The 57,038-nt window shown below is 71.3% G+C and carries 47 protein-coding genes and 2 tRNA genes (1 of these 49 cut by a window edge); 18 read left to right on the top strand and 31 right to left on the bottom strand.

Features of this window, described 5'->3' with window-relative positions:
• From ACZ42X_RS18965 to ACZ42X_RS18915, 11 genes are all read right to left on the bottom strand, one after another.
• Positions 1-924, bottom strand: partial view of a TIGR03960 family B12-binding radical SAM protein gene (locus tag ACZ42X_RS18965; RefSeq protein ID WP_468290999.1) — the 5' portion only. It extends 1,002 nt beyond the left edge of the window; only the first 924 of its 1,926 coding nucleotides appear in the window; its start codon is at positions 922-924; its stop codon lies beyond the left edge, outside the window.
• A 59-nt stretch (positions 925-983) separates the two neighbouring features.
• A complete protein-coding gene (locus ACZ42X_RS18960) occupies positions 984-2,492 on the bottom strand; it encodes a CYTH and CHAD domain-containing protein (protein WP_468290996.1) in 1,509 nt (502 codons plus the stop codon).
• A 30-nt stretch (positions 2,493-2,522) separates the two neighbouring features.
• On the bottom strand, positions 2,523-3,725 hold the full coding sequence (gene rodA / locus ACZ42X_RS18955) for a rod shape-determining protein RodA (protein WP_361413512.1): 1,203 nt from the start codon (positions 3,723-3,725) through the stop codon (positions 2,523-2,525).
• Between the two features lie 10 nt (positions 3,726-3,735).
• A complete protein-coding gene (gene mrdA, locus ACZ42X_RS18950; protein ID WP_468290992.1) occupies positions 3,736-5,928 on the bottom strand; it encodes a penicillin-binding protein 2 in 2,193 nt (730 codons plus the stop codon).
• An 18-nt stretch (positions 5,929-5,946) separates the two neighbouring features.
• Positions 5,947-6,612, bottom strand: coding sequence for a rod shape-determining protein MreD (gene mreD / locus ACZ42X_RS18945; RefSeq protein ID WP_468290989.1), 666 nt, complete (start codon positions 6,610-6,612; stop codon positions 5,947-5,949).
• A gap of 4 nt (positions 6,613-6,616) precedes the next feature.
• Positions 6,617-7,597, bottom strand: coding sequence for a rod shape-determining protein MreC (mreC, locus tag ACZ42X_RS18940; protein WP_468290987.1), 981 nt, complete (start codon positions 7,595-7,597; stop codon positions 6,617-6,619).
• 146 nt (positions 7,598-7,743) lie between these two features.
• Complete coding sequence (locus ACZ42X_RS18935) at positions 7,744-8,763, bottom strand: rod shape-determining protein (protein ID WP_468290984.1); 1,020 nt, start codon at positions 8,761-8,763, stop codon at positions 7,744-7,746.
• 262 nt (positions 8,764-9,025) lie between these two features.
• Entirely contained in the window at positions 9,026-9,439 is a 414-nt protein-coding gene (ndk, locus tag ACZ42X_RS18930; RefSeq protein ID WP_468290981.1) for a nucleoside-diphosphate kinase, read from the bottom strand.
• A 96-nt stretch (positions 9,440-9,535) separates the two neighbouring features.
• The gene (locus ACZ42X_RS18925) at positions 9,536-9,904 is read right to left on the bottom strand and encodes a DUF4233 domain-containing protein (protein WP_468290978.1); all 369 of its coding nucleotides are present in this window, start codon (positions 9,902-9,904) and stop codon (positions 9,536-9,538) included.
• A 7-nt stretch (positions 9,905-9,911) separates the two neighbouring features.
• The gene (gene folC, locus ACZ42X_RS18920) at positions 9,912-11,429 is read right to left on the bottom strand and encodes a bifunctional tetrahydrofolate synthase/dihydrofolate synthase (protein ID WP_468290975.1); all 1,518 of its coding nucleotides are present in this window, start codon (positions 11,427-11,429) and stop codon (positions 9,912-9,914) included.
• 71 nt (positions 11,430-11,500) lie between these two features.
• A complete protein-coding gene (locus ACZ42X_RS18915) occupies positions 11,501-14,122 on the bottom strand; it encodes a valine--tRNA ligase (protein WP_468290972.1) in 2,622 nt (873 codons plus the stop codon).
• 138 nt (positions 14,123-14,260) lie between these two features.
• Between ACZ42X_RS18915 and ACZ42X_RS18910 the strand changes: the two genes are divergently transcribed.
• Positions 14,261-15,220, top strand: a complete 960-nt coding sequence (locus tag ACZ42X_RS18910; RefSeq protein WP_468290969.1) for a hypothetical protein — start codon at positions 14,261-14,263, stop codon at positions 15,218-15,220.
• 79 nt (positions 15,221-15,299) lie between these two features.
• Here ACZ42X_RS18910 and clpX read toward each other — a convergent pair whose 3' ends face one another.
• The 5 genes from clpX to ACZ42X_RS18885 all read right to left on the bottom strand — a co-directional run bounded on the left by clpX (position 15,300) and on the right by ACZ42X_RS18885 (position 20,038).
• The gene (clpX, locus tag ACZ42X_RS18905) at positions 15,300-16,583 is read right to left on the bottom strand and encodes an ATP-dependent Clp protease ATP-binding subunit ClpX (RefSeq protein ID WP_355360976.1); all 1,284 of its coding nucleotides are present in this window, start codon (positions 16,581-16,583) and stop codon (positions 15,300-15,302) included.
• Between the two features lie 135 nt (positions 16,584-16,718).
• Positions 16,719-17,393 (bottom strand): ATP-dependent Clp protease proteolytic subunit, encoded by a 675-nt coding sequence (locus ACZ42X_RS18900; RefSeq protein WP_031070475.1) that lies wholly within the window; start codon positions 17,391-17,393, stop codon positions 16,719-16,721.
• Between the two features lie 67 nt (positions 17,394-17,460).
• Positions 17,461-18,078, bottom strand: coding sequence for an ATP-dependent Clp protease proteolytic subunit (locus ACZ42X_RS18895; RefSeq protein ID WP_361413483.1), 618 nt, complete (start codon positions 18,076-18,078; stop codon positions 17,461-17,463).
• A gap of 297 nt (positions 18,079-18,375) precedes the next feature.
• The gene (gene tig / locus ACZ42X_RS18890) at positions 18,376-19,776 is read right to left on the bottom strand and encodes a trigger factor (protein WP_468290964.1); all 1,401 of its coding nucleotides are present in this window, start codon (positions 19,774-19,776) and stop codon (positions 18,376-18,378) included.
• A gap of 185 nt (positions 19,777-19,961) precedes the next feature.
• Positions 19,962-20,038 (bottom strand) — tRNA-Pro (locus tag ACZ42X_RS18885).
• Between the two features lie 129 nt (positions 20,039-20,167).
• Here ACZ42X_RS18885 and ACZ42X_RS18880 point away from each other — a divergent pair.
• Positions 20,168-20,238 (top strand) — tRNA-Gly (locus tag ACZ42X_RS18880).
• A gap of 113 nt (positions 20,239-20,351) precedes the next feature.
• Here ACZ42X_RS18880 and ACZ42X_RS18875 read toward each other — a convergent pair.
• Positions 20,352-20,546, bottom strand: coding sequence for a hypothetical protein (locus ACZ42X_RS18875; RefSeq protein ID WP_355360967.1), 195 nt, complete (start codon positions 20,544-20,546; stop codon positions 20,352-20,354).
• Between the two features lie 385 nt (positions 20,547-20,931).
• On the opposite strand from ACZ42X_RS18875, the gene ACZ42X_RS18870 reads away from it, so the two are divergent.
• Positions 20,932-22,122 carry an acyltransferase family protein gene (locus ACZ42X_RS18870; RefSeq protein ID WP_468290962.1) on the top strand — a complete coding sequence of 397 codons (1,191 nt, stop codon included), beginning with the start codon at positions 20,932-20,934 and terminating at the stop codon, positions 22,120-22,122.
• Here ACZ42X_RS18870 and ACZ42X_RS18865 read toward each other — a convergent pair.
• Positions 22,109-22,558, bottom strand: coding sequence for an HD domain-containing protein (locus ACZ42X_RS18865; protein ID WP_468291236.1), 450 nt, complete (start codon positions 22,556-22,558; stop codon positions 22,109-22,111). The two genes, ACZ42X_RS18870 and ACZ42X_RS18865, sit on opposite strands and share 14 nt — an antisense overlap.
• 6 nt (positions 22,559-22,564) lie before the next feature.
• The gene (locus tag ACZ42X_RS18860; RefSeq protein WP_468290960.1) at positions 22,565-23,710 is read right to left on the bottom strand and encodes a SpoIIE family protein phosphatase; all 1,146 of its coding nucleotides are present in this window, start codon (positions 23,708-23,710) and stop codon (positions 22,565-22,567) included.
• A gap of 106 nt (positions 23,711-23,816) precedes the next feature.
• On the opposite strand from ACZ42X_RS18860, the gene ACZ42X_RS18855 reads away from it, so the two are divergent.
• Positions 23,817-25,046 (top strand): GNAT family N-acetyltransferase, encoded by a 1,230-nt coding sequence (locus ACZ42X_RS18855; RefSeq protein WP_468290957.1) that lies wholly within the window; start codon positions 23,817-23,819, stop codon positions 25,044-25,046.
• On the opposite strand, the gene ACZ42X_RS18850 is transcribed toward ACZ42X_RS18855, so the two are convergent.
• Together ACZ42X_RS18850 and ACZ42X_RS18845 are read right to left on the bottom strand one after the other, a co-directional pair.
• Positions 25,034-25,849: an Fpg/Nei family DNA glycosylase gene (locus ACZ42X_RS18850; RefSeq protein WP_468290954.1), complete on the bottom strand. Its 816-nt coding sequence runs from the start codon at positions 25,847-25,849 to the stop codon at positions 25,034-25,036. The two genes, ACZ42X_RS18855 and ACZ42X_RS18850, sit on opposite strands and share 13 nt — an antisense overlap.
• 105 nt (positions 25,850-25,954) lie before the next feature.
• Complete coding sequence (locus ACZ42X_RS18845; RefSeq protein WP_468290951.1) at positions 25,955-26,443, bottom strand: ribose-5-phosphate isomerase; 489 nt, start codon at positions 26,441-26,443, stop codon at positions 25,955-25,957.
• Between the two features lie 161 nt (positions 26,444-26,604).
• Here ACZ42X_RS18845 and ACZ42X_RS18840 point away from each other — a divergent pair, with 161 nt between their 5' ends.
• The gene (locus tag ACZ42X_RS18840) at positions 26,605-28,035 is read left to right on the top strand and encodes an amino acid permease (RefSeq protein ID WP_468290948.1); all 1,431 of its coding nucleotides are present in this window, start codon (positions 26,605-26,607) and stop codon (positions 28,033-28,035) included.
• A gap of 98 nt (positions 28,036-28,133) precedes the next feature.
• On the opposite strand, the gene ACZ42X_RS18835 is transcribed toward ACZ42X_RS18840, so the two are convergent.
• On the bottom strand, positions 28,134-28,721 hold the full coding sequence (locus ACZ42X_RS18835; protein ID WP_468290945.1) for a biotin transporter BioY: 588 nt from the start codon (positions 28,719-28,721) through the stop codon (positions 28,134-28,136).
• Between the two features lie 259 nt (positions 28,722-28,980).
• Between ACZ42X_RS18835 and ACZ42X_RS18830 the strand changes: the two genes are divergently transcribed.
• From ACZ42X_RS18830 to ACZ42X_RS18815, 4 genes are all read left to right on the top strand, one after another.
• On the top strand, positions 28,981-30,381 hold the full coding sequence (locus ACZ42X_RS18830) for an amino acid permease (RefSeq protein WP_468290942.1): 1,401 nt from the start codon (positions 28,981-28,983) through the stop codon (positions 30,379-30,381).
• Positions 30,382-30,517: 136 nt separating this feature from the next.
• On the top strand, positions 30,518-31,981 hold the full coding sequence (locus tag ACZ42X_RS18825; protein WP_468290939.1) for an amino acid permease: 1,464 nt from the start codon (positions 30,518-30,520) through the stop codon (positions 31,979-31,981).
• 132 nt (positions 31,982-32,113) lie between these two features.
• Positions 32,114-33,196, top strand: coding sequence for a glycerophosphodiester phosphodiesterase family protein (locus tag ACZ42X_RS18820; protein ID WP_468290936.1), 1,083 nt, complete (start codon positions 32,114-32,116; stop codon positions 33,194-33,196).
• A gap of 88 nt (positions 33,197-33,284) precedes the next feature.
• The gene (locus tag ACZ42X_RS18815; RefSeq protein WP_361415110.1) at positions 33,285-33,929 is read left to right on the top strand and encodes a superoxide dismutase; all 645 of its coding nucleotides are present in this window, start codon (positions 33,285-33,287) and stop codon (positions 33,927-33,929) included.
• A gap of 176 nt (positions 33,930-34,105) precedes the next feature.
• Here the strand turns inward: ACZ42X_RS18815 and ACZ42X_RS18810 are convergent, their stop codons facing one another.
• On the bottom strand, positions 34,106-34,747 hold the full coding sequence (locus ACZ42X_RS18810) for a mycothiol-dependent nitroreductase Rv2466c family protein (RefSeq protein WP_361413450.1): 642 nt from the start codon (positions 34,745-34,747) through the stop codon (positions 34,106-34,108).
• 135 nt (positions 34,748-34,882) lie between these two features.
• Here ACZ42X_RS18810 and pepN (ACZ42X_RS18805) point away from each other — a divergent pair, with 135 nt between their 5' ends.
• Both pepN (ACZ42X_RS18805) and ACZ42X_RS18800 read left to right on the top strand, forming a co-directional pair.
• A complete protein-coding gene (gene pepN, locus ACZ42X_RS18805; RefSeq protein ID WP_468290933.1) occupies positions 34,883-37,438 on the top strand; it encodes an aminopeptidase N in 2,556 nt (851 codons plus the stop codon).
• A gap of 245 nt (positions 37,439-37,683) precedes the next feature.
• The gene (locus tag ACZ42X_RS18800) at positions 37,684-38,679 is read left to right on the top strand and encodes a hypothetical protein (RefSeq protein WP_468290930.1); all 996 of its coding nucleotides are present in this window, start codon (positions 37,684-37,686) and stop codon (positions 38,677-38,679) included.
• A 22-nt stretch (positions 38,680-38,701) separates the two neighbouring features.
• Here the strand turns inward: ACZ42X_RS18800 and ACZ42X_RS18795 are convergent, their stop codons facing one another.
• The 3 genes from ACZ42X_RS18795 to ACZ42X_RS18785 form a co-directional block, all read right to left on the bottom strand.
• On the bottom strand, positions 38,702-39,868 hold the full coding sequence (locus ACZ42X_RS18795; RefSeq protein WP_468290927.1) for a serine hydrolase domain-containing protein: 1,167 nt from the start codon (positions 39,866-39,868) through the stop codon (positions 38,702-38,704).
• A 90-nt stretch (positions 39,869-39,958) separates the two neighbouring features.
• Positions 39,959-40,873, bottom strand: a complete 915-nt coding sequence (locus ACZ42X_RS18790; protein ID WP_468290924.1) for a pyridoxamine 5'-phosphate oxidase family protein — start codon at positions 40,871-40,873, stop codon at positions 39,959-39,961.
• A 13-nt stretch (positions 40,874-40,886) separates the two neighbouring features.
• Positions 40,887-41,348 (bottom strand): VOC family protein, encoded by a 462-nt coding sequence (locus ACZ42X_RS18785; protein WP_468290921.1) that lies wholly within the window; start codon positions 41,346-41,348, stop codon positions 40,887-40,889.
• Positions 41,349-41,479: 131 nt separating this feature from the next.
• Between ACZ42X_RS18785 and ACZ42X_RS18780 the strand changes: the two genes are divergently transcribed.
• The 4 genes from ACZ42X_RS18780 (at position 41,480) to pepN (ACZ42X_RS18765) (ending at position 49,463) form a co-directional block, all read left to right on the top strand.
• The gene (locus tag ACZ42X_RS18780) at positions 41,480-42,028 is read left to right on the top strand and encodes a CGNR zinc finger domain-containing protein (RefSeq protein ID WP_468290918.1); all 549 of its coding nucleotides are present in this window, start codon (positions 41,480-41,482) and stop codon (positions 42,026-42,028) included.
• Positions 42,029-42,227: 199 nt separating this feature from the next.
• Positions 42,228-45,572 (top strand): S8 family serine peptidase, encoded by a 3,345-nt coding sequence (locus ACZ42X_RS18775; protein WP_468290915.1) that lies wholly within the window; start codon positions 42,228-42,230, stop codon positions 45,570-45,572.
• Between the two features lie 166 nt (positions 45,573-45,738).
• The gene (locus ACZ42X_RS18770) at positions 45,739-46,755 is read left to right on the top strand and encodes an aspartate-semialdehyde dehydrogenase (RefSeq protein WP_468290912.1); all 1,017 of its coding nucleotides are present in this window, start codon (positions 45,739-45,741) and stop codon (positions 46,753-46,755) included.
• Between the two features lie 122 nt (positions 46,756-46,877).
• Positions 46,878-49,463, top strand: a complete 2,586-nt coding sequence (pepN, locus tag ACZ42X_RS18765) for an aminopeptidase N (protein ID WP_468290909.1) — start codon at positions 46,878-46,880, stop codon at positions 49,461-49,463.
• Positions 49,464-49,841: 378 nt separating this feature from the next.
• On the opposite strand, the gene alc is transcribed toward pepN (ACZ42X_RS18765), so the two are convergent.
• Positions 49,842-50,987, bottom strand: coding sequence for an allantoicase (gene alc, locus ACZ42X_RS18760; RefSeq protein WP_468290907.1), 1,146 nt, complete (start codon positions 50,985-50,987; stop codon positions 49,842-49,844).
• 81 nt (positions 50,988-51,068) lie between these two features.
• Positions 51,069-51,680, bottom strand: a complete 612-nt coding sequence (wrbA, locus tag ACZ42X_RS18755; protein WP_468290904.1) for an NAD(P)H:quinone oxidoreductase — start codon at positions 51,678-51,680, stop codon at positions 51,069-51,071.
• 142 nt (positions 51,681-51,822) lie between these two features.
• On the opposite strand from wrbA, the gene ACZ42X_RS18750 reads away from it, so the two are divergent.
• Complete coding sequence (locus tag ACZ42X_RS18750) at positions 51,823-52,479, top strand: TetR/AcrR family transcriptional regulator (protein ID WP_468290901.1); 657 nt, start codon at positions 51,823-51,825, stop codon at positions 52,477-52,479.
• Positions 52,480-52,587: 108 nt separating this feature from the next.
• Here ACZ42X_RS18750 and ACZ42X_RS18745 read toward each other — a convergent pair whose 3' ends face one another.
• The gene (locus ACZ42X_RS18745; protein ID WP_468290898.1) at positions 52,588-53,490 is read right to left on the bottom strand and encodes a LysR family transcriptional regulator; all 903 of its coding nucleotides are present in this window, start codon (positions 53,488-53,490) and stop codon (positions 52,588-52,590) included.
• A 239-nt stretch (positions 53,491-53,729) separates the two neighbouring features.
• Here ACZ42X_RS18745 and ACZ42X_RS18740 point away from each other — a divergent pair, with 239 nt between their 5' ends.
• Positions 53,730-54,272, top strand: a complete 543-nt coding sequence (locus ACZ42X_RS18740; protein WP_468290895.1) for a peptidase inhibitor family I36 protein — start codon at positions 53,730-53,732, stop codon at positions 54,270-54,272.
• A 148-nt stretch (positions 54,273-54,420) separates the two neighbouring features.
• Here ACZ42X_RS18740 and ACZ42X_RS18735 read toward each other — a convergent pair whose 3' ends face one another.
• Entirely contained in the window at positions 54,421-55,359 is a 939-nt protein-coding gene (locus ACZ42X_RS18735) for a DMT family transporter (protein ID WP_468290893.1), read from the bottom strand.
• Between the two features lie 28 nt (positions 55,360-55,387).
• On the bottom strand, positions 55,388-56,332 hold the full coding sequence (locus ACZ42X_RS18730) for an EamA family transporter (RefSeq protein ID WP_468290890.1): 945 nt from the start codon (positions 56,330-56,332) through the stop codon (positions 55,388-55,390).
• A gap of 104 nt (positions 56,333-56,436) precedes the next feature.
• On the opposite strand from ACZ42X_RS18730, the gene ACZ42X_RS18725 reads away from it, so the two are divergent.
• On the top strand, positions 56,437-56,991 hold the full coding sequence (locus ACZ42X_RS18725; protein WP_468290887.1) for a MarR family winged helix-turn-helix transcriptional regulator: 555 nt from the start codon (positions 56,437-56,439) through the stop codon (positions 56,989-56,991).
• Positions 56,992-57,038: the final 47 nt, after the last annotated feature.

Raw genomic sequence — 57,038 nt, 5'->3', positions numbered from 1 at the left:
CGCCTTCAGACCCTTCTCGACCATCTCGCCGATGCCGGTGATGCTTCGCTCCCGCACGGGGCGCGTGATCATGCCGGCCTGGCAGAAGCGGCAGCCGCGGGTGCAGCCGCGGAAGATCTCGACGGACATGCGCTCGTGGACCGTCTCGGCGAGCGGGACGAGCGGCTGCTTCGGGTACGGCCACTCGTCGAGGTCCATGACGGTGTGCTTGGACACGCGCCACGGCACACCGGACTTGTTCGGTACGACGCGGCCGATGCGGCCGTCGGGGAGGTACTCGACGTCGTAGAACGCGGGAATGTAGACCGAGCCGGTCTTCGCGAGGCGGAAGAGGACCTCCTCGCGGCCGCCGGGGCGACCCTCCGCCTTCCAGGCGCGGATGATCTCGGTCATGTCGAGCACGGCCTGCTCGCCGTCACCGATGATCGCCGCGTCGATGAAGTCCGCGATCGGCTCGGGGTTGAAGGCCGCGTGGCCGCCGGCGAGCACGATCGGGTCGTCGAGCCCGCGGTCCTTCGACTCCAGCGGGATGCCCGCGAGGTCGAGCGCCGTGAGCATGTTGGTGTAGCCGAGCTCGGTGGAGAAGCTCAGGCCGAAGACGTCGAAGGCCTTGACCGGCCGGTGGCTGTCGACCGTGAACTGCGGCACGTTGTGCTCGCGCATCAGCGCCTCGAGGTCCGGCCACACGCTGTACGTGCGCTCGGCGAGGACGCCCTCGCGCTCGTTGAGTACCTCGTACAGGATCATGACGCCCTGGTTGGGCAGCCCGACCTCGTACGCGTCGGGGTACATGAGCGCCCAGCGGACGTCGCAGGAGTCCCACTCCTTGACGGTGGAGTTCAGCTCACCGCCGACGTACTGGATCGGCTTCTGCACATGCGGAAGCAGAGCTTCGAGCTGAGGGAAGACGGACTCGGCAGGCATCTCGCGAACCTTCGTGAGCTGGCAGGGCGACTCTCAAGCGTACCCCGGTGCCCGGACGGTCAGAGCCGCCGCATTTTGCCCGCCGACGCCCTCGCCCACACCTCCCCCAGCTCCCGCTCCCGCTCGGCCGCGCTCGCCTGCTCCTGGCCGTACAGCAAGCCCCAGGTGAAGGCGGTCTCCCCCGCCGCGTACGCCTTGATCGCCAGGTCCCGCAGGGTGGCGCGGGCGACGACGCTGTCCTGGTGGTCGCCGAGGACCTTCTGGACGGACTTCACGCTCCGGGCGAGGCGTTTCGCCGGTTTGCCGAGAGCCGGGGTCGCGGCCTCGGCGGCGTACCGCGTGCGCTTGGCGGCCTTGCGGGCGGCGTGCAGGGCGAGGTCGCGCTCCTCGCCGGGCGGCAGCGCGAGCGCGCGGTCGACGCGGGCGGAGAGGCGCTCGTACTCCTTGAGGACCGCCCGGGGCAGCACCTTCGCCGCGGGCTTTCCGGCCGCCGGGCGCAGCGGCGGGTCGGTGAGGAGCGCGTCGAGGGCGTCGAGCAGGGCGAGGTAGCGGTCGGTGTCGAGGACGGCGAGGGTGCGGCCCCGCGAGCTGGCGCGGCCGGCGGTGGCCCACACGCGGAGCCGGCCGCGTACCGGCCCGAGGAGCAGCGTGCCGGGGAGGGCGTCGATGCGGGCGGTGAGCCGCTCGGTGAGCACCTCCTGGTCCCGGTCGGCGCCCAGCTCGCCGCCGAGCCACTTGAGCTCCTCGGCGACCGGATCGGTGGCCTCCCGGTCGAGGACCTTGCGGTACGAGCGCAGCGCGCTGCGCAGGCGGCGGGTGGCGACGCGCATCGTGTGGACGGAGTCCGGCAGGTCGCGGCGTACGGCGGCGTCGGCGGCCTGCAGCGCCTCGACCTGGGCGCGGAGGTAGCGCAGGACGTGGTCCCCGGCGGTGTCCCCGGTCTTCTGCCGCCGCGGCGGTGCCTGCCGGCCGGTGTCGGTGAGCGCCCGGGCGAGCTTGGACGCGGAGGCGGCGGGCCGCAGTCCCGCCTTGCGGAGGCGTTTCTCCACGGCGTCCAGGACGGCGGGGTCGCCGCCGTCCGCGAGCTCCACCTCGACCTCGGTCCACTCGGCCCGCCCCGGGGTGCCGTCGAGCAACTGTGCGCGGACCGTGTCCGTGGAGAGCTCCGCGAGGAGCGTGCCCTGCGCGTCCAGCAGGTGGCGTACGTCGCGGGCCGACAGCAGCCGTACGACGGGCGCGAGCTCCGCGCCCCGGGTCCGGGCGCGGACCAGCGCGGCGAGCGACTCCGGCACTCCGTCGCCGAGCGGGGCGCGCACCTCGTCGCGGACGTCCGGGGCGACGGGCAGTTTGAGGTGCCAGCCGACGTCCTCGCCGCCGGTGCGGCGGCGCAGGGTGATCCCGGCGGCGGCGAGGCGGAGGTCGGCGGTGTCGTAGTAGACGGCGTCCAGCTCGGCGACGCCCCGGTCGGCCGTTTCCGCGATCCCGGCCGCGCCTTTCAGGCGGGGCAGCCGGATGTCGGGGCCCGTTTCGTACTTCCGCTCGATCTCACGCTTCGTATCCGCCGTCATTCGATTCGGAATACCCCGTGGGAGGGGGGTCTACGCCGACATCGGCCGCTGCACCCTGATCGACTGGAGCAGTCCGATCGCCACCCACACCGCGAACATCGACGACCCTCCGTACGAGACGAACGGCAGCGGCAGTCCGGCGACGGGCATGATGCCGAGCGTCATGCCGATGTTCTCGAAGGACTGGAAGGCGAACCAGGCGATGATCCCGGCGGCGACGATCGTGCCGTACAGCTCGGTCGTCTCGCGGGCGATGCGGCAGGCGCGCCACAGGACCACGCCGAGCAGCGCGAGTATCGTGCCGGCGCCGATGAAGCCGAGCTCCTCGCCGGCGACGGTGAAGATGAAGTCGGTCTGCTGCTCGGGGACGAACTGGCCGGTGGTCTGGTGGCCGTTGAAGAGGCCCGCGCCGTACAGCCCGCCGGAGCCGATGGCGATGCGCGCCTGGTTGGTGTTGTAGCCGACGCCGGCGGGGTCGAGTTCGGGGTTGGCGAAGGCGGCGAAGCGGTTGATCTGGTACTCGTCGAGGACGCCGAGCGCGGCGACGAGGGCGGCGCCGATGGCGCCCGCGCCGATGAGGCCGAGGACCCAGCGGTTGGAGGCGCCGGAGGCGAGCAGCACGCCGAGCACGATGACGACCATGACCATCACCGAGCCGAGGTCCGGCATCAGCATGACGATGGCCATGGGCAGTACGGCGATGCCGAGGGACTTGGCGACCGTGCGGTGGTCGGGATAGAGCTGGTCGCCCGCGTCGACTTTCGCGGCGAGGAGCATCGCCATGCCGAGGATGATCGTGATCTTCACGAACTCGGAGGGCTGGAGCGAGAATCCGCCGCCGATCACGATCCACGCGTGCGCGCCGTTGATGGTGGCGCCGAGCGGGGTGAGGACGAGCAGCACCAGCACCACCGAGATGCCGTACAGCACGGGCACGGCGCCGCGCAGGGTGCGGTGGCCGAGCCAGAGGGTGCCGACCATCAGGGCGAAGCCGATGCCGGTGTTGAGGACGTGGCGCAGCAGGAAGTAGTACGGGTCGCCGTGGTTGAGCTCGGTGCGGTTGCGGGTGGCGGACCACACCAGCAGCGATCCGACGAAGGAGAGCGCGAGCGCGGAGAAGAGCAGCGGCCAGTCGAGCCTGCGCACCCAGGAGTCGCGTGCGGTCAGCTTCGCCCAGGCGCCGCGCCGTTCGGGCGCGTACCGGGGGACGGAGAAGTTGTTGGTTCCGGCCATGGTGCTGGTGTCAGTCCCTCCACACGCCGGGCGGTCCGGCGAGTTGCTGCTCGTCGTCGCCGTCGCCCTGCTCGGCCGGGTCGACCTTCTGCTCCTCGGGATCGTACGGCTTGATCGGCGGCGCCTCGATCGTGCCGTCGGGCTGGATCTTCGGCAGCGTCGCCTGGGGCTTGGGCAGCAGGGCGCGCTTGAGGTCCTGGTTGCCCTCGTCGTCGAGGCCGTAGAGGGCGTCGTAGATGTTGCGCACGGCGGGTCCGGAGGCGCCGGAGCCCGTACCGCCCTGGGAGATCGTCATGACGATGGTGAACTCGTCGGTGTACGTGGCGAACCAGGACGTCGTCTGCTTGCCGTAGACCTGGGCGGTGCCGGTCTTGGCGCGCATCGGGATCTTGTCCTGGGGCCAGCCGCCGAACCGCCAGGCGGCGGTGCCGCCGGGCTCGACGACGGAGCGCAGGCCCTTGTCGAGGTCGCTGATGGTCTCGGCGTCGACGGGCAGCCGGCCGTGGGCCTTCGGCTTGATCTCCTCGATCCTCCGGCCGTCGGGGCTGATGACGGCCTTGCCGATGGTGGGGTCGTAGAGGGTGCCGCCGTTGCTGATGGCGGCGTAGGCGGTGGCCAGCTGGATGGGGGTGATGAGGACGTCGCCCTGGCCGATGGCGAAGTTGATGCTGTCGAAGGCCTTCAGCTGGTTGCCTTCGAGGCAGCTCTCGTAGGCGATCTGCTCGACGTAGCTGCCGCCCTTCTTGCCCTGCTTGCACCAGGAGTCCTTGTTGGCCGCCCAGAAGCTCTGCTTCCAGTGGCGGTCGGGGATGCGGCCCGTGACCTCGTTGGGCAGGTCGACGCCGGTCTCGGAACCGAATCCGAACTCGCGCGCGGTCCGGTAGAACCAGTCGCGGGGGTGCTTCGGCTTGAGGCCGCCGTCGCGCTGCCACTCCTTGTGGCCGAGGGCGTAGAAGACGGTGTTGCAGGAGAACTTGAGGGCGTCGCCGAGGGAGATGGGGCCGTGCCCCTTGGACTCGAAGTTGGCGAAGCTGCGGCCGCCGAGGCTGTAGGAGCTGGAGCAGTTGTAGCGGCCGTCGAAGGGGTAGCCGGCCCGGACGGCGGCGCTCGCCGACACCACCTTGAAGACGGAGCCGGCGGGGGCCTGGCCCTGGATGGCGCGGTTGAGGAGCGGGTAGTTGGAGCCCTTGCCGGTGAGCTTGGCGTACTCCTTGGCGGAGATGCCGCCGACCCAGGCGTTGGGGTCGTAGTCCGGCTGGGAGGCCATCGCGATGACGCGGCCGGTCTTGGACTCCATGACGACGACGGCGCCCGCGTCGGCCGCGTACGGGCGGCCGGTGATCTTGTCGGTCTCCTTGCGGACGGTCTTCATCGCCTGCTGGAGCTCGTACTCGGCGACCGCCTGCACGCGTGCGTCGATGGAGGTGACGACGTTGGAGCCGGGGCGGCCGGGGTCGGACTCGGACTCGCCGAGGACGCGGCCGAGCTTGTCCACCTCGTAGCGGGTGACGCCGGCCTTGCCGCGCAGCGCCTTGTCGTACGTGCGCTCCAGGCCGGAGCGGCCCACCATGTCGGAGCGGAGGAACGGCGAGTCGGTGTCCTTGGCCTTCTCGATCTCCTGGTCGGTGACCGGCGACAGATAACCGAGCACCTGTGCGGCACGGGCCCCGCCGGGCGCGGTGTAGCGGCGTACGGCGGCGGGTTCGGCGGTGACGCCGGGGAACTCCTCGGCGCGCTCGCGGATCTGGAGGGCCTGCTTCGGGGTGGCCTCGTCGGTGACGGGGATCGGCTGGTACGGGGAGCCGTTCCAGCAGGGCTGCGGGGTGTCGGCGTCACAGAGGCGGACCTTGTCCATGACCTCCTTGGGCTCCATCCCCAGGACCCCCGCGAGCCGCGTGAGGACGCCCTTGCCGTCGTCCTTCATCTTCATCAGCTCGGTGCGCGAGGCCGACACCACCAGCCGCGTCTCGTTGTCGGCGAGGGGAATGCCGCGCGCGTCGAGGATGGAGCCGCGGACCGCGGGCTCCACGACCTGCTGGACGTGGTTGCTGCGGGCCTCCTCGGTGTACTCGTCGCCGTTGCGGACCTGGAGGAACCAGAGGCGGCCGACGAGGGTGAGGAACATGGAGAAGACCAGGACCTGGATGGCGATGAGCCGGATCTGGACCCGGGGGGTCCGGCCCGTCTCGGGGATGTTGCCCATACGCGTGTACCCCCTTGGTCAGAGTCGTTTGACGCCCTTGATGCGCCCGGCCCGGGCCGCCCTGCTGCGGGCCGCCTTGATGCGCAGCCCGCTGCGCTGGCTGCCGATCCGCAGGCCGGTGCCGGAGGCCATCCAGCCGGTGGAGACGTCCGTGCCGGCGGTGGTGGTGTCGGCGAGCGGGTCGGGCTCGGCGCGTCGGGCGAGCGCCATGATCAGCGGCACGGTGAACGGCGCGAGCAGCAGGTCGTAGACGACGGCGCTGATCAGCAGCGGGACCAGGCCGACGTGGCGGGCGGCGGTGTCCCCGACGAGGGCGCCGACGCCCGCGTACAGCAGGGTGGAGACGGCGGCGGCGGCGACCACCATGGCCATGGGGCCGGTGGCGGAGCGCAGCTGCCCGTTCTCGGGCTTGGTGAGGCCCGCGAGGTAGCCGATGACGCACAGGACCAGCGCGTAGCGGCCGGCGGCGTGGTCGGCGGGCGGGGCCAGGTCGGCGAGGAGGCCCGCGCCGAAGCCGATGAGGGCGCCGCTGACGTGCCCGTACACGAAGGCGAGGGCGAGGACGACGAGCAGCAGCAGGTCGGGGACGGCGCCGGGGAGCTGGAGGCGGGCGAGGATCGAGACCTGGAGGACGAGCGCTACGACGACCAGGGTGGTGGAGAGCAGGATCCGGTTGAAGCGCATGGTCTTACTCCTCCTCCGGCCGGCCGGTGGCGGCACCGCTGGGCTGACCGCTGGGGGCGCCGCTCGGGGCGCCGGTGCCCGTGGGGCTCGGGGTGACCGTGACGGTCACGGTCGGCTCGGGCGTGGGCCGGGGCGGCAGGACCGTGTCGCGCGGGTCGGTGCGCGGCGACTGGACGACGACGCCGACGATGTCGAGCTTGCTGAAGACGGCGTACGGCCGGACGAACACGGTGCGGGTCAGGTCGCCGCCGGACGGGTCGACGCGGACGACCTCGCCGACCGGGACTCCGGGCACGAAGGGCTTGTTGGCCTGCGAGCCGAAGGTGACGAGCCGGTCGCCGGGCTTGACCTTGGCCTTGCCGTTGAGGAGCTGCACGGACAGTGGCCGGTCGCCCTGGCCGGTGGCGAAGCCGAGCTCGTCGGTCTTCTCCATGCGGGTGCCGACGGTGAAGTCGGGGTCGTTGGCGAGGAGGACGGTCGCGGTGCTCGGCCCGACGGTGGTGACGCGGCCGACGAGCCCGTCGCCGTTGATGACGGTCATGTCGCGCTGGATGCCGTCGGTCGAGCCGGCGTCGATGGTGACGGTCCACGAGAAGCCCTGGGCGGCTCCTATGGCGATGACCTCGGCCGCCTTGATGCCGTACTGGCCGGCGCCGGCCTTCTTCAGCAGCCCGTCGAGCTCGCGCACCCGGGCGCGGTTGCGGTCGTCGCTGCCGAGTCTCGTCTTCAGCGCGGCGTTCTCCCGCTCCAGCTGCGCGATGCGGCTGTGGCGCTCCCCGGAGTCCCGTACGGCCGCGATGGCGTTGCCGATCGGGTCGACCGCGGACGCGACGCTGTTCTCGACGGGGCCGAAGACCGTCGCGGCGGCCCGCCGGGCGCCGTCGACGGGTGACTCCTCGCCGCCGCGGATGTCCACCGTGATCAGCGCGAACGCGATGGCTACCAGCAGGACCAGGAGTAGCCGGCTTTCTCGTGTGTCCCTCACGTGGGGCGGCCGTGCCCTTCCTCGTAGGAATGTGTGTGCTGTGCCGTTGTACTACGGGGTCGACCGGATCAACGAGGAGCCGTACGGGTACGACAGCACCCGTACGGCTGACCGTCGCTCACGCGCCGACGCGCCCCACGCGCCGGCTAGCGGCGGGGCTGGGCGTCCAGGACCTGCTGGAGCGCCTCGAACTCCTCGACGCACTTGCCGGAGCCGAGCGCCACCGAGTCCAGCGGGTCCTCGGCGATGTGGATCGGCATGCCGGTCTCGCGGCGCAGCCGCTCGTCCAGGCCGCGCAGCAGGGCGCCGCCGCCGGTGAGGACGATGCCGCGGTCCATGACGTCGCCGGACAGCTCGGGCGGGCACTTGTCGAGCGTCGTCTTGACCGCGTCGACGATGGCGTTGACCGGCTCCTCGATGGCCTTGCGGACCTCGGCGGCCGAGATGACCACGGTCTTGGGGAGTCCGGAGACGAGATCCCGGCCGCGGATCTCGGTGTGCTCGTCGTTCTCGAGGTCGAACGCCGAACCGATCGTGATCTTGATCTGCTCGGCGGTCCGCTCGCCGAGGAGGAGGCTGTACTCCTTCTTGACGTGCTGGATGATCGCGTTGTCCAGCTCGTCGCCGGCCACCCGGATGGACTGTGCCGTGACGATTCCGCCGAGGGAGATGACGGCGACCTCGGTGGTGCCGCCGCCGATGTCGACGACCATGTTGCCGGTGGCCTCGTGGACCGGGAGGCCGGAGCCGATGGCCGCGGCCATGGGCTCCTCGATGATGTGCACCTGGCGCGCGCCGGCCTGCGTGGACGCCTCGATGACGGCGCGGCGCTCCACCCCGGTGATCCCCGACGGCACGCAGACCACGACCCGGGGGCGGGCGAGGTAACGGCGCTTGTGGATCTTCAGGATGAAGTACCTGAGCATCCGCTCGGTGATCTCGAAGTCGGCGATGACGCCGTCCTTCAGAGGGCGGACGGCGACGATGTTGCCGGGGGTCCGGCCGATCATCTTCTTCGCTTCGGCACCGACCGCCAGGATGCCACCGGTGTTGGTGTTGATGGCGACGACGGACGGCTCGTTGAGGACGATGCCGCGACCCCTGACGTACACCAGCGTGTTGGCGGTCCCGAGGTCGACAGCCATGTCACGGCCGATGAACGACATTGAGTTCCCCTTGTTTCCCATGAGGATGCGTCGGGCCTTCCCAATTAGAGCGTTGACGGCTTCTCAGGTCGGCGAGGTGGGTGGTGTGGCGCGGAGATTCACATCGTAGTGCCGCCTGCGCGGACACGGCGCGGTGGCCCGCCTCTGTATAGGTGACGACGTGTCGGAGCGATGCGTTCCCGGTTGTGGCGTTCATATGCCGAAGGGCGACCGAATTCCTTCGGTCGCCCCAGGTCGTGAGCGCTGTATGGCTGACAGCCGGTCAGGAAATACCGGGGAAGAAAATCTTCAGTTCCCGAATGGCGGACTCCTCCGAGTCCGAGGCGTGGATCAGGTTCTCCCGGACGATGGTGCCGAAATCGCCCCGAATGGAGCCGGGCGCCGCGGCGATCGGGTCGGTGGGCCCCGCCAGCTGCCGTACGCCCTCGATGACACGCTCGCCCTCGACGACGAGCGCGACGACGGGGCCGGAGGACATGAAGGCCACCAGCGGCTCGTAGAAAGGCTTGCCCTTGTGCTCGCCGTAGTGCTGCTCCAGCGTCTCCTGGTCGAGGTGGCGCAGCTCCAGCGCGGTGATGGTCCAGCCGGCCTTGCGCTCGATACGGCCGATGATCTCGCCGATCAGGCCGCGCCGGACCGCGTCGGGCTTGAGCAGGACGAGCGTGCGCTGGGTCATGGGTAACGGCTCCTTGCAGGCATACGTGTGCGGTGAGGTGAGGCTACAGGGACCGGGGCGGGCGGCGGCACCCGGTCCCGGTCCGGATCCGGGGCGTCAGGCGGACGGGGTCCCGGCCGGCGGCGGGGCCGCCTCGCTCTGGGCCGCCCACCTCGCCTTGGCCTCGTCGATCTTGCGGCCGTAGTGGATGGAGGCCCACCACAGGCCCGCGAAGACCGCGCCCAGGAAGAACATGATCGGCACCACGAAGCCGCTCGCGATCAGCGCGATCTGGAGCGCCCAGCCGAGCTGGAGGCCGCCCGGGCGGGTGATCATGCCGCACAGCAGGACGGACAGCAGCATCGCGACGCCGCACACCGTCCATACGGTGCCCATCGTCAGGCTGTCGTCCTTCATCGCCACCAGACCGGCGAAACCGATCACGAAGAACTCGCCGATCAGCGTGGACGCGCAGAGCGTACGCATCGAAACCTCAGCCCTTCCCCAGCAGCAGCCGGGCCTCGCCGACCGTGATCACGGAGCCGGTCACGAGCACGCCCGCGCCCGCGAACTCGCTCTCCTCCTCGGCGAGCGTGATCGCCGCCTCCAGCGCGTCGTCCAGCCGCGGCTCGACCACCACGCGGTCGTCACCGAAGACCTCGACGGCGATGGCGGCCAGCTCGTCGGCGTCCATCGCGCGCGGGGTGGAGTTCTGGGTGACGACGACCTCGGCGAAGATCGGCTCGAACGCCTCCAGCAGGCCGCGCACGTCCTTGTCGCCGCTCGTGCCGACGACACCGATCAGCCGGGAGAAGTGGAACGACTCGGTGATGCCGTCGGCCGTCGCCAGCGCGCCGGCCGGGTTGTGCGCCGCGTCCAGCACGACGGTCGGGCTGCGCCGTACGACCTCCAGGCGGCCCGGCGACGCGACCGAGGCGAAGGCCCGCCGGACGGTGTCGATGTCGAGCGTGCGCGCGGCCTGCGCGCCGACGCCGAAGAAGGCCTCGACCGCCGCGAGCGCCACCGCCGCGTTGTGCGCCTGGTGGGCGCCGTACAGCGGCAGGAAGATCTCCTCGTACTCGCCGCCGAGCCCGCGCAGCGTCAGCAGCTGCCCGCCGACCGCGACCTCGCGGGCGACGACGCCGAACTCCATGCCCTCGCGGGCGACCGTCGCGTCGACCTCGACGGCCTTCTTCAGCATCACCTGGGCCGCGTCCACCGGCTGCTGCGCCAGGATGACGGTCGCGCCCTCCTTGATGATCCCGGACTTCTCGCCGGCGATCTCGGCGGGCGTGGAGCCGAGGCGGTCGGTGTGGTCCAGGGAGATGGGGGTGACGACGGCGACGTCACCGTCGATGACGTTCGTCGCGTCCCAGCTGCCGCCCATGCCGACCTCGACGACCGCCACGTCGACCGGCGCGTCCGCGAAGGCCGCGTACGCCATTCCGGTGAGGACCTCGAAGAAGGAGAGCCGGTAGTCCTGCTGGGCGTCGACCATCTCGACGTACGGCTTGATGTCCTGGTACGTCTCGATGAAGCGCTCGGCGCTGATCGGCGCGCCGTCGAGGCTGATGCGCTCGGTGATCGACTGCACGTGCGGCGAGGTGTAGCGCCCGGTGCGCAGGTCGAAGGCGCCGAGCAGGGCCTCGATCATCCGTGCGGTGGACGTCTTGCCGTTGGTGCCGGTGATGTGGATCGACGGGTACGTGTGCTGCGGTTCGCCGAGGACGTCCATGAGCGCCGCGATGCGGGTGACCGACGGCTCCAGCTTGGTCTCGCCCCAGCGGGTGGCGAGCTCCTGCTCCACCTCCCGCAGCGCCTTGTCGACCTCGGGGTCGGCGGGCCGTGCGGGCACGAGGTCGGCTGCCTGGGGCGGTCCGGCCTGGGCGCGCAGCGTACGGCTGCCGGCCTCGATCACCGCCAGGTCGGGGTCGCGCTCGGTCTCGGCCTCGACAATCTCGTCGAAGTCGTCGAAATCGTCGCTGGACTGGCTGGGTGGCTGCTCACTCACGCGGTCCAGTCTACGGAGCGGCCCCGGAACCGAGTGGTTCCGGGGCCGCTCCGGCACTGTCATGCCGTGGCTTACGCCTTCGGCAGGTTCGCCAGCTGGCTCTCGATGCGGGTGATGTCCTCGTCGGCCTTGGCGAGCCGGGCGCGGATCTTGTCCACCACGTGGTCGGGGGCCTTGGCGAGGAACGCCTCGTTGCCGAGCTTGGCGTTCGCCTGCGCCTTCTCCTTCTCCGCGGCGGCCAGGTCCTTCGTCAGGCGCTTGCGCTCCGCCTCGACGTCGATCGTGCCGGAGAGGTCCAGCGCGACCGTGGCGCCGGCGACCGGGAGGGTCGCGGTGGCCTGGAAGGCGTCGCCCTCGGGCTGGAGGCGCAGGAGCTGGCGGATGGCCGGCTCGTGGGCGACGAGGACGGTGCCGTCGAGGGTGAGGCGGGCGGGGACCTTCTGGGCGTCCTGCAGGCCCTGCTCCTTGCGGAACCGGCGGACCTCGGTGACGACCCGCTGGACGAGCTCGATCTCCCGCTCGGCGGCCTCGTCGCGGAAGCCGCTGTCCTTCGGCCAGTCGGCGATCACGACGGACTCGCCGCCGGTGAGCGCCGTCCACAGCGTCTCGGTGACGAACGGGACGACGGGGTGCAGCAGGCGCAGCATGACGTCGAGGACCTCGCCGAGCACCCGGCCGGAGACCCGGGCGCCCTCGCCGCCGGCGAAGAAGGCGGTCTTCGACAGCTCGACGTACCAGTCGAAGACCTCGTCCCACGCGAAGTGGTAGAGGGCGTCGGACAGCTTCGAGAACTGGTAGTCGTCGTAGTACGCGTCGACCTCGGCGACCGTCTTGTTGAGCCGCGACAGGATCCAGCGGTCCGTGGCGGACATCCGGGACGGGTCGGGCAGCTCGCCCTCGATCGTCGCGCCGTTCATCAGGGCGAAGCGGGTGGCGTTCCAGATCTTGTTGGCGAACTTGCTGGACGCCTGGACCCAGTCCTCGCCGATCGGGACGTCGATGCCGGGGTTGGCGCCGCGGGCGAGCGTGAAGCGCAGCGCGTCGGAGCCGTACTTGTCCATCCAGTCCAGCGGGTTGACCGCGTTGCCGAAGGACTTCGACATCTTCTTGCCGTTCTGGTCACGGACCATGCCGTGCAGGGCGATGGTGTGGAACGGCGGCGTGCCGTCCATCGCGTAGAGGCCGAACATCATCATCCGGGCGACCCAGAAGAAGAGGATGTCGTAGCCGGTGACGAGGACGGAGTTCGGGTAGAACTTCGCGAGGCCGTCGGATCGCGAGGGCCAGCCGAGCGTGGAGAACGGCCACAGGCCGGACGAGAACCAGGTGTCGAGGACGTCGGTGTCCTGGTGCCAGCCGTCGCCGGCCGGGGGCTGCTCGTCGGGGCCGACGCAGACGACCTCGCCGTTGGGGCCGTACCAGACGGGGATGCGGTGGCCCCACCACAGCTGGCGGGAGATGCACCAGTCGTGGAGGTTGTCGACCCAGTCGAAGTACCGCTTCTCCATCTCCTGCGGGTGGATCTTGACCCGGCCGTCGCGGACCGCGTCGCCGGCGGCCTCGGCGAGCGGACCGACCTTGACCCACCACTGCATGGACAGGCGCGGCTCGATGGTGGTCTTGCAGCGCGAGCAGTGGCCGACGGAGTGGACGTACGGGCGCTTCTCGGCGACGATCCGGCCCTCGGCGCGCAGGGCGGCGACGATGGCGGAGCGGGCCTCCATGCGGTCCAGGCCCTGGAAGGGGCCGTGGGCGGTGATGACGGCGCGCTCGTCCATGACGGCGAGGTTCGGCAGGTTGTGGCGCTGGCCGATCTCGAAGTCGTTCGGGTCGTGCGCCGGGGTCACCTTGACGGCGCCGGTGCCGAACTCGGGGTCGACGTGCTCGTCGGCGACGACGGGGATGCGGCGGCCGGTCAGCGGCAGCTCGATCTCGCGGCCGACGAGGTGCTGGTAGCGCTCGTCGTCGGGGTGGACGGCGACGGCGGTGTCGCCGAGCATCGTCTCGGCGCGGGTGGTGGCGACGACGATGGCGTCGTCACCCTCGCCGTAGCGGATGGAGACGAGCTCGCCGTCGTCGTCCTGGTACTCCACCTCGATGTCGGAGATGGCGGTGAGGCAGCGCGGGCACCAGTTGATGATGCGCTCGGCGCGGTAGATGAGCTCGTCGTCGTAGAGCTTCTTGAAGATGGTCTGGACGGCCTGGGAGAGGCCCTCGTCCATGGTGAAGCGCTCGCGGGACCAGGCGACGCCGTCGCCGAGGCGGCGCATCTGGCCGGAGATCTGGCCGCCGGACTCTGCCTTCCACTGCCAGACGCGCTCGACGAAGGCCTCGCGGCCCAGGTCGTGGCGGGACTTGCCCTCCTTGGCGAGCTCGCGCTCGACGACGTTCTGCGTGGCGATGCCGGCGTGGTCCATGCCGGGCTGCCACAGCGTCTCGTAGCCCTGCATCCGCTTGCGGCGGGTGAGGGCGTCGATGAGCGTGTGCTCGAAGGCGTGGCCCAGGTGGAGGCTGCCGGTGACGTTCGGCGGGGGGATGACGATGGTGTACGGCGGCTTGTCGCTGTGCTCGTCGGCCTCGAAGTAACCGCGCTCCACCCAGCGCTCGTACAGCGGCCCCTCTACCTCGGCCGGCGCGTAGGTGGTCGGCAGTTCGGGGACGGATGCTGGCTGCTGCTGAGTGTTCTCGGTCACGGGCCACAGTTTAGAGGTGTCACAGGCCCGTACTGAAACGGGAATCTTCCGTAACGGTGTGGGCCCCCGCCGTGCCATGGGGAACCCCTTTCGGCCAGGATGTGAGGAACGCATAAGCATTCGGAGGGGAACCCTTTAATGAGTTACAACCAGCCGGGCCCGTACGGCGGACAGCCCCAGCAGCCGGGACCGTACGGTCAGCCGGGCCCTTACGGCCAGCCCCCGCAGCAGCCGCAGGCGCCCCAGCCCGGCTACGGCTACCCCCAGCAGGCCCCGCCGCCGCAGCCCCAGGGCTACGGCTACCCGCAGCAGCCGCCGGCCCCGTACGGCCAGCCCCCGCAGCAGCCCTACGGCGCGGGCCCGGGTGCCTACCCGCCGCCCCCGCCGCCGGTCTCGGGCGGCGGCGGCAAGAAGACGGGCATCATCCTCGGCTCAGTCGCCGTGGTCGTGGCGCTGGGTGTGGGCGCGTACTTCATGTTCGGCTCGGGCGGCGGTGGCTCCGTCGGGGACGACACCAAGGGTTACAAGCTGACCCCGGCCGCGTCAGTCGACGAGTACAAGAAGAACAAGGACACCGGCGAGACGCTGGACGACAAGGAGAAGAAGGAGGTCGAGACCCTCCTCGGTATCAAGAACCCCACGCAGGCGGGTGCCGACTACAAGGCGGGGGCCGAGTCCGAGCCGATGAAGGGCAAGGTCATGGGCCTGACCGGCTTCTGGGGCGAGATCTCCGACCCCGAGAAGGCCATCGACGGCTACTTCGCGAAGGTCGAGAAGGGCACCAAGGAGGAGGCCGACTCGGACTTCAACGTCGAACTCGTGGGCAGCCCCACCGCCGTGGAGCCGTCCGGTTTCAAGGGCGCGCTGATGAAGTGCCAGATGGTCAAGAGCACCCCGACGGGCGGCGGGGACGCGAGCGGCCTCGGCCCGAAGTCCTTCGAGCTGACGATCTGCGTCTGGGCCGACTACAGCACCCTCGGTGCGGTGAACGTCATCGACATGGCGCAGATGATGGGCCCCAACGGCAAGGCCGTCCCGCAGGAGCAGGTCGCCGATCTGACCGCGAAGGTGTACAACTCCTCGCGCACCAAGGTGTGACGTAGGGCGAGAACGTGAAAGGGGCGCCCGTCCGGTCGGTGAACCGGACGGGCGCCCCTTTCACTGGTCCTGTGCGGCGTTACGCCGACTTCTCGTGGCGGCCCTGGTCCTTGACGACCCGCGGGACCAGCGTGGGGTTGACGTTGTTGTGGACGACGTCCGCCGTGATGACGACGCGGGCCACGTCCTTGCGGGACGGGACCTCGTACATCACGGACATCAGGACCTCTTCCATGATGGCGCGCAGACCGCGGGCGCCCGTGCCGCGGAGGATCGCCTGGTCGGCGATGGCCTCCAGGGCGGGGCGGTCGAAGTCCAGCTCCACGCCGTCGAGTTCGAAGAGGCGCTGGTACTGCTTGACCAGCGCGTTGCGCGGCTCGACGAGGATCTTCAGGAGGGCCTCGCGGTCGAGGTTGTGGACCGAGGTGATGACCGGGAGGCGGCCGATGAACTCGGGGATCATGCCGAACTTGACCAGGTCCTCCGGCATGACCTCCTGGAACTGGTCGCTGGCCTCGATCTCGCGCTTGGAGCGGATCGTCGCGCCGAAGCCGATGCCCTTGGCGCCCGCCCGCGACTCGATGATCTTCTCCAGGCCGGCGAAGGCGCCGCCCACGATGAACAGGACGTTCGTCGTGTCGATCTGGATGAACTCCTGGTGCGGGTGCTTGCGGCCGCCCTGCGGCGGCACGGAGGCCGTGGTGCCTTCCAGGATCTTGAGCAGGGCCTGCTGCACGCCCTCGCCGGAGACATCGCGCGTGATCGACGGGTTTTCGCTCTTACGGGCGACCTTGTCGATCTCGTCGATGTAGATGATGCCCGTCTCGGCCTTCTTGACGTCGTAGTCGGCGGCCTGGATGAGCTTCAGCAGGATGTTCTCGACGTCCTCGCCCACGTACCCGGCCTCCGTGAGCGCCGTCGCGTCGGCGATGGCGAACGGGACGTTGAGCATCCGGGCGAGCGTCTGGGCCAGGAGGGTCTTGCCGGAGCCCGTGGGGCCCAGCAACAAGATGTTGGACTTGGCGAGTTCGATCGCGTCGTCCCGGCCCTGCGCGCCGCCGTTCTCGCCGGCCTGGACGCGCTTGTAGTGGTTGTACACCGCGACGGAGAGGGCCTTCTTCGCGGGCTCCTGCCCGACGACGTACCCCTCCAGGAACTCGTAGATCTCGCGCGGCTTGGGGAGTTCCTCCCACCGCACCTCGGAGGTCTCGGCGAGCTCCTCCTCGATGATCTCGTTGCAGAGGTCGATGCACTCGTCGCAGATGTACACACCGGGGCCTGCGATGAGCTTCTTCACCTGCTTCTGGCTCTTTCCGCAGAACGAGCACTTGAGCAGGTCGCCGCCATCACCGATGCGTGCCACGAGGTGCTTCCCCTTCGCCTGGGAGCGGCTTGGTTCAGCCTGCTCCTGGTGCCTCATATCCGACGGTACCTTGCCGGGCCCCCCGTACGGGCCCCCCTTGGCACGGTTCACACCGCGCCAAGGGAGGTTGGTCCGTCAGGCAGCCGCCGCGGCGGTGCTCTTACGGGTCGAGACGATCTGGTCGACGAGGCCGTACGCGAGGGCGTCCTCGGCGGTGAGGATCTTGTCGCGCTCGATGTCGTCGCGGATCTTCTCGATCGGCTGGGTGGAGTGCTTCGCCAGCATCTCCTCCAGCTGCGTACGCATGCGCAGGATCTCGTTGGCCGCGATCTCCAGGTCGGAGAGCTGCTCGCGGCCGGTGCCGCCGGACGGCTGGTGGATCAGCACGCGGGCGTTCGGCAGGGCCATCCGCTTGCCGGGCGTACCGGCGGCGAGGAGGACGGCCGCGGCGGAGGCCGCCTGGCCCATGCACACCGTCTGGATGTCCGGCTTCACGAACTGCATCGTGTCGTAGATCGCCGTCAGCGCGGTGAAGGAGCCACCGGGGCTGTTGATGTAGATGGAGATGTCGCGGTCCGGGTCCATCGACTCCAGGCACAGCAGCTGCGCCATGACGTCGTTGGCGGAGGCGTCGTCGATCTGCACGCCGAGGAAGATCACGCGCTCCTCGAAGAGCTTCGCGTACGGGTCGTACTCGCGCACGCCTTGGGACGTGCGCTCGACGAAGCGGGGGACGACGTACCGGTTGTCCACCTGGGGGCCGGTGTAGAGGCCGCTCGCTGAGAAGTTGCTCATGTGGGTGTTCACCATCCTGGTGGCGTTCGGCGGGCTGTGAGGCGGGAGGCTTGGGGCGGTACGGCGCGGCTGCTGGGGCAGCTCAGGCGCCGGTGCCGCCACCACCCGGAACGCCCGCGGCGGCGGACATGATGTCGTCGATCAGGCCGTACTCCTTGGCCTCCGTCGCGGTGAACCAGCGGTCGCGGTCGCCGTCGCGGATGATCGTCTCCACGGTCTGGCCGGAGTGGTGCGCGGTGATCTCGGCCATGCGCCTCTTCGTACGGAGGAGGTACTCGGCCTGGATCTTGATGTCCGAGGCGGTGCCACCGATGCCGGCGGAGCCCTGGTGCATCAGGATGTCGGTGTTCGGCAGCGCGAAGCGCTTGCCTGCGGTGCCGCCGGTGAGGAGGAACTGGCCCATGGAGGCCGCCATGCCCATACCGATGGTGACGACGTCGTTCGGGATGTACTGCATGGTGTCGTAGATCGCCATGCCGGCCGTCACCGAGCCACCCGGGCTGTTGATGTACAGGTAGATGTCCTTGTCCGGGTCGGCGGCAAGGAGCAGCATCTGCGAGGTGATCTTGTTGGCGATGTCGTCGTCCACCGCCTGACCGAGGAAGATGATCCGCTCACCGAGCAGCCGGTTGTAGACATGGTCGCCGAGGCCGCCACCGATGGACGGCTCACCCGCGGCGTGAGGCTTCAGATTCGTCACGTATCCACCTGCTCGTCTCTGACGGCTCCGGCGGCCGTCTCAGCGTCTTCGTACTTTGGCGGGTATCCCCCTGCCCTCGTATTCATGGACCCTAACGCGCAGGTGGGACAACACCATCCCGCTTCCCGGACTGTTCGCTGGGAGCGCAAGGTCCGGGGGCTGTCCGGGGGTCCCTAGTCCGTACGCCAGTACGCCAGTACGCCTGTACGTCCGTACGGCGACGGGCCCGGCCGCACGCGGGGTGCGGGCCGGGCCCGTCGGACGTTCTACCGGACCAGGGAGCGGTCAGGGTGAGGCTCAGGCCTCGGACTTGCCCTCGGCGGCCTCGTCCTCGGACGCCTCGGCGGCGGCCTCAGCGGCCTCGGTGCCCTCCTCGGCCTCGTCCTCGTCGTCCCCGAGGTCGACCGGCTCACCGTTGGTGTCGACGACCTTGGCGGCCTCGACGACGGCCGCGAGGGCCTTGCCGCGGGCGACCTCGCCGACCAGCATCGGGACCTGGCCGCCCTCGACGACGGCCTTGGCGAACTGGTCGGGGCTCATGCCGGAGGAGGCGGCACGGCGCATCAGGTGCTCGGTCAGCTCGTCCTGGTTGACGTTGAGCTCCTCGCGGGAGACCAGCTCGTCGAGGATGAACTGGGTCTTGATGCCCTTGATCGCCTGCTCGCGCGTCTCCGCGTCGAACTCCTCGGCGGTCTTGCCCTGGAGCTCCAGGTACTTGTCGAGGGTCAGACCCATCTGGCCGAGCTGGTGGTGCTCGAGGTTGTGCTTGCGGGTGTTGACCTCGTCCTCGAGGAGCTTCTCGGGGAGCGGGACCTCGACCAGCTTCAGCAGCTCGTCGAGGACGCGCTCCTGGGCCTGGGTGGCCTGGTCGTACTGCTTCATGTTCTCGAGGCGCTTGCGGCTGTCGGCCTTCAGCTCCTCGAGGGTGTCGAACTCGGACGCCATCTGGGCGAAGTCGTCGTCGAGCTCGGGGAGCTCACGGGCGGCGACCTGGGTGACCTTGACGGTGACCTCGGCCTCCTTGCCCTCGGCGGAGCCGCCCTTCAGCGTGGAGGTGAAGGTGGCCTCGCCGCCGGCCTCCAGGCCGGTGACGGCCTCGTCGATGCCCTCGAGGAGCTCGCCGGAGCCGATGGTGTACTGCACGCCGCTCGCGACACCGTCCGGGAGGACCTCGCCGTCGACCTTGGCCTCGAGGTCGATCGTCACGACGTCGCCCTCGGCGGCGGCGCGCTCGACCGGGGAGGTGGAGGCGAAGCGCTCGCGCAGCTGCTCCACGGACTTCTCGACGTCCTCGTCGCTGACCTCGACGGCGTCGACGGTGACCTCGATGCCGGAGTAGTCCGGGATCTCGATCGCCGGACGGATGTCGACCTCGGCGGTGAAGGCCAGCAGCTCGCCGTCCTTCAGCTCGGTGATGTCCACGTCGGGCTGGCCCAGCGGGTTGACGTCGGCCTCGTTGATGGCCTCCGTGTAGAACTTCGGGAGGGCGTCGTTGACGGCCTCCTCCAGCACCGCACCCCGGCCGAACCGCTGGTCGATCACCCGGGCAGGGATCTTGCCCTTACGGAAGCCCTTGACCGTGACCTGCTGGTTGATCTTCTTGTACGCCGCGTCGAGGCTGGCCTTGAGCTCCTCGAAGGGCACCTCGACAGTGAGCCGAACCCGAGTCGGGTTCAGGGTCTCCACGGCGCTCTTCACGGTTCGGTCTCCTTGGTGACTGATTCTTGGTTTCTGCCGGGGCGCTTGGTCGAGCGGCCCGGCTGATCGGCCCGGTCACAGAGACACACGGGCACGCAGCTTGCATAGTAACCGCAAGCGGGATGGGGCCCACAATGTGATCTTGGTTGCGCGGCACGCCCGGCGGCGGGAGCGCGGAAGGGGAATGGTCGGGGTGGCGGGATTTGAACCCACGGCCTTCCGCTCCCAAAGCGGACGCGCTACCAAGCTGCGCCACACCCCGTCGGTGCGACACGTAGGGTACATGGCCGCGGGCGGTGCGTCGGCATGTTTGAGGGGCGTGCGGCGACGGGCCCGGACCCGCTACGATGCTCTTCGTGCCGCGGCCCACGTGACCTGCGGTGCGCCGCTTGCGGGCGTAGCTCAATGGTAGAGCCCTAGTCTTCCAAACTAGCTACGCGGGTTCGATTCCCGTCGCCCGCTCTCACCGGCTCAGGGCCAGGTCGGAGGTTCACCCTCCGACCTGGCCCTGACGCGTTTCACCGCGCCTCGCCTCCGCGAACAGGTAACGCGCGCGCACCCGCACGGCCGCCCGGTCAGAAGCGGATCTGGTTGATGGAGGACGCTATCGAGTCCAGGAACTTCTGGATCGACGGCGCCATCCCGGTGGAGGCGAGGAAGAAGCCGAAGAGCGCGGCGACGATCGCGGGCCCGGCTTTGATCGAGCCGCTGCGGATCATCACCACGAGGATGATCGCCAACAGCAGTACCACGGACAGTGAGATGGCCACACTGATCACACCCTCGGTCGGTCTCTGCCAGCCGGCCGGGGGCGGGCAGCCCGGCGCACCCCCGTTCGGCTCATCGTGCCACCAACCTTGCCCGGATCCCGCCCCCCTGACGCATCGTCGACGGACCGAACCACCCGGCCACCGCGCGTTCCGAAAAAATTACTGCTCATTCGAGGTGATGGTTCCGCCCCGTACACAGGGTGGTCACAAGAAATTCTCAGCGTGTCCGAGCGGTAATTCTTCGTCGAAAATCACGTAACGATATGCCCCATTTAAGAGGGATTAATTGGGGCATATCGCCTGGTTGACGGTCGTGTCAGCCGCGAATGGACGCGCCTTCCCACGCGTTTTACGAATACGCCGGAGCGCTACTAAGGTGCCTGGGATGTTCCACGCTCCGCAGGGAAATCAAAGGGCCCCGCTCCCGCCGGCCCGAGAGGCACCGCAAGCACGGGAGGAACCGGAGGCACCGGAGGCACGCACCGTCGACAGACCCGTGAGGACGGGTGAGACGGGTGCCGGAACGGGTGCGCAGGGTGCCGCGACGGGTGCGCAGGGCACCGGGCGCGACCCCTGGTTCGACAACGCCAAGTACCTGGCGATCGTGCTCGTGGCCGTGGCACACGCGTGGGAGCCCGTCATGGAGGGCAGCCGGGCGACCCGGGCCCTCTACATGCTCGTGTACACCTTCCACATGCCGGCCTTCATCCTGATCTCCGGCTACTTCTCCCGCACCTTCACCGCCAAGCCGCACCAGATGCGGCGGCTGGTCACCGGCATCGCCGTGCCGTACCTCGTGTTCGAGACGGCGTACACGCTCTTCCGGCGCTGGGCCGGCGACCCCGCGCAGGTCTTCAGCCTGACCGACCCCTTCTACCTGACCTGGTTCCTGATCGCGCTGTTCGTGTGGCGGCTGACCGCGCCCCTGTGGCGCACCCTGCGCCATCCGCTGCCGGTGGCGCTGGTGATCGCCTGCCTCGCCTCGCTCACGCCGGACATCAGCGACGACCTGGACCTCCAGCGGATCCTGCAGTTCCTGCCGTTCTTCGTCCTGGGCGTGACCCTGAAGCCCGAGCACCTCGCGCTGGTACGGAGCCGGGCGGTGCGGCTGGCGGCGCTCCCGCTGGCCGCGGGGGCGCTGGTGTTCGCGTACTGGGTGGCGCCGCGGGTGCGGATGGGCTGGTTCTACCGCTCCACCAGCGCCCCGGAACTGGGGTACGCCTGGTGGACGGGGCCCCTGATGACGCTGGGGCTGTTCGCCTGCGCGCTGCTGCTGACGGTGGCGTTCCTGGCGTGGGTGCCGGGCCGGCGGACCTGGTTCACCGTGCTGGGCGCGGGCACCATCTGCGGCTACCTGCTGCACGGCTTCCTGACGAAGTCCCTCGACTACTTCGAGGTCGTCCCCGCGCACCCCTGGCTCACCGAACCGGCCGGCCTGGTCGCCACGACGCTGGCCGCCGCGGCGGCCGTGACGCTGCTGTGTACGCCGCCGGTGCGGCGCGTCCTGCGGTGCGTGACGGAGCCGGAGATGGAGTGGGCGTTCCGCAAGGAGCCCGACAGGCTCAGGAAGGGCTGAGCCCCAGCAGCGCGCGCATCGTCGCGTACTTCGCGGTCAACCGGGCCCGGGTCGCCTCGTCCAGTACGGCGAGGCGGTCCGGGTCCGCGTTGTGTGCGAGGTCCGCCTCCTTGACGAGGCGGGCGCCCGGCACGGCGAGGACGCGGGCGGCGTACGCGGCGGGGTCCTCGCCGGGCCGCTTGGTGAGGGCCAGGACGATGTCCTTGACCTCCTGCGGCAGCGCGGCGGCCGCGAGCCACTCCTCGGACAGCCGGTCGTCCTCCACCGCGTCGTGCAGCCACGCGGCCGCCGTCTGGGCGTCGTCGCCGCCTCGCGCGCGTACCCCTTCGGCCACCGCCCGGAGGTGCTCGGCGTAGGGGCGGCCCGCCTTGTCGGTCTGGCCGGCGTGGGCCTCGCGGGCGAGCGCCTCGACCTCTTCCAACGTCAGGTACGTCATCGCCACCTATGCCTCCCGGGTGATCAGCAGCAGCGCCCGGTCGTCGTTGACGTCCTTCGCGCACGCCTCGATGAGGTGCCAGGCCGCGCCCTCGAAGCCCGAGGCGACGTAGCGGTCCGCCTCGCCCGTCAGACGGTCGATGCCCTCGGCGATGTCCCGGTCCGCCGCCTCGACCAGGCCGTCGGTGAAGAGCATGAGGACGTCGCCGGGGCGCAGGGAGCCCTTGACCGGGTGGAACTCGGCACCGTCGTACACGCCCAGCAGCGGGCCCTCGCCGGTCTTCTCCTCCCAGCGGCCGCTGCCCGCGTGCAGCTGGAGCGCGGGCAGGTGCCCCGCCGACAGCAGTTCGTAGTCGCCGGAGTCCAGGTCCAGTACGAGGTGGATGGAGGTGGCGAAGCCCTCCTGCCAGTCCTGGCGCAGCAGGTAGCCGTTGGCGGCCGGGAGGAAGCCGTGCGGCGGCAGCGAGCCGAGCAGGCCGCCGAAGGCGCCCGACAGCAGCAGGGCGCGCGAGCCCGCGTCCATGCCCTTGCCGGACACGTCGGTGAGGACGACCTCCAGGGTGCGGCCGCCGTGGGTGCGGGCCGCGACGACGAAGTCTCCGGAGAAGGACTGGCCGCCGGCCGGGCGCAGCGCCATCTCGTGGTGCCAGCCCTTGGGCAGCTCCGGCAGGGCACTCTGGACCCGGATGCGTTCGCGCAGGTCGAACAGCATGGTGCCGCCGCGCCGCCAGGGCACGCCGACGCGGGCGCGGAACTGCGCCAGCAGCAGCCCGAACAGGCCGCACGCGGCCACCACGAGCACCGTGCCGGGGGTGACGCGCGCCGCGCCCTCCGTGTACGGGCCGAGGGCCAGCGACTCGACGATCAGCGCCGCGGCGGCCGCCGCGTACAGGCCCAGCAGGCTCGCGGGGCGCAGCAGCAGGCCGCCGGCGACGATCGGCAGGACGAGCGCCGCCGGTGCCGCCCACACGGGGTTGGCGATGGTGAAGAGCGTGATGGCCGGGACGGTGAGCAGCAGGCCCGCGAAGGCGATCCAGTCGGAGCCGTCGCCGCGGAAGTAGTCCACGGCGGATTTGCGCAGGGCGATGCGGGCCCGGCGCGTCGACTTCCGCATCCGGGCCAGGTACGCGTCCACTCGTGCGCTACGGGCCATTGGCCTGGACCCTATCCATCCGGTCGGCCCGCGTGCAGGGGGACCCCTATGACAATGCGTTCGAAATTGGGTCGCCCCGGGCGCTCCCCGCTGCTAGGCATGGCATATGACGACGGAATTACGGGTGCTCCACCCGGACGAATGGGACCGCTGGTACGGGCAGCTCGAGCTGGCGTTCGGGGGCGTGCCGGAGGCTCCGGAGGAGCGTGAGCTGTGGCGTGAGCTGACCGAGTGCGAGCGCTCGGTGGGCGTCTGGGACGGGGGGACCTGCGTCGGTACGGCCGGGTCGTTCTCCTTCCGGCTCTCCGTGCCGGGCGGGGCGCTGGTGCCGGCGGCCGGCGTGTCGATGGTGAGCGTGGCGCCGACGCACCGCAGGCGGGGCGGGCTGACGTCGATGATGCGGCGCCAGCTCGACGACGTACGGGACTGGGGCGAGCCGCTGGCGGTGCTGACGGCGTCCGAACAACCCATCTACGGGCGCTTCGGATACGGCGTCGCGACCCAGCAGTTGCGCGCGGAGATCGACACGACTCGGGTCCGGCTGTCCGTGCCGGACGGGACGGATGACGTAGGGCTACGGCTCGTGGCGCCCGTGGAGGCGAGCGCGGCGTGCGAGGCGGTGTACGCGCGCATGGTGACGGAGCGGCCGGGGATGATCGCCCGCAAGCCCGGCTGGGAGCGGCTGCCGCTGCTGGACCCGCCGGGTGAGCGCGGGGGCGCCTCGCCGCTCCAGTGCGTGCTGGCCGAACGGGCCGGTGAGGTGGTGGGGTACGCGCTGTACACCAACACGCCGAGGTTCGAGCCGGCCGGCGCCACGGGGCGGATCACCGTGCGGTACCTGGGGGCGCTGGACCCGGCGGCGTACGCGGCGCTGTGGCGGTACCTCTTCGGGATCGACCTGACGACGACGGTCCAGTTCTGGAACCGTCCGGTGGACGACGCCTGGCAGCTGCTCGTCTCGGACATCCGCCGCTGCGGGGTGAGCCCGCGCGACGGGCTCCACGTGCGGCTGGTGGAGGCGGGCGCGGCGCTGGAGGCGCGGGCCTACCAGGCGCCGGTGGACGTGGTCCTGGAGGTGGAGGACGCCTTCTGCCCCTGGAACGCCGGCCGCTGGCGGCTGTCCGGCGACGCCAAGGGCGCCGTCTGCTCCCGTACGCGCGACACGCCGGACCTGGCCCTGTCGGTACGGGACCTGGGCGCGGCGTACCTGGGCGGGTTCACGCTGGCGTCGCTCGCGGCCGCGGGCCGGGTGCGGGAGCTGCGGCGGGGCGCGCTGGCCGAGGCGTCCGTGGCCTTCGGCTCATCCGTCGCGCCCTGGCTGCCTCACAGCTTCTGACAGCCGGGGCACCAGAAGAGGTTGCGGGCGGCGAGGCCGGCGGTGCGGATCTCGCCGCCGCAGACGTGGCAGGGCAGGTTGGCCCGGCGGTAGACGTACACCTCGCCGCCGTGGTCGTCGACGCGGGGCGGGCGGCCCATCGCCTCGGGCGTGTGCTCGGGCCGTACGGTGTCGATGCGGTTGTTCCGCACGCCCTCGTGCATCAGCGCCACGAGGTCGTCCCAGAGGGCGTGCCACTCGCCCTCGGTGAGGTCCTTGCCGGGGCGGTACGGGTCGATGCCGTGCCGGAAGAGCACCTCGGCGCGGTAGACGTTGCCGACGCCGGCGATGACCTTCTGGTCCATGAGCAGCGCGGCGATGGTGGTACGGCTCCGGGAGATCCGGCGCCACGCCTTGCCCGGGTCGTCGCCGTCCCGGAGCGGGTCGGGGCCGAGCCGCTCGTGTATCGCCCGCTTCTCGGGCTCGGTGATCAGGGCGCAGGCGGTGGGGCCGCGGAGGTCGGCGTAGTGCTCGCCGTTGACCAGGCGCAGGCGGACGGTGTCGGTGGGCGGGGGCGCGGGGGTGGGGCCGAAGCCGAGCTTGCCGAAGAGGCCGAGGTGGATGTGGACCCAGTCGGTCCCGTCTTCGTCGAAGCCGAGGAAGAGGTGCTTGCCGTGGGCGTCGGCGGTGGTGAGGACCCGGCCGTCGAGGAGGGCGGCGCTGTCCGAGAACTTGCCCTGGGGGCTGGAGACGCGGACCGCCCGGCCGCCGAAGCGGGCGAGGTGGTCCTGCGCGAGGCGGTGGATGGTGTGCCCTTCGGGCATGCGGTTCTCCTCTCGGGGCGGGGGCCTCTCGGGGGCGCGGGCCTCTCGGGGCGGGCGCAGGGAAAGAGGCCCCGCCCGTCGGGAGGGGCCTCTCGTCTGCCGGGGTCAGTCCTGCTGGGGGTGGTGCGCCGGGATCGGGGGGAGCTCGCCGGTGGTCTCGTAGGCCGAGAGCATCTCGATGCGGCGCGTGTGGCGCTCCTCGCCCGAGTACGGGGTGTTCAGGAAGGTCTCCACGAACTTCGTGGACTCCTCCAGGGAGTGCATGCGGCCGCCGATCGCGACGACGTTCGCGTTGTTGTGCTCGCGGCCCAGCGCGGCCGTCTGCTCGCTCCAGGCGAGGGCCGCCCGGACACCCTTCACCTTGTTCGCGGCGATCTGCTCGCCGTTGCCGGAGCCGCCGATCACGATGCCGAGGCTCTCCGGGTCCGCGGCGGTCTTCTCCGCGGCGCGGAGGCAGAACGGCGGGTAGTCGTCCTGGGCGTCGTAGATGTGGGGGCCGCAGTCGACGGGCTCGTGGCCGTGGGCCGTGAGCCACTCGACGAGGTGGTTCTTGAGTTCGTAGCCGGCATGGTCGGAACCGAGGTACACGCGCATGCGGACGAGTGTGGCACGCGCCCGGGCCGGGGCCGGTCAGCGGGGCCCCTCGGGGTGCCGGAGGGTCACGATCCGGAATCGGGCCTTTCGGCCCTCGCGGGTCCCGTGTTTGCATGCACGGGCTCGTAACCCGAGTACCGCACAGACGTAAGGAATCGTCCATGACGACGCAGCCGACCCTCCCGAAGGAAGGCGGAACGACCGGGGACCCCGGTATTTCGCAGTCCTCCGACGGTCTCAAGGCCGGACTCAAGAACCGCCACCTGTCCATGATCGCCATCGGTGGAGTGATCGGCGCCGGCCTCTTCGTGGGGTCCGGTGCCGGTATCGCCGCCGCCGGCCCGGCCATCCTGCTGTCGTACGCCCTCGTGGGCGCGATGGTCGTGTTCGTGATGCGCATGCTGGGCGAGATGGCCGCCGCGCGCCCGACCTCCGGCTCCTTCTCCGCCTACGCGGAGCAGGCCCTCGGCCGCTGGGCCGGCTTCTCGATCGGCTGGCTGTACTGGTTCTTCTGGGTGGTGGTGCTGGCCGTGGAGGCCACCGCCGGCGCCCAGATCCTGGAGCACTGGATACCGGCCGTCCCGCAGTGGGGCTGGGCCCTGATCGTCATGGTCGTGCTGACCGCGACGAACCTCGCCTCGGTCTCCTCGTACGGCGAGTTCGAGTTCTGGTTCGCCGGGATCAAGGTCGTGGCGATCGCCGCGTTCGTGGCGGTCGGCCTGCTCGCCGTGTTCGGGCTGCTGCCGGGCTCGGACAACCCGGGCGCGGGCTTCGCGCACCTGACGGACACCGGGGGCTTCTTCCCGATGGGCGCCGGGGCGGTGCTCACGGGTGTGCTGATGGTGGTCTTCTCGTTCATGGGCAGCGAGATCGTGACCCTCGCCGCCGGCGAGTCGGAGGACCCGCAGCGGGCGGTCACCAAGGCGACGAACAGCGTGATCTGGCGGATCGCGGTCTTCTACCTGGGCTCGATCTTCGTCGTCCTGACGCTGCTGCCGTGGAACGACAAGTCCATCGTGGACAAGGGCTCCTACGTGGCCGCGCTGAACTCGATCGGCATCCCCAACGCCGGTACGGTCATGGAGGTCATCGTCCTCACCGCCGTGCTGTCGTGCCTCAACTCGGGTCTTTACACGGCTTCGCGGATGGCGTTCTCGCTGGGTCAGCGCGGTGAGGCGCCCCGGGCGTTCGCGCGGACCAACGCGCGGGGCGTGCCGCAGGCCGCGATCCTGTCGTCGGTGCTGTTCGGCTTCGTGGCCGTCTTCTTCAACTACAAGTGGCCGGACACCGTCTTCGCGTTCCTGCTGAACTCCTCCGGTGCGGTCGCCCTCTTCGTGTGGCTGGTCATCTGCATCACGCAGCTGCGGATGCGCGGGATCATCCTGCGCGAGTCGCCCGAGAAGCTCGTCGTGCGGATGTGGCTGTTCCCGTACCTGACGTGGGCGACGATCGCGATGATCACGTTCGTGCTGGGCTACATGCTCTACAAGGGCGGGGACGCGCGTGAGCAGGTCGTCCTGTCGCTGGCCGTGGCCGCGGTCGTCCTGGTGATCGCGTTCGTGCGCGACGCCCTCAGGCTCCAGAAGCGGTAGCGGGCAACCGAAAAGGCTCTCCGTACCCCACCGGGTGCGGAGAGCCTTTTTCGTACGTCCGGTTCGTACGTCCTGTTCGTACGTCCGGAGGCGCCGCCTCAGCCCTTGCGGCCGGCCAGCTTCCACGCGGCCGGCAGCGCGCCCATCGCCAGCGCCGCCTTCAGGGCGTCGCCGATGAGGAACGGCACCATGCCCTTCGCCACGGCCTCGGTCAGCGTCATGCCGGTGGCGAGCGCCAGGTACGGCACGCCGACGGCGTAGATGATCAGGGAGCCGAGCGCCATCGTGCCCGCCATACGCGCCACGGAGCGGTCGGCCCCGCGCCGGGCCAGGGCGCCGACGACGGTCGAGGCGAGCAGCATGCCGAGGATGTAGCCGAAGGAAGGCATGGCGTACCCGGAGCTCGACTGCGCGAACCACGGCACGCCCGCCACGCCGGCGATCACGTACAGCGCGAGGGAGAGGAAGCCGCGGCGGGCGCCGAGCGCGGTGCCGACGAGGAGCGCGGCGAAGGTCTGGCCGGAGACGGGGACCGCGAAGCCGGGCGGCTGGACGGCTATCTGGGCGGCGATACCGGTGAGCGCGGCGCCGCCGACGACGAGCGCGATGTCACGGGTGCGGCTGGCGGGCAGGAGGTCGGCCAGGACCGTACCGGTACGGACGGTGGGGGCGGCGGCAGTGCTCATCGGGGGCTCCGCGGGGTGAGGGCAGGTGAGGACAGGCTGACGCTAGCCCAGGAGTGAACGGGCGATCACCGTCAGCCGATGACAAAGCGCCGACCGGGCACGTGGTGGAGTTCGCACAAAGGCGGCCGCCCATACCCTGTCCGGCGTGACCCTTGTCACTAGGACGTCCTGACGGACCGTCCTTTTTGCGCCAGGTGCGCTCCAGCGGGAAGACTGTGGGCTCCCACCAAACAGCACCCTTTGCGAGAGTACGAGCGCCATGCACGACGCCCCTCCGGCCGCCCCCTCGGCCCCGCTTGCCGCGGAGCCCGAGCCCCTCTCGCACGGCTTGAAGCAGCGTCATCTGACGATGCTGGGCCTGGGCGGGGTGATCGGCGCCGGGCTGTTCGTCGGCTCGGGCGCCGGGATCGCGGTCGCCGGGCCCGGCATCGTGCTGTCGTACCTGATCGCGGGCGCGCTCGCGATGCTGATCATGCGGATGCTCGGCGAGATGTCGGCGGCGATGCCCGCCTCGGGTGCCTTCTCGGTGCACGCGGAGCGGGCGCTGGGCCGCTGGGCGGGGTTCAGCGTCGGCTGGCTGTACTGGTTCCTGCTGGTGGTGGTGCTGGCGGTGGAGGCGTCGGGCGCGGCGCGGATCGCGCACGGCTGGGTGCCGGGCGTGCCGCAGTGGGCCTGGGTGCTGGTGTTCATGGTGGTGTTCACGGCCACGAACCTGACGGCGGTGAAGAACTTCGGCGAGTTCGAGTTCTGGTTCGCGGCGCTGAAGGTCGGCGCGATCGTGCTGTTCCTGGCGCTGGGGGTGACGGCGATCGTCGGGTGGCTGCCGGAGACGGATCCGGTGGGGATGGCGAACCTGACCGGGCAGGGCGGGTTCCTGCCGGCCGGCTGGGACGGCGTGGTCTCCGGGGTGCTGGTGGTGGTCTTCGCCTTCGGCGGCCTGGAGGTCGTGACGATCGCCGCCGCCGAGTCCGAGGACCCGGCGCGCAATGTGGCGCGTGCGGTGCGCAGCGCCGTGTGGCGGATCCTCTTCTTCTACGTCGGCTCGATGCTGGTCGTGGTGACGCTGCTGCCGTGGACGTCGATGGAGCCCGGGAAGAGCCCGTACGTCGCGGTGCTGGACGCGGTCGGGGTGCCGTCGGCCGGACAGATCATGAACATCGTGGTCTTCGTGGCCCTGCTGTCGGCGCTCAACGCCAATCTGTACGGGTCCTCACGGATGGTGTTCTCGCTGGCGGAGCGCGGTGAGGCACCGAAGGGCCTGCTGGTGGTGTCACGGGGAGGCGTGCCGCGGCGGGCGGTGCTGGCGTCGGTGGCGTTCGGCTTCGTCTCCGTACTGCTCAATCTCAAGTGGCCGGAATCCGTGTTCCTCTACATGCTCAACGCGGTCGGCGCGGTGCTGCTGTTCGTGTGGAGCCTGATCGCCGTGTCGCAGCTGCGGCTGCGGCGGCGCATCGAGCGGGAGGCGCCGGAGAGCCTGTCCCTCCGCATGTGGGGGTTCCCGTGGCTGACGTACGCGGCGCTGGCCGCGATGGCGGCGGTGGTGGCGCTGATGCTGGCCGACGACGGGACGCGCCCTCAGGTGCTGTGGTCAGGCGGGGCGACGGCGGTTGTCCTGATCGTTGCGGGGGCCCGGGAGTGGCGGACGCGCCGCCATTTGTGAAGAATTCGTGTTCATTCCTTCACATTGTGTGAGCACGGTGTCCGTATAGCGGTCCGCTGTTCCCTGTGAGCGGTGCGCCCCCACAGACTGTGGGCCACACGCAGCCCCCCGTCTCAGCTACGAACAGGGCACACCCATGTCTCGGACCCCCGCGCCCGCATCCGCCGACCCGGCCCCCGCCGGGTCGACGCCTGCCGGCACCTCGTCGCCGGTCGTCGACGTACCGCTCGCCAGCGGACTGAAGCAGCGCCATCTGTCGATGATCGCCCTCGGCGGCGTCATCGGCGCCGGCCTCTTCGTCGGCTCCGGCACCGCCATCGCCGCCGCCGGCCCGTCGATCATTCTCGCGTACGCGATATCCGGCGCGCTCGTCATGCTCGTGATGCGCATGCTGGGCGAGATGGCGGCGGCCAATCCGGCGTCCGGCTCCTTCTCGGTGCACGCCGAGCGGGCCATCGGACCGTGGGCGGGCTTCACCGCGGGCTGGTCCTTCTGGTTCCTGCTCTGCGTGGCCGTCGGCCTGGAGGCCATGGGCGCCGCCAAGATCATGGTCGGCTGGTTCCCGGACACCCCGCCGTGGATGTGGGTCGCCCTCTTCATGGTGGTGTTCTGCGGGACGAACCTCGCGGCCGTGAAGAACTTCGGCGAGTTCGAGTTCTGGTTCGCCGCCCTCAAGGTCGGCGCGATCGTCCTCTTCCTGGGCATCGGCGTCCTCGCCATCCTGGGCCTCCTGCCCGGCACGGACTCCCCCGGCGCCGGCAACCTCACCGGCCACGGCGGCTTCATGCCGAACGGCTCCGAGGGCCTCATCGTCGGCCTGCTCGCCTCCGTCTTCGCGTACGGCGGCCTGGAGACGGTCACGATCGCCGCGGCCGAGTCCGAGAACCCCGTGCAGGGCGTCGCGAAGGCCGTCCGCACGGCCATGTGGCGGATCGCCGTCTTCTACGTCGGCTCGATGGCCGTCGTCGTCACGCTGCTGCCGTGGACGCACGAGTCGGTCGCCGAGAAGGGCCCGTACGTCGCCACGCTGGAGCACCTGGGCATCCCGGGCGCCGAGCAGACCATGAACGTCGTCGTGCTGATCGCCCTGCTCTCCGCGATGAACGCCAACATCTACGGCGCCTCCCGGATGGCGAACTCGCTGGTCGCCCGCGGGTGGGGTCCGAAGCTGCTCGGGAAGCTCTCCGGCGGTGTGCCGCGCGTCGCCGTCCTGGCGTCGTCGGTCATCGGCTTCGTCTGCGTGCTCCTCAGCTACTGGAGCCCGGACCGGCTCTTCGGCTGGCTCCTCAACACCATCGGCGCGATCATCCTCGTGGTCTGGTTCTTCATCGCGGTCTCGCAGCTGCTGCTGCGCCGCCGGCTGGAGCGGGAGGCGCCCGAGAAGCTGGTCGTGAAGATGTGGGCGTACCCGTACCTGACGTACGTGGCGCTGGCCGGCATGGCGGCGGTCTTCGTGCTGATGGCCCGCGACGAGGGCACGCGCGAGCAGCTCTACTTCACGGGCGGGCTGACGCTGACGCTCGCGGTGATCGGCTACATCCTCCAGATGACCCGCGCGGAGTCCGCGGGGGCGGAGGCCAAGGCCCCCGAGAAGGTCTGACCCCAGCCTTGACCACTGCAGGGCCCCGGTGCACCGTGTGCGCCGGGGCCCTCGGCGTTTTCGGTGAAACCCGGCCGTACGGCGGGTGAACCGGCCCGGTCGGCGCGCGGGGGCCGCCTACCGTCCGGCGGTATGAGACGTCGTTCCGTCCTCCTCGCCGCGGGCGCCGGTGCCGCGGCCGCCCTGTCCGCTCCCCCGTCCCGGGCCGCCGACTCCCCCCACGCGGGGCCCCTCGTCATCGGCCATCGCGGCGCGGCCGGCTGGCGCCCCGAACACACCGCCTCCTCGTACACCCTCGCCGTCCAGTGCGGCGCCGACTGGATCGAACCGGACCTGGTCGCCACCCGCGACCACCACCTGGTGGTGCGCCACGAGAACGAGATCTCGGCCACCACGGACGTCGCCCGCCGCCCCGAGTTCGCCGGGCGCCGCACCACCAAGACCGTCGACGGCCGGTCCGTGACGGGCTGGTTCACCGAGGACTTCACACTCGCCGAGCTGAAGACCCTGCGGGCGGTCGAACGCCTCCCCCTCGTACGCGACCGGAACACCGTCTTCGACGGCCGCGAGCGGGTGCTGACCTTCCAGGAGGTCGTCGACCTCGCGCGCGGGCTGTCGCGGCGGTACGGCCGGACCGTGGCCGTCTTCCCGGAGACCAAGCACCCGACGTACTTCCGCTCCCTCGGCCTGCCCCTGGAGCCGGTCCTCGCCGAGGCCGTACGCCGGAACCGGCTCGGGCCGCGCGAGTGCGTCATCCAGTCCTTCGAGCCGTCCAGCCTGCTGCGCCTCGCCGAGGAGGAGCGGCTGCGCGTGCCGCTGTGGCAGGCGCTCGGCACGAGCGGCGGCCCGTACGGCCACCCCGCCACGTACGCGGAGATGACGACGCCCGCCGGGCTGCGCGCCATCGCCGCGTACGCGCGCTGGATCGGACCCGACAAGTCGTCCCTCCTGCCGCCGTCCCCGCTGCTCGCGGACGCGCACGCGGCGGGGCTGCGCGTCGGCGCGTACACCTTCCGCGCCGAGAACCGCTACCTGCCCGCCGACCTGCGGCGCGGCACCGGCCCGGACGGCTTCGGGGACGCCTTCGCCGAGTACGAGCGCCACTACGCGCTCGGGGTGGACGCCGTGGTGACCGACTTCCCGGATCTCGCGGTGATCGCCCGGGACGCGTGGCGGGAGGGCGGCGGGGACGCGCGGCCTAGGACGAAGGGCTGATCAACTTCCGGCCTTCCTGCTGTTAGCCTGCACTTGCACAGCCTTTGCAATAAGCAGCAGAATGCAGCAGCAGTCGGAGGGCACGGACATGGCGATCTACACACTTCCTGAACTTCCGTACGACTACGCCGAGCTCGAGCCGGTCATCAACCCGCAGATCATCGAGCTGCACCACGACAAGCACCACGCCGCCTACGTCAAAGGCGCGAACGACACCCTCGAACAGCTGGAAGAGGCGCGCGACAAGGAGCAGTGGGGCTCGATCAACGGCCTGGAGAAGAACCTCGCGTTCCACCTCTCCGGCCACATCCTGCACTCCATCTACTGGCACAACATGACCGGCAAGAAGAACGGCGGCGGTGGCGAGCCGCTGGCGGCCGACGGCGTGGGCGAGCTCGCCGACGCGATCGCCGCGTCCTTCGGCTCCTTCGCCAAGTTCAAGACGCAGCTGTCCAAGGCCGCCGCGACGACGCAGGGCTCGGGCTGGGGCGTCCTCGCGTACGAGCCGGTCAGCGGCCGGCTCATCGTCGAGCAGGTCTACGACCACCAGGGCAACGTCGGCCAGGGCTCGGTGCCGATCCTGGTCTTCGACGCCTGGGAGCACGCCTTCTACCTCCAGTACAAGAACCAGAAGGTGGACTTCATCGAGGCCATGTGGGAGGTCGTCAACTGGCAGGACGTGGCCAAGCGCTACGCCCAGGCCAAGGAGCGCACGCCGCTGATCGCGCCGTGACGCGTGCGCCCCTCGGACCGGGGCGCTGCTGAATCGTCCTGCTCGTGATCGTCTTCTCAACCTTCACCGGGCAGGCGGATGAAGGACGGCCCCCCGCGATGACGTGAATCGCGGGGGGCCGTCTGTTGCCGTACGCCGGCGTCCGGGGGGGGCGCCGGCCTACGGGTCGCCGGCGGCTACAGGTTGCTGAAGTCCGGACCGGCGGTCCGGGTCCGCTTGATCTCGTAGAAGCCGGGCGTCGACGCCACCATCAGCGTGCCGTCCCACAGACGGGCCGCCGCCTCGCCCTGGGGGGCCGGGGTGACGACCGGGCCGAAGAAGGCGATCTGCTCGCCGTCCGCGCCCGGGACCGCGATGACCGGCGTCCCGACGTCCTGGCCGACCTTGTCGATGCCCTCCTTGTGGGAGGCGCGCAGCTCCGTGTCGTACGTGTCCTTGTCGGCGTAGCTCGCGAGGGAGGCGGGCAGCCCGGCGTCCTCCAGGGCCGCCTCCAGGACCGCGCGGTCGGTGGCGTCCTGGCCCTTGTTGTGGAAGCGGGTGCCCATCGCGGTGTAGAGGGGGCCGAGCACGTCGTCGCCGTGCTGCTGCTGGGCGGCGATGGCGACGCGCACCGGGCCCCAGGCCGTCTTGAGCAGTGCCTGGTAGTCCTCGGGAAGCTCGTCCATCTTGGGCTCGTTGAGGACGGCGAGGCTCATCACGTGCCAGCGCACGTCCACCGGGCGGACCTTCTCCACCTCCAGCATCCAGCGGGAGGTCATCCAGGCCCAGGGGCACATGGGGTCGAACCAGAAGTCGGCGGTGGTCCTGCTCTCGGACATGCGTCTCCTCAGCTGATGGGTCGGGCGTGCCTGAGGGGGGCAACACCACCGGGCGCCACCGGCATTCCCCATACCGGCCGTCAGTGGCGCATGGGAGGATCGCTGCTGTCAGAACGAGCTACGAAGGAGTTGCCCGTGCCCGGTGAGAATCTGTCCCGCGACGAGGCCCGCGAGCGGGCCGAGCTGCTGACCGTCGACGGGTACGAGGTGGCTCTCGACCTGCGGTCCGCGGTCGGGGAGGCCGCCGGCGGCGAGTCGGAGCGGCGGACCTTCCGGTCGGTGACGACGATCCGGTTCCGCTGCGCCGCGCCGGGGGCCACCACCTTCGCGGACCTGGTCGCCCCGTCGGTGAACGCCGTCACGCTCAACGGCCGCGAGCTGGACCCGGCCGTCGTCTTCGACGGCACGCGGGTCGCCCTGGAGGGGCTGGCCGAGGAGAACGTGCTGGTGGTGGACGCGCAGTGCGCGTACAGCCGGACGGGCGAGGGGATGCACCGCTTCGTCGACCCGGAGGACGGCGAGGTCTACCTCTACACGCAGTACGAGCCGGCGGACGCGCGGCGCGTGTTCGCCAACTTCGAGCAGCCCGACCTCAAGGCGCCGTACCGCTTCGAGGTGACGGCGCCCGAGGGGTGGACGGTGTGGAGCAACGGCGTGGAGGAGTCGCGGGAGGGAGGGGTCTGGCGGTTCGCGGAGACCGCGCCGATCTCGACGTACATCACCTGCGTGGTGGCCGGCCCGTACCACTACGTCACGGACACCTACCGGCGCGGTGACCTGGAGATCCCGCTCGGCGCGATGTGCCGCAAGGGACTGGCCAAGCACTTCGACGCGGACGACGTCTTCCTCGTCACCAAGCAGGGCTTCGACTTCTTCCACGACAACTTCGACTACCCCTACCCCTTCGGGAAGTACGACCAGGCCTTCGTCCCCGAGTACAACCTCGGTGCGATGGAGAACCCCGGCATGGTGACCTTCCGCGAGGAGTACATCTACCGCGGCAAGGTGACGCGCGCGGCGTACGAGCGGCGGGCGAACGTCATCCTGCACGAGATGGCGCACATGTGGTTCGGCGACCTGGTCACCATGAAGTGGTGGGACGACCTGTGGCTGAAGGAGTCGTTCGCGGACTTCATGGGGTCCTTCTCGCTGGCCGAGGCCACCCGCTTCACCAACAGCTGGGTCACCTTCGCCAACAACCGCAAGGCCTGGGCGTACCGGGCCGACCAGCTGCCGTCCACCCATCCCATCACGGCCGACATCCGTGACCTGGAGGACGCCAAGCTGAACTTCGACGGCATCACGTACGCCAAGGGCGCGGCCGTCCTGAAGCAGCTGGTGGCGTACGCGGGGCGGGAGGCCTTCCTGGAGGGCGCCCGGCGCTACTTCAAGCGGCACGCGTACGGCAACACGCGCCTGGACGACCTGCTGTCGGTGCTGGAGGAGACCTCGGGGCGCGACATGACGGCGTGGGCGCGGTCCTGGCTCCAGACGTCGGGCGTCAACGTGCTCACGCCGGCCGTGACGTACGACGCCGAGGGCCGGGTGGCGGAGCTCGCGGTCGAGCAGGAGGGCGACGAGCCGCGTCCGCACCGGGCGGCCGTGGGCCTGTACCGGTCCGAGGGCGGCGAGCTGGTGCGGTACGCCCGCGCGGAGGTGGACATCACCGGCGCGCGCACGGTGGTGGCGGAGCTGGCGGGCAGCGAGCGCCCGGCGCTGGTGCTCGTCAACGACGAGGACCTCACGTACGCCAAGGTGCGCTTCGACGAGGGCTCGCTGGACACCCTGCGCGAGCACCTCGGCGACATCACCGACCCCCTGGCGCGGGCCCTGTGCTGGTCGGCGCTGTGGAACCTGACGCGGGACGCGCTGCTGCCGGCGCGGGACTTCGTGGCGCTGGTGCTGCGCTTCGCGGGGCGCGAGTCGGACATCGGCGTCCTGCAGATGCTGCACGCCTGGGCGCAGTCGGCGCTGACGCACTACGCCGCCCCGGCGTGGCGCGAGCAGGGCGGCCGGCTGGTCGCGGAGGGCGCGCTGCGGGAGCTGCGGGCGGCGGAGCCGGGCAGTGAGCACCAGCTGACGTGGGCGCGGTTCTTCGCGGCGACGGCGAGCGGGGACGAGGACTTCGCGCTGCTGGAGGGGCTGCTCGACGGTTCCGCCAAGATCGACCGGCTGGACGTGGACCAGGAGCTGCGCTGGGCGTTCCTGGGGCCGCTGGCCGCGCACGGCCGCGCCGACGAGAGCGTGATCAACGCCGAGCTGGCGCGCGACGACACGGCCTCGGGCAAGCGCCACCAGGTGCGGTGCCTGGCGGCCCGCCCGTCGGAGGCGGTCAAGGCGCAGGCGTGGGCGCAGGTCGTCGAGTCCGACGCGCTGTCGAACGCGCTGGTGGAGGCGACGATCGCGGGCTTCACCCAGCCGTCGCAGCGGGCGCTGATCGCGCCGTACGCGCCGAAGTACTTCGACGCGATCGAGCGCGTGTGGCGGGAGCGGTCCATCCAGATCGGCATGGACGTGGTGCGGGGCCTGTTCCCGTCGCTCCAGGACGACCCGTCGACGCTGGAGGCGACGGACGCCTGGCTCGCCGCCCACGAGTCGTCCGCCCCGGCCCTGCGCCGCCTGGTCCTGGAGGCCCGCGACGACCTGGCCCGCGCACTGCGCGCCCAGGCGCGCGACGCGGCGGCGGGCTGAGGCCGGGGCTGGCCGGTGCGAGCCCGCGTCGGGGCCGGGCTGGGCCCGGCTGAGCGCCCGGACGGGCCCCGGTCGGCCGACGGCGCCCGGCTGGCCGGGCGGCGTCTCCGGCCTGCGGGTTCCGGGGCGCCGGGAGTCCCTGATCGGCAGTCGAACGCCCGTACTTTAGGACGGGGTTGTCCCGGATTGTCGACGGGCTTGTAACAACGGTTAGAGGGCGGGGAGTTGGCGGGAAGTCCCGGGGCATGACCAACACCCCGCTCTCCCCCCGTCCCCTCTCCGGCTCCTCCGACGTACGGCGGCGCGTGCTGTCCGCCGCGCAGCTGCGGGCCCAGGGCGTGTCCGCCGCCGAGGCCGGCGCGCACTGCCGGGCCGGCGGGCCCTGGCAGCAGGTGCTGCCGGGCGTGTACCTGCTGCGTCCCGGCCAGCCGACCAGCGAGGAGCGGCTGCACGCCGCACTGCTGTACGCCGAGCGGCGGCCCGGCGGTGAGGGCGACGCGATGATCACCGGGCTGGCGGCGCTGGCGCTGTACCGGTTCGCCGCCGCGCCGCCGCTGCCCGCGCTGGACCACATCGACGTGCTGGTGCCGCGCACCCGGCGGCTGCGGTCCACCGGGTGCGTGCGCATCGTGCGCGCGTCGGCGGACCCGCCGGTGGCCCGGGAGGTGACGGGCCTGCCGGTCGCCCCGGTGGCCCGCGCCCTGGCGGACGCCGTCCCGCACCTCGCCGACGCCCACACGGTGCGGCGGCTGCTCACCGAGGCCGTACGGAAGGGGCACTGTGAACCGTCCGCGGTCGTCCGGGAGTTCAACCGCGCCCGGCTGCTGACCCGGCCGCACGTCGTGGACGCCGTCGACGCGCTCCTCGCGGACGGCCGGGCGCTGGCCGAGGAGCGGCTCTACGAGATGGTGCGCGTCCACCAGCTGCCCGACCCGCTGTGGAACGTGGACCTCCGGCTGCCCGGCGGCCCTCACCTCGGCGGCGTGGACGCCTACTGGCCGGACCAGGCCGTCGCCGTCGAGCTCGACACCCGCTCGTCGCGCCGGGACGACGACGAGAGCACCTGGACCGCGTACACGCGCAAGCGCGAGCACCTGGAGCGGCTCGGCGTCACCGTCGTCCACCTCACGCCCCGCAAGCTGCGTGACGCGCTGGAGCAGCAGGCGGTGGTGGTGCGGACGGCCCTGATGGCGGCCGGGGACCGGGCCCCGGCCGCGTACCTCGTGGTGCTGCCCAGGTGAGGGCGAGGGCCACGGCGAGGGCTCAGCCGCAGAACTCGGCTTCGACGATCCCCAGCGTGTTGCCCGCCCAGTCGCCGTTGAGGTTCAGCGCCAGTGAGTGCTCCCCGTCCCGGGTGGCGACCACGTTGGAGACGGATCCGTGGATGCCGCCGGTGTGGCCCCACACCTCCGTGCCGCAGCTCAGCTTGACCGCGAACACGCCCAGTCCGTAGCGGGCGGACGGCCCGCCCTCCTCGACCGGGACCGTGGTGGTGAGCTCCTTCATCTGCGCCGGCGGCAGCAGCCTCCCCTTCAGCAGCGCCCGGACGAACCGCTGGAGGTCCGCCGAGTCGGAGATCATCTCGCCGGACGCCCATGCCCCTGACGGGTTCAGCTCGGTGACGTCGTGGACGGGTGCGTTCGGCTCCGCCGCCATGAGCGTGGAGTAGGCGCGGCCGCTGGGCTTCGGCATCCGCGCGTCCGTACCGGGCACGGAGGTGGCGCGCAGCTTCAGCGGCTTGATGAGGCGGCGCTCGATCTCCTTTCCGTACGGCCGTCCGGTCACCTTCTCGATGACCATGCCGGCGAGGATGTAGTTGGTGTTGGAGTAGGCCCAGTCCGTGCCGGGCGCGAAGTTCGGCCGGTGGCCCATCGCGACGCCGACCAGCTGCCGCGGAGTCCAGGTGTCGTAGCGGTGCTGGAGGAAGCCGGGGCCGAAGGCCTTCGCCTGGAACCCGGGGTCGGCGGTGTAGTTGTAGATGCCGCTGGTGTGGTTGAGCAGTTGGCGGAGGGTGATCTTCCGGCCGTCGTGGCCGTTGCCGCGTACGACGCCGGGGAGCCAGCGGTCCACGGTGTCGTCGAGGTCCAGTCTGCCCTCGGCCTCCAGTTGCAGGACGGTGGTGGCGACGAACGTCTTGGTGATGGAGGCCACGCGGTAGCGGTCGTTCGGGTGGCGTTCGCGGCCGGTGTCGCGGTCGGCGACCCCGGCGGCGCCGTTCCAGACGCCGTCGCGGTCCCGCGCCTGGGCGAGCGCGCCGGGCGCTCCCTCCCGTACGGCGGCCTCGAGGGCCGCCTGGGTCCGCTCGTGCCCGTCCGTGGTGCGCGTGGTGCGGTCGGTGCGGTCGGCGGCGGCTGCCGGGACGGTGAAGGCGGTGGTGGCGACAGCCGCCGCCACGATCGCCGCCGTCAGGGCCGTCTTGCGTATCGCCATGCTCGTTCCCCTCGCTGTTCGACTGCGGTCGGTGGAGGGGACCGCGCCGGTGCGCGGGGAGTTGACCGGGGCCGCCGGGTTGAGCCGGTTTCAGCCTTCCTCGATCACCTCCGCCGCCTCCGGGTTGTGGGGCGAGTACTCCGGCACCGCCGACCACCGCAGCGGGCTCGCGCCCTCGTGCTCCAGCACCCCGTCGACGGTGAAGCGGACGGTGCGGCCGGTCGCGGTGAACACGGTGCGGGCGGTGCCGGTGAGCTGGAGCGTGGTGCCGGTGGCCCAGTCGGGGAACAGCAGTCCCGCGCGGGCGTCGGCCTCCAGGTTGCCGAGGGTGAGGAACATGCCGTTGCCCGCGTAGTCCCGCCAGCCGAGCTCGGTGGGCGAGGCGACCTGGACGAAGCCGGGGTTGCCGCCCCGGTGGCTGGCGTCGGCGCCGTGCCCGGGCGCGACGGTGGCGATGAAGAAGGTGTCGGCGGCGCGGACGAACTCCTGCTGGGCGGGGGTGAGCCGGTCGCTCCGGCGTACGGCGCCGGGACGCGCCGCCGCGCCGTCGACGGGCGCGTACAGCTCCCGCTTCTGCAGGTACTTCGGACAGTTCGAGAAGACCTGCCGCGCCGCGATGGCCAGGCCGGAGGCGCTGGGCCGGGCCGTCCCGTTGAGGCGCATGCGGCGCCGGGTGCGCGGGTCGAGGGCGATCGTTCCGACGGGGGTGTCCTCGGCGCGGGCCAGCGTGGCGGCGAGCGGGTCGCCGTCCGTCACGCCCCCGGCCACCGCCACGGTGTGCGGCCCGGTGGCCCGGACGAAGCCGGGCGCGCCGGTGAGCAGGGAGCTCCAGACGCGGCCGTGCTCGTCCTGCGCGCCGATCACCAGCAGGGGCTGGAGCTCCAGGAAGGCGGCGGCGACCCGGCGGATGTCCTGGCCGATGGAGCGGCCGACGTGGTCGGCGAGGTCGCGGACGCCGACGCGGGTCTGCACGGCGAGCGATCCCTGGTGGTAGGGGCGTGACACGGGTGACCGCCTCCTAGAAGAAGCCGCAGGTGGGGGCGGCGGCGTTGGGGGCGGGTGCCTCCTCGGCGCCGACGGGGGCGTAGATCTCCAGGCGGGTGCCGTCGGGGTCGTGGAAGAAGATCCCGCCGGAGGCCGCGCCCTCGCGGTGCGCGACGACCCCGTCGTACGCGAACGTCACGTCCAGCGCCCGGAGTCCGGCCTCGACGGCCCGGACCTCGTCCATGGTGTCGACCTCGAAGGCGAGGTGGTGCAGGCCGGCGCGGGCGGGGGCGTAGGGGTCTTCGGCCTGCTGCCAGAGGGCGAGGGCGAGCCGGCCGTCCCGGCCGAGGAGGGCGAACCGCCGGCCGTCCTCCTTGCCCTCGACGAGCACGTCGAAGCCGAGGACGTCCCCGTAGAAGGCGAGGGAGCGCGGGAGGTCGGTGACGTTGATGCCGACATGGCCGGTACGGAGCGTGCTGTGGGTGGTCGCCGTCATGGCGGTGCCCCTCTCAGAGCGAGTTGGCTAACCTGTGATCGAGACTTTAAAGGTTAGATCATGGGTGCGCAACCAGTCACGTACGATTAAGGGGTTAGGCGCACCAGGCAGGCGGCGAAAGGGAGCCACAGATGCCCGCACCGGACCCGCGTCCGCTCGTCGGCGAACCCGTCTCCCTCGACCTGCTCAACACCCGCTGGGTGCACGACGGCGCCGCCCAGGACCTGCTGACCGGCCCCGAGGGGCTGGCCGTCTGGCTGGCGGCCAACGGCCTCGACGCCGACGCCCGCTTCCGCGCCGACGTGCCCACGCTGGAGCGCACCCTGACCGCCCGCGACGCGCTCGCCGCCGCCGTCGACCGGCCCGGTGACACCGCCGCGGCCGCCGCCCTCAACGAGGTCCTCGCGCACGGCCGGATCCGCGCCGTGCTCACCGCGGAAGGCCCCGCCGAGGAGGCCGAGTTCGCCGACCCCTCCTGGGGCCCCGGCTGGCTCGCCGCCCGTGACTACCTGGACCTGCTGCGCACCGCGCCCGACCGGATCCGCGCCTGCGCCCACGAGGCGTGCGTCCTGCACTTCTTCGACACCTCGCGCAACGGCACCCGGCGCTGGTGCTCCATGGCGGTGTGCGGCAACCGCGCGAAGGCCTCCCGCCACTACGCGCGCACCAAGGAAAGTTGAACGCTCAGCCGAACGGCCTGCGTAAACCAGGGATTTGACCCGGTTCATCCCCTGTGGCGTATCGGCGACAGTGGCGGATGTGCGCCACAACCCGCATCCCGTCTCCGGCAGCCCTCCACAAACCCCCGTCCCGTGCGAAAGGGTGAGCGGTCATCCGGCACCACATACCGGACCGTCTCTTTCACATACAGGGATGCAGATGACCACCCTCGAATCCCAGAGCTCCATACCAGGGAGCTCGACCCCCGGCCACAGACGGACGGCTCGGCGCACCGCCCGCGTCGTCGCCGCCGCCGGCCTGGTGGCCGCGCTGGCCGCGGCCGGCACCGCCCCGGTGTTCGCCGCCGACGACCCGGCGGGCACCCCCGCGGGCACGTCCCCGGCCAAGTCGGACGCCTCCGCCGCCGACGCGAAGCTCGGCGCCGCCGACGCCGAGCGGCTGGCCGAGGCGGAGGCCCAGGGCGACCGGACCGTCACCGTCATGGTGGCCACGGCCCCCGGCCAGACCGAGCAGGTCGCCCAGCAGTTCGACGACGTCGCCGGCGCCACGGTCGGCACGACGTACGACAAGCTCGGCTACGTCCGCGCCACGCTGCCCACCGGGAAGGCGAAGTCCGCGCTCACCGCGGCCGCCAAGCTCTCCTCGGTGCAGGGCATCGACCTCCAGTACGAGATCGCGCTGGAAGACCCGTCCCCGGACGCGGGTACCGTCGGGGAGGGCGGTACCACGACCGGTTCGACGGCCACCACGTACCCCGGCCCCGACGCGCGGACGCCGGCGAAGAACCCGTACAACCCGGCCTTCGAGACCGGCGCGGTGGACTTCGTCAAGAAGTACCCGAAGGCCGACGGCCGCGGCGTGACCATCGGCATCCTCGACTCCGGCGTGGACCTGGGCCACCCGGCGCTGCAGAAGACCACCACCGGCGAGCGCAAGATCGTCGACTGGGTGACCGCCACCCACCCCGTCACCGACGGCGACGGCACCTGGCGCCCGATGAACAACCCGGCGGTGGCCGGCCCGACGTTCACCGCCGACGGCCGCACCTGGACGGCGCCCGAGGGCTCGTACCGCTACCGCGACTTCCGCGAGGCCGCCACCAAGGGCGGCGACATGAACGGCGACCTCAACCGCGACGGTGACACCACCGACGTGTGGGGCGTGCTGTACGACGCGGCCGCCGGCACCGTCCGCGTCGACCTCAACGGCAACAACGACTTCACCGACGACGTCGCGATGAAGCCGTACAAGGACGGGTTCCAGGTCGGCTACTTCGGCACGGACAAGCCGGAGACCGACGTCGTGGAGCGCATCCCGTTCGTGGTCGAGATCCGCAAGGACGTCGTCTACAACGCCAACAAGGACAAGGCCGACTTCGTCAACATCGGCGTCGTCAACTCCGACCACGGCTCGCACGTGGCCGGCATCACCGCCGCCCACGGCCTGTTCGGCGGCAAGATGAACGGCGCGGCGCCCGGCGCCAAGCTGGTCTCCTCGCGCGCCTGCACCTGGTCCGGCGGCTGCACCAACACCGCCCTGACCGAGGGCATGGCGGACCTGGTCGTCAACCGCGGTGTCGACATCGTCAACATGTCGATCGGCGGCCTGCCGGCGCTCAACTCCGGCGACAACGCGCGCGCCGCGCTCTACGGCCGCCTGATCGACACCTACGGCGTCCAGCTGGTCATCTCGGCCGGCAACTCCGGCCCGGGCCTGAACACCATCGGGGACCCCGGCCTGGCCGACAAGGTCGTCTCGGTCGGCGCCGCGATCTCCAAGGAGACGTGGGGCGCCAACTACGCCTCGGTCGTCGAGAAGAAGTACGCCATGTTCCCCTTCTCCTCGCGCGGCCCGCGTGAGGACGGCGGCCTCACCCCGACGATCTCCGCGCCCGGCTCGGCGATCAACACCATCCCGACGTGGATGGCGGGCGCGGGCGTCCCGGAGACGTCCTACAAGCTGCCCGCCGGCTACGGCATGCTCAACGGCACCTCGATGTCGTCGCCGCAGGCGGCCGGCGCGAGCGCGCTGCTGATCTCCGCCGCCAAGCAGCGGAAGATCGCGCTCTCCCCGCTGAGCCTGCGTACCGCGCTCACCAGCACCGCGAACCGCATCTCGGGTGTCGCGGCGCACGAGCAGGGCGCCGGTCTGATCGACGTCGTCGACGCCTGGGAGTCCATCGAGGACGGGGCCACCGCGCACGAGTACACGGTCGCCGCGCCCGTCGACACCGCGCTGGAGCAGGAGCTGAAGAAGCCCGGCACCGGCATCTACGACCGCGAGGGCGGCCTCAAGGCCGGCCAGAAGAAGGTCTACGACGTCACCATCACGCGCACGACCGGCCCGGACCGGCCGATCGAGCACGAGCTGGAGCTGAAGTACAACGACGGCACCTTCCGCATCCTCGGCGACGACGAGGTGGACCTGCCGCTGAACAAGCCCGTCACCGTCAAGGTGCAGGCCAAGCCGGGCTCCGCGGGCGTGCACAGCGCCATCCTGGAGGCCGACGACGAGGACACCGAGGGCGTCGACAAGCAGATCCTCGCCACCGTCGTCGTCGCGCACGACCTGGCCGCGCCGAGCGCGTACGCCTACAGCGCGACCGGCACCGTGCAGCGCAACAGCCACAAGTCCTACTTCGTCACGGTGCCCAAGGGCGCCAAGGCGCTGGAGGTGGCGCTCGGCGGGCTGAAGGAGAAGAGCCAGACCCGGTTCATCGCCATCCACCCGTACGGCGTGCCCGTCGACACCACCGCGTCCAACGCGTGCTACCCGCACTACAACCCGGCGAACACGTGCCGTCCCGACGCGCGCTCGTACGCCAACCCGACGCCGGGCGTCTGGGAGATCGAGGTCGAGGCGCGGCGCACCTCGCCGGACCTGGACAACCCCTACAAGCTGGACGTGTCCCTGCTGGGTGCGGCCTTCGACCCGGCGGTGCGGACGGTGCCCGAGGCGAAGGTCGGCACGCCGGCCGCGGTGGACTGGAAGGTCACCAACGGCTTCGCCGCGATCGACGGCACGCTGAAGGGCGGCCCGCTCGGCTCCGCGAAGGTCGCCACGCCGACCCTCGCCAACCACGCCACGCACACCAGCACGGTCACCCTCGGTGAGGGCGTCGAGCGGCTGGACGTCGCCATCGGCAACACCTCCGACAAGGCGGCCGACCTGGACCTGACCGTCTCGCTGAACGGCGTGGAGGTCGGCTCGTCGGCGGACGGCGACTCGGAGGAGTCCGTCTCCCTGATCAAGCCGGCCGCCGGTACGTACACGATCGAGGTCATCGGCTACGAGATCCCGGCCGGCTCGACCACGTACGACTACAAGGACGTGTACTTCTCGTCCGCGCTCGGCACGGTCAAGGTCGACGCCGCCAAGCCGGTGAAGCTGGCGACGGGCGCGTCGGCGCAGGTCGCGGCCGAGGTGCTGGTGAACGGCGAGGCCCCCGAGGGCCGGCAGTTCTTCGGCGAGGTGTCGCTGGTGACGGCGCGCGGCACGGCCGCGGGCAGCGGCAGCGTCATGATCGGCAAGGTCACGCCGTAGCACGTCTCGTACGGTGAGTGAGGGCGGGCGTCCTGCGGGCGCCCGCCCTTCGCGTGCTGCTTCTCACGTCGCGGACAATGAATTGGACAAGCCCGGTCAGGTGATACGCATCATGGGTGAGGCACCCAGGCCGCCAGGGCCGACAAGCACGTACGGAGGAGTCCCCGTGAAGGTAGGAATCGTCGGAGCGACCGGTCAGGTCGGCACGGTCATGCGCAGGATCCTTGCCGAGCGGAAGTTCCCCGTCGACGAGCTGCGGCTGTTCGCCTCCGCCCGTTCCGCGGGCACCGTCCTGGACGGCGTGACCGTCGAGGACGCCTCCACCGCCGACTACACCGGCCTGGACATCGTGCTCTTCTCCGCCGGTGGCGCCACCTCCAAGGCGCTCGCCGAGAAGGTCGCCTCCCAGGGTGCCGTGGTGATCGACAACTCCTCCGCCTGGCGCCGGGACCCCGAGGTGCCGCTGGTCGTGTCCGAGGTGAACCCGCACGCGATCAAGGACCGCCCCAAGGGGATCATCGCCAACCCGAACTGCACCACCATGGCCGCCATGCCGGTGCTGAAGCCGCTGCACCAGGAGGCGGGCCTGACCGCCCTGGTCGCCACCACCTACCAGGCCGTCTCCGGCTCGGGCCTGGCGGGCGTCGCGGAGCTGGACGGCCAGGTCAAGGCCGTCGCCGAGCGCGCCACCGAGCTCACCCACGACGGCGAGGCCGTCGCGTACCCCGAGCCCGGCGTCTACAAGCGCCCCATCGCCTTCAACGTGCTGCCGCTGGCCGGCTCCCTCGTCGACGACGGCTCCTTCGAGACGGACGAGGAGCAGAAGCTCCGCAACGAGTCCCGCAAGATCCTGGAGATCCCCGACCTCAAGGTCTCCGGCACCTGTGTGCGCGTCCCCGTCTTCTCGGGCCACTCCCTCCAGGTCAACGCCCGCTTCGAGCGCCCGATCAGCGTGGAGCGCGCCTACGAGCTGCTGAAGGACGCCGAGGGCGTCGAGCTCTCCGAGATCCCGACCCCGCTCCAGGCGGCCGGCAAGGACGCCTCGTACGTCGGCCGCATCCGCGTGGACGAGACCGTCGAGCACGGCCTCGCGCTCTTCCTCTCCAACGACAACCTGCGCAAGGGCGCGGCGCTGAACGCCGTGCAGATCGCGGAGCTGGTCGCCGCCGAGCTGAACGGCTGACGTCGCCGACCGGCTGACCTCGGGTTTCATGCCGATGGGGCCGCCCCGCCGTAACGGTGGGGCGGCCCCTTGGCGTCCGTGGAAGGATGGCCGCAAACGTCACACAACGAGGAGATGACCGGGTGCCTGGCACGAACCTGACCCGTGAAGAGGCGCAGCAGCGGGCGAAGCTGCTGACCGTGGACTCGTACGAGATCGACCTGGATCTCAGCGGCGCGCAGGAGGGCGGCACCTACCGGTCCGTCACCACCGTGCGCTTCGACTCCGCCGAGGAGGGCGCGGAGACGTTCATCGACCTGGTGGCCCCGGCCGTCCACAAGGTCACCCTGAACGGCCACGCGCTGGACGTCGCGGCCGTCTTCCGCGACTCGCGGATCGCGCTGAAGCACCTGAAGCAGGGGCGCAACGAGCTGACGGTCGTCGCGGACTGCGCGTACACGAACACCGGCGAGGGCCTGCACAAGTTCGTCGACCCGGTCGACGACCAGGCGTACCTCTACACGCAGTTCGAGGTGCCGGACGCGCGGCGGGTGTTCGCCAGCTTCGAGCAGCCGGACCTGAAGGCGACCTTCCAGTTCACCGTGAAGGCGCCGTCCGGCTGGACCGTCATCTCGAACAGCCCGACGCCCGAGCCGAAGGATGACGTCTGGGTCTTCGAGCCCACGCCGCGCATCTCGACGTACATCACGGCCCTGATCGTCGGCCCGTACCACGCGGTGCACAGCACGTACGAGGGCCCGGACGGGCAGGTCGTGCCGCTGGGCATCTACTGCCGTCCGTCGCTCGCCGAGTTCCTCGACGCGGACGCGATCTTCGAGGTGACGCGGCAGGGCTTCGACTGGTTCCAGGAGAAGTTCGACTACGCGTACCCCTTCGCCAAGTACGACCAGCTGTTCGTGCCGGAGTTCAACGCGGGCGCGATGGAGAACGCGGGCGCGGTGACCATCCGCGACCAGTACGTCTTCCGGTCGAAGGTGACGGACGCGGCGTACGAGGTGCGCGCCGAGACCATCCTCCACGAGCTGGCCCACATGTGGTTCGGCGACCTGGTGACGATGGAGTGGTGGAACGACCTGTGGCTGAACGAGTCGTTCGCCACCTACACCTCCATCGCCTGCCAGGCGGCGGCGCCGGGTTCGCGCTGGCCGCACTCGTGGACGACGTTCGCGAACCAGATGAAGACGTGGGCGTACCGGCAGGACCAGCTGCCGTCGACGCACCCGATCATGGCCGACATCCGCGACCTGGACGACGTCCTGGTCAACTTCGACGGCATCACCTACGCCAAGGGCGCCTCCGTGCTGAAGCAGCTGGTGGCGTACGTCGGCGAGGACGAGTTCTTCCGGGGCGTGCAGGCGTACTTCAAGCGCCACGCCTTCGGCAACACGCGCCTGTCGGACCTGCTGGGCGCGCTGGAGGAGACCTCCGGGCGTGACCTGAAGACGTGGTCGAAGGCGTGGCTGGAGACGGCCGGCATCAATGTGCTGCGCCCGGAGATCGAGGTCGACGGGGACGGCGTCATCACCTCCTTCGCGGTACGCCAGGAGGCCCCGGCGCTGCCCGCCGGCGCGAAGGGCGAGCCGGTCCTGCGGCCGCACCGGATCGCGATCGGCCTGTACGACCTCGACGGGTCGGGCAAGCTGGTCCGTACGGACCGGGTGGAGCTGGACGTCACGGCGACCGAGCGCACCGAGGTGCCGCAGCTGGCGGGCGTGCGCCGCCCGGCCGTGGTGCTGCTCAACGACGACGACCTGTCGTACGCCAAGGTACGCCTCGACGAGGAGTCGCTGGCCACGGTGAAGCAGCACCTGGGCGACTTCACCGAGTCGCTGCCGCGCGCGCTGTGCTGGGCGTCGGCGTGGGACATGACGCGCGACGGCGAGCTGGCCACGCGCGACTACCTGGAGCTGGTGCTGTCCGGCATCGCGAAGGAGTCGGACATCGGTGTGGTGCAGTCGCTGCACCGCCAGGTGAAGCTGGCCCTCGACCTGTACGCGGCGCCGGAGTGGCGCGAGACGGGCCTGGCCCGCTGGACGGAGGCGGCGCTGACGCACCTGCGCACCGCCGAGCCGGGCAGCGACCACCAGCTGGCGTGGGCGCGGGCCTTCGCGGCGACCGCCCGTACGCCGCAGCAGCTGGACCTGCTGGCGGCGCTGCTGGAGGGCCGCGAGACGATCGAGGGCCTGGTCGTGGACACCGAGCTGCGCTGGGCGTTCGTGGAGCGGCTGGCCGCGACGGGCGTGTACGACGAGCCGGAGATCGCCGCCGAGCACGACCGCGACAAGACGGCGGCGGGCGAGCGGCACGCGGCGACCGCGCGGGCGGCACGCCCGACGGCGGAGGCCAAGGCCGAGGCGTGGGCGTCGGTCGTCGACTCCGACAAACTGCCGAACGCCGTGCAGGAGGCCGTGATCGGCGGCTTCGTCCAGACGGACCAGCGCGAGCTGCTGGCCCCGTACACGGAGAAGTTCTTCGCCGTGGTCAAGGACGTGTGGGCGTCCCGCTCCCACGAGATGGCCCAGCAGATCGCGGTGGGCCTCTACCCGGCGGTCCAGGTCTCCGAGGAGACGCTGGCGGCGACGGACGCCTGGCTCGCGAGCGCGGAGCCGAACGCGGCACTGCGCCGCCTGGTGTCGGAGTCGCGGTCGGGCGTGGAGCGCGCGCTGAAGGCCCAGGCGGCGGACGCGGCGGCGGCCGCGGGCGTGTGATGAAACCTCGCGAGTGAGCCGAAGTGGGGGTCCCCCCGCCGAAGGTAGGGGGAGCGGCGGTGTCGAAAGGGATGGGGGTCCCCCCCGCCGAAGGTAGGGGGAGCGCGGAGGGTCGTGAGGAACTGGGGGTCCCCCCGCCGAAGGCCAGGGGGAGACCCGAGCGGGGGTACCTCCCACGCCCGCAGGGCGTAGGGGGAGATCGACCGTCGACACCGTCTTAGGCGCCCCGGAGGTGAACCGAGCGCTCAAAAAAGGGGCGCCCTCCCCCCGAGGGGCGCCCCTTCGTCGTGGGTGGAAATCCGCCCGGCGGGCGGGCGTTCGTGCGCGCCGTCCGCCGGGCGGAAGCCGTGTCCGGCCGTCAGCCGGCCGTGCGGGCCGTCAGCCGTTCAGCCGCGCGTAGCGGTCGCGCAGGTCCACCGCGCCCTGCTCCGTGAGGGAGCCGTGCAGGCGCATGCGGGCGATGCCGCCGTCGGGGAAGGCGTCGAGGCGTACGTGGGTGACGACGGCCTCGGCGGGCAGCTTGAAGCGGTGGAGCGTGTCGGGCTGGAGCCGGGTGCGCGGGATGATCTCGAACCAGTCGCCGTCCTCGCCGTCGCGGCCCTGGAGGGAGATCCAGCCGGCGGAGTTGCCCTTGAGGTACGCGGTGTCGATCTCGACGGCCCGTACGGCACCCTGCGCGGCGAGGCGGAAGCGCACCCAGTCGTTGGTGCCGCGGACGCGGCGGCGGCGGTTCTCCCAGCCGTCGTCCATCTTGCGGGAGGTGCCCGGCAGGATGATCTGCGTCGGCGAGGAGTAGAACTTGTCGGACGCGTCCTCGTACACGCCTCCGTTGAGTACGGAGATGAGGTCGAGGGTGCCGAGGAGGTCCAGCCACTCCGGGTCGGGGACGACCTCGCCGTGGACGCGGAGGCGGGCGATACCGCCGTCGGGGTGCTGGCAGACGCGCACGTGGGTGAAGCGGCGCTCGGCGCCGATCGCGAAGCCGTTGGCGGCGTGGCCGCGTACGGGGGTGGGCGGGAGGATCTCCTCCCACTTCACGTCGTCGGAGAGGAGTTGCTCGGGGCTCGGGCTGCCCTCGACGGAGGCGGCCTGGAGGGAGACGCGCTGCGGGTAGTTGCCGCGGAAGTGGGCGGTGTCGACGATGACGCCGCGGATGACGCCGGGGGCGCCGAGGCGGACGATCGCCCAGTCGTGGTCCTCGGGGGCGGGGAAGGGGTTCTCGCCGTCGGTACCGCGCCGACGGCGGGTCTCCCAGCCGTCCATGATCTTGCCCTTGTGCCCGAAGTGCTCCGGATCGAACACGGCACGCTCGCGCACCAGGAGGTTCTCGCGCTCGGCGAAGAACTCGTCGTTGGCGGCGACGACTCCGGCACCGAGGCGGCGGTCGGCCAGGTCGACGAGGTCGGTGAACGGGAAGTCACCGGCACGGTAGTCGGCGTACGGGTCGCCACCGCCGTAGGGCGCGGCGTCGTTGGCGTGCGGGTCCTGGTCCGGGGCGTCCTGGGTGCTCGGGTCGAAGGTCATGGACCTACTGTCGGGCCTGCGGAAGCAACAGGTCCATCGAAAGTTCCTTCAATCGATCTTCAGCTCAACTGAAAGGTCGCCTCAGAGCGCGGTGGCGGTACCGGCGAGGCGCGCGGTGATCGTGGCGAGGCGCCGGCCCTGGTAGCGGGCGGCGGTCAGCACGTTGTCGCCGGGGGCTCCGGCGCCGGAGGCGTGCGAGGTGCCATAGGGGTTGCCGCCGGCGGCGAAGATCGCCGGGTCGGTGAAGCCGGGCGAGACGATGAGGGAACCCCAGTGGTGCATGGTGTTGTAGAGCGCGAGCAGCGTGGACTCGTTGCCGCCGTGCGCGTTCGACGCGCTGACGAAGCCGGTGGCCGGCTTGTCGGCGAACGCGCCCTGCTGCCACAGGCCGCCGGTGGAGTCGAGGAACTGCTTCAGCTGGGCCGCGACGTTGCCGTACCGGGTGGGCGTGCCGAAGGCGTACGCGTCGGCCCAGGCCAGGTCGTCGAGGGTGGCGACCTCCACGCCGCGGGTGGCCTCGACGTGCTCGCGCCAGGCGGGGTTGGAGTCGATGGCCGCATCGGGGGCGAGCTCGGGTACGCGGCGCAGCCGGACCTCGGCGCCGGCCTTCTCGGCGCCCTCGGCGACCGCCTCGGCGAGGCGGTGGACGTTGCCGGTGGAGGAGTAGTAGACGACGGCGATCTTCGGAGCCATGACGCAACCCTTCGACACGTACGGAGAAAGCGGATCGCTATCCGCTTCCTGTCATCCACGAGTTAAGCGGATAGGAATCCGCATGGCAAGAGGCCCCGTAGCGGAACCGGATAGTTTTCCGGTACTCGGCTATGCTCGGGCCATGAGCACGCCGCCGTCGTCGCGCCCACCCCGCCGCATCGACCTGCCGCTGGTGGACGGGCCCGCCGCCGCGCGTCCGGAGCGCCAGGAGCGCGCGGACGCCGCGGACAACCGCCGCCGGATCCTGGAGGCCGCCGCCGCGATCGTGGCGGAGAAGGGGCCCGGGGCCCTGACCATGAACGCGGTCGCGCACGCGACCGGCATCGGCGTGGGCACGGTCTACCGCCGGTTCGGCGATGTCGCGCAACTGCTGTTCGCGCTGCTCGACGAGCGCGAGAAGCGCTTCCAGCAGGCCTTCATGTCCGGCCCGCCGCCGCTCGGTCCGGAGGCACCGCCCCTCCAGCGCCTGCGCGCGTTCCTGCACGCGCTGGCCGACCGGGTCGCCGAGCAGCGGGACATGATGCTGGCGGCGGAGGAGGCGGGACCGCTGGCGCGCTACGACAGCGGCGCCTACGCCACGATGCACACCCACACGGCGATGCTCGTGGCCCGGATCCGGCCCGACGGGGATGCGGCGCTGCTGGCGCACATGCTGCTGGCGCCGTTCATGCCGAGCCTCATGCACCGCGTGACGCACGTCGAGGGCCGCACGCTCGACGGCATCAAGGCGGCGACGGACGAGCTCCTCCTGGGCCTGGCGAGACCCCCGGTGGCCTGACGGGCGCGGGGCCCGCACCGCCCCGGCCGACGTCACGGCGCCGCGACGCCCCGGCGCCCGCACAGGCCCAAGCAGGCCGACGCCCCGACGCCGGCCCTGCCGCAGGCCCTACCGCAGGGCCGCGACCTCGCGCAGGGCCGCGAGCACGCGGGCGACCGCCGGGGCCGACTCCGCGCCGCGCCGGGCCGCCGCGACGACGTGACGGCGGGGCTGGTCGGCCTCCAGGACCCGCATCACCACGCCCGTCGCCCGCTCCGCCGCCGCCATGCGCGGCACCAGGGCGATGCCCATACCCGCCTCCACCATCGCCAGGATCGCCGTCCAGCCGGCCGCCGAGTGGGCCTGCTCCGGGACGAACCCGGCCGCCTCGCACGCCGCCGTGGTGATCTCCGACCAGGGGCCGCTGCCCCCGAAGATCCAGCGCTCCCCCGACAGGTCGGCCAGCCGCAGCCCCGGCGCCCCCGCCAGCGGATGCTCCGCCGGCAGGGCGACGTCCAGCGGATCGGCGAGCAGCGGCACGCGCGTGAACTTGGGGTCCCGGGCCGTCGGCGCGTGCGCCGCCAGCGACAGCGCCAGGTCCACCGCCCCCGCCGACAGCAGCTCGTACGCCTCGGCCGCCTCCGCCTCCCGGACCCGCACCTCCAGGCCCGGGTGGGCGGTGCGCAGCCGCAGGACCGCGGGGACGACGAGAGCGGGCACGGCGGTGGAGAAGGCCCCGACGCGCACCTCGCCGGCCTCGCCCTGGAGGTATCCGGCGAGCTCCGCGTCCGCCCGCTCCAGCTGCGCGAACACCACCTCGGCGTGGCGCAGCACGAGGTGGGCGGCGTCGGTGAGCCGCACGCGCCGCCCGCGCGCCTCCAGCAGCCGTACGCCCAACTGCTTGGAGAGGTTGGACAGCTGCTGTGAGACGGCCGAGGGGGTCATCAGCAGCGCCTCCGCGGTCGCGGTCACGGTGCCGCGGTCCCGCAGCGTGCGCAGGATCTGGAGCTTCTTGATGTCCCACTCGGTCATGGACCGCAACCTATCCGCCGCCGCCCCGCCGCATCCGATGCGCCCCGACGCACACCGACACCCGCCGACGCGCGCACACCCGCCGACATCCGCCGACTCCCGCCGCTCCAGGCGGCTTTGGCGTCTACCGGACAGCAACGCGGGAACCGGTTGCCCGGCACTCGCGCAGGCTTGGACACTCAGAGTCATGCCCGCCGCACACGCGACGGCATTCGTCCCGAAAACAGGGGGAACACCGCATGACACTGCGCAAGCTGACCGCGGCGCTGTTCGCGGTCATGGCACTCGTCGCCGCGATGGCGTTCGGCCTGACCAACCCGGCCGCCGCCGCGTCCGTCCCCGGCCACCACGACCTCGCCGCGGAGGCGGAGGCGGCGGGCCTGGACGACGACGAGGCCGAAGACCTCCAGGAGCAGGTCGACACCCACCTCGCCCGCCACGGCGGCACGCAGGTCGCCCTCAACCGGATCGCGATCGACGGCAAGGGCGAGATCGTGCTGCCGCTGCCGGGCGCGCGACAGGGCCGCGCCGACTGCCCGGCCCAGAACTTCTGCATGTTCACCGGCACCAACTTCACCGGCGCGCAGTTCAACCTCTACCGGTGCGCCACGTACGCCCTGGACAACTGGACCGGCTACGGCTCCTGGATCAACAACCAGACGCCGGGCACCCGGGCCCGCTTCCTGGACAGCAACCGGAACACCATCTTCACCACGCCGGGCGCGTACTCCGCCTCCTCCAGCTACAACTGGAACCCGGTCTGGTACGTCGTCAACTGCTGACACCGGCACCCGATGCCCCCCTCGCCGGGGTGACGCACCTCCCCGCGTCACCCCGGCACCCTCCCTCCCCCCACCCCGAGCACGTGAGGGCCTCGCCCGCCGATTGACCACCGGCGGCCGAGGCCCTCACTTCACTTCGTCGCTACCGTCACGCCTTCGCGCGGGCCGTCCCGAGGATCACGCCGCCCAGGATCAGCGCCATGCAGACCCCCTGGAGCACGCCGAGCCGCTCGTCGATCAGCAGCCAGGACAGCAGGGCCACGCACACCGGCTGGAGGTAGTAGACGACCCCCGCCCGGGCCGCGCCGATCAGCGAAACCGCCTTGTTCCAGGCGAAGAAGGCGACCGCGGAGGAGAACACCCCGACGTACACCAGCGGTCCGACCGTGCCGGCCGACACCTCGAAGCCGCCCTGCACCGCGACGCTGATCGCGTACGCCGGCAGCAGCATCACCGCGCCCAGCACGAAGGTGGTCAGCAGGAAGACGATCCCGCCGAGCTCCGCCGGCCGCCGCCTGAGCAGGGCGCTGTACGAGGCGAAGGAGACGGCCGCCGCCACCATCCACAGGTCTCCGGCGGCGAAGTCCGGCACGAGGGACCCCTTGCCCACCAGCAGGACCACTCCGGCGCAGGCGATCAGCAGGCCGGCCAGCCGTCGTGGTCCCAGCCGGGCGCCGCCCAGCCGCTCGTACACCGCCATCAGGACGGGAGAGGCGGCCATGACCATGCCCATGGTGGAGGCGGAGGTGGTGAGCCCGGCCTGGTTGACGAGGGTGTTGTAGACGGTGACGCCGAGGAGCGAGGCGAGGGTGACGAAGCCGAGGTGGCGGCGGACGACGTGCCGTCGGCGCCAGGTCGCGCGGGCCGCGAAGGGGGCGACGGCGAGGATGGCGACGACCCAGCGCCAGAAGGCGGCCTGGACGGGCGGGACGGAGTCGTGCAGGGCCCGTGAGGTGACGAAGCTGCCGGACCAGACGACCGTGGCGACGGCTGCGAGGAGGAGGCCGAGGCCGGCGGCCTGCCCGGCTCTCCCTCCTCTCCTCGCGGTCGTCGTCTCGCCGTTACGGACGCGGTCCAGGACTGCCACGGTGATCCCTTTCTGGTGTGCGGTGGACCTACCGTCGCACTCCGGAACCGATCGCGTCCATCGAAAGTTCCTTGGCCTTCTCTTCAGTAAAACTGAACGATGCTGTCGCGGCGGGTCGCGGCCTCGTCACCCACTGCCCGGCGAGCGTCGCACCGAAGGCGATCACCATGCCGATCAGCTGCACCGGCCCCAGCGCCTGCCCCAGCGCGACCCACCCGACGACGGCGGCGGTCAGCGGCGAGAGCGGCCCGAGGAGGGTGGCGGCGGTGGCGGTCAGCCGCTCGATGCCGCGGAACCAGAGCCAGTACGCGACGGCGGTGTTGGCGAGCGCGAGGTACGCGTACCCGGCGAGCCCCCGCGCATCCAGGGCCGGCGGGGCGCCCTCCACCAGGAAGGCGACCGGCGCGATGAGCAGGCCCCCGGCGCTCAGCTGCCAGCCGGTCATGGCCAGCGGCCCGACGCCCTCGGGCCGGCCCCAGCGCTTGGTCAGCACCGTCCCCGCCGACATGGACACCGCCGAGGCCAGTCCGGCGAGGACGCCGACCAGGTCGAAGGCGGCGCCCGCCTTCAGCACGACGAGGCTCACCCCGAAGGCGGCGGCGACCGCGGCCACCACCGCCCGCACGGTGGGCCGCTCCCCCAGCAGCAGCGCGGCGAGGCCGACGACGAACAGCGGCCCCACCGAGCCGACGACCGCGGCGACGCCGCCGGGCAGCCGGTACGCGGCGAGGAAGAGCAGGGGGAAGAAGGCCCCGATGTTCAGCGCCCCGAGCGCCGCCGACTTCCCCCACCAGGCGCCGCGCGGGAGCGTCCGGGTGAGCGCGAGCAGCGCCAGCCCGGCGGGCAGGGCCCGCATGAGCCCCGTGAACAGGGGCCGGTCCGGCGGCAGGAACTCCGTGGTGACGGCGTAGGTGGAGCCCCAGGAGATCGGGGCGAGGGCGGTGAGGGCTATGACTGCGGCCTTGTGGGACATCGGGCTCCCCCTTCGAACTAGCTTGGTGATAAGTAGCTTAGCGCTAAGCAACTTACTTGCAAGCATCTTTTGCACCCGTCCGCACCGAGCAGGAGACTGCGCCCATGACTCCGACCACTCCGGCACCCGGCCCCGGCCCCGGGTCCGACCCCGGCTCCGGCCCTGAGCAGCAGGACGCCGTCGACGCGATCACCGCCCAGTGGGCGGTCGTACGGCCCGACCTCGACACCCTCCCCATGGCCGTCTTCGGGCGCGTCTACCGGCTGACCCACTCCATCGGGGCCCGCGTCGACAAGGCGTACGCGCCCTTCGGGATCTCCCGCGGGGAGTTCGACGTCCTGGCGACGCTGCGCCGCTCGGGCGAGCCGTACACGCTCTCGCCGCGCGAGCTGTCGGCGACGCTGATGCTCACGACGGGCGGCATGACGGGCCGCCTCGACAAGCTGGAGCGCGCCGGGCTGCTGACCCGCAACCCCGACCCCAACGACCGGCGGGGCCTGCGGGTGACGCTCACCGAACGGGGCCGCGAGCTCGTGGACGAGGCCGTGGCGGCCGGGCTGGCGGTCCAGCGGGAGGCCCTGGAGGCCGCCCTGGAGCCGGAGGAGGCCGAGCAGTTGGCGGCCCTGCTACGCAAGCTGCTCAAGACGACGGGCGCGTGAACGCGGGAGAACGCACGAAGGCGCCGCACGACGGTCTCACCACCGTG

It is taken from the genome of Streptomyces sp. NPDC030862, assembly GCF_055571835.1.
This window is presented reverse-complemented; position numbering and strand designations above follow the sequence as displayed.

What these genes read in the sequence shown, in the direction of transcription:
- ACZ42X_RS18960 (WP_468290996.1), bottom strand. Translation starts at nt 2,492, where the DNA reads ATGACGGCGGATACGAAGCGTGAGATCGAGCGGAAGTACGAAACGGGC.
- rodA (WP_361413512.1), bottom strand. Translation starts at nt 3,725, where the DNA reads ATGGCCGGAACCAACAACTTCTCCGTCCCCCGGTACGCGCCCGAACGG.
- mrdA (WP_468290992.1), bottom strand. Translation starts at nt 5,928, where the DNA reads ATGGGCAACATCCCCGAGACGGGCCGGACCCCCCGGGTCCAGATCCGG.
- mreD (WP_468290989.1), bottom strand. Translation starts at nt 6,612, where the DNA reads ATGCGCTTCAACCGGATCCTGCTCTCCACCACCCTGGTCGTCGTAGCG.
- ACZ42X_RS18935 (WP_468290984.1), bottom strand. Translation starts at nt 8,763, where the DNA reads ATGTCGTTCATCGGCCGTGACATGGCTGTCGACCTCGGGACCGCCAAC.
- ndk (WP_468290981.1), bottom strand. Translation starts at nt 9,439, where the DNA reads ATGACCCAGCGCACGCTCGTCCTGCTCAAGCCCGACGCGGTCCGGCGC.
- ACZ42X_RS18925 (WP_468290978.1), bottom strand. Translation starts at nt 9,904, where the DNA reads ATGCGTACGCTCTGCGCGTCCACGCTGATCGGCGAGTTCTTCGTGATC.
- ACZ42X_RS18910 (WP_468290969.1), top strand. Translation starts at nt 14,261, where the DNA reads ATGAGTTACAACCAGCCGGGCCCGTACGGCGGACAGCCCCAGCAGCCG.
- ACZ42X_RS18900 (WP_031070475.1), bottom strand. Translation starts at nt 17,393, where the DNA reads ATGGTGAACACCCACATGAGCAACTTCTCAGCGAGCGGCCTCTACACC.
- ACZ42X_RS18870 (WP_468290962.1), top strand. Translation starts at nt 20,932, where the DNA reads ATGTTCCACGCTCCGCAGGGAAATCAAAGGGCCCCGCTCCCGCCGGCC.
- ACZ42X_RS18865 (WP_468291236.1), bottom strand. Translation starts at nt 22,558, where the DNA reads ATGACGTACCTGACGTTGGAAGAGGTCGAGGCGCTCGCCCGCGAGGCC.
- ACZ42X_RS18860 (WP_468290960.1), bottom strand. Translation starts at nt 23,710, where the DNA reads ATGGCCCGTAGCGCACGAGTGGACGCGTACCTGGCCCGGATGCGGAAG.
- ACZ42X_RS18855 (WP_468290957.1), top strand. Translation starts at nt 23,817, where the DNA reads ATGACGACGGAATTACGGGTGCTCCACCCGGACGAATGGGACCGCTGG.
- ACZ42X_RS18850 (WP_468290954.1), bottom strand. Translation starts at nt 25,849, where the DNA reads ATGCCCGAAGGGCACACCATCCACCGCCTCGCGCAGGACCACCTCGCC.
- ACZ42X_RS18845 (WP_468290951.1), bottom strand. Translation starts at nt 26,443, where the DNA reads ATGCGCGTGTACCTCGGTTCCGACCATGCCGGCTACGAACTCAAGAAC.
- ACZ42X_RS18840 (WP_468290948.1), top strand. Translation starts at nt 26,605, where the DNA reads ATGACGACGCAGCCGACCCTCCCGAAGGAAGGCGGAACGACCGGGGAC.
- ACZ42X_RS18835 (WP_468290945.1), bottom strand. Translation starts at nt 28,721, where the DNA reads ATGAGCACTGCCGCCGCCCCCACCGTCCGTACCGGTACGGTCCTGGCC.
- ACZ42X_RS18830 (WP_468290942.1), top strand. Translation starts at nt 28,981, where the DNA reads ATGCACGACGCCCCTCCGGCCGCCCCCTCGGCCCCGCTTGCCGCGGAG.
- ACZ42X_RS18825 (WP_468290939.1), top strand. Translation starts at nt 30,518, where the DNA reads ATGTCTCGGACCCCCGCGCCCGCATCCGCCGACCCGGCCCCCGCCGGG.
- ACZ42X_RS18820 (WP_468290936.1), top strand. Translation starts at nt 32,114, where the DNA reads ATGAGACGTCGTTCCGTCCTCCTCGCCGCGGGCGCCGGTGCCGCGGCC.
- ACZ42X_RS18815 (WP_361415110.1), top strand. Translation starts at nt 33,285, where the DNA reads ATGGCGATCTACACACTTCCTGAACTTCCGTACGACTACGCCGAGCTC.
- ACZ42X_RS18810 (WP_361413450.1), bottom strand. Translation starts at nt 34,747, where the DNA reads ATGTCCGAGAGCAGGACCACCGCCGACTTCTGGTTCGACCCCATGTGC.
- ACZ42X_RS18800 (WP_468290930.1), top strand. Translation starts at nt 37,684, where the DNA reads ATGACCAACACCCCGCTCTCCCCCCGTCCCCTCTCCGGCTCCTCCGAC.
- ACZ42X_RS18795 (WP_468290927.1), bottom strand. Translation starts at nt 39,868, where the DNA reads ATGGCGATACGCAAGACGGCCCTGACGGCGGCGATCGTGGCGGCGGCT.
- ACZ42X_RS18785 (WP_468290921.1), bottom strand. Translation starts at nt 41,348, where the DNA reads ATGACGGCGACCACCCACAGCACGCTCCGTACCGGCCATGTCGGCATC.
- ACZ42X_RS18780 (WP_468290918.1), top strand. Translation starts at nt 41,480, where the DNA reads ATGCCCGCACCGGACCCGCGTCCGCTCGTCGGCGAACCCGTCTCCCTC.
- ACZ42X_RS18775 (WP_468290915.1), top strand. Translation starts at nt 42,228, where the DNA reads ATGACCACCCTCGAATCCCAGAGCTCCATACCAGGGAGCTCGACCCCC.
- alc (WP_468290907.1), bottom strand. Translation starts at nt 50,987, where the DNA reads ATGACCTTCGACCCGAGCACCCAGGACGCCCCGGACCAGGACCCGCAC.
- wrbA (WP_468290904.1), bottom strand. Translation starts at nt 51,680, where the DNA reads ATGGCTCCGAAGATCGCCGTCGTCTACTACTCCTCCACCGGCAACGTC.
- ACZ42X_RS18750 (WP_468290901.1), top strand. Translation starts at nt 51,823, where the DNA reads ATGAGCACGCCGCCGTCGTCGCGCCCACCCCGCCGCATCGACCTGCCG.
- ACZ42X_RS18745 (WP_468290898.1), bottom strand. Translation starts at nt 53,490, where the DNA reads ATGACCGAGTGGGACATCAAGAAGCTCCAGATCCTGCGCACGCTGCGG.
- ACZ42X_RS18740 (WP_468290895.1), top strand. Translation starts at nt 53,730, where the DNA reads ATGACACTGCGCAAGCTGACCGCGGCGCTGTTCGCGGTCATGGCACTC.
- ACZ42X_RS18730 (WP_468290890.1), bottom strand. Translation starts at nt 56,332, where the DNA reads ATGTCCCACAAGGCCGCAGTCATAGCCCTCACCGCCCTCGCCCCGATC.
- ACZ42X_RS18725 (WP_468290887.1), top strand. Translation starts at nt 56,437, where the DNA reads ATGACTCCGACCACTCCGGCACCCGGCCCCGGCCCCGGGTCCGACCCC.